The organism is Curtobacterium sp. GD1, from assembly GCF_020882855.1.
GTDB lineage: Bacteria > Actinomycetota > Actinomycetes > Actinomycetales > Microbacteriaceae > Curtobacterium.
This window is the reverse complement of sequence record NZ_JAFEVQ010000011.1, coordinates 57,488-113,839: the sequence shown is the minus strand read 5'-3', so window position 1 is coordinate 113,839 and position 56,352 is coordinate 57,488. Positions and strand designations below refer to the sequence as shown.

The window sequence follows — 56,352 nt, the reverse complement described above, 5'->3', positions numbered from 1 at the left end:
GATCCACGGCGAGCTCGCCCAGGCCGGGATCCTGACGGAGAGCGTCCCCGGCTGACGCGGGCCCGCCCCGGGAACGACGAAGGCCACCCGATCGGGTGGCCTTCTGTCTCGGAGTGGAGCTAAGGGGATTCGAACCCCTGACCTTCTCATTGCGAACGAGACGCGCTACCAACTGCGCCATAGCCCCGAGAACGCGTCCACACTAGCACCCGCGTCGGCCCGATCCGAAATCGGGCGATCAGACGGCGCGGCGGCGACGCATGATGGCGTCGAGGTCCGCCTGCTCGTACGCGTCCTCGCCGAGGACACCCATGCCGGCCCACTTGCTCGGCGGCGCCGGGGGCGCGGCGGGAGCAGCGGGTTCCGGAGCGGGAGCGGCCTGCGCGACGGGGGTTCCCGTCCCGGCCGGCGCACGCAGACCCAGCCGTTCGGCGAGCCGCCCCTGGTCGTGCGCGGAGAGCGACGCGACGGCCTCCTCGACGTCCGGGCGCATGGGCGACACCCGCGCGAGCGACGGGTCGGTCTCGGCGGCACGGATCGCGGCCGCCTCGGCCTCGGCTTCCGCCTTGGCCGCGGCGACCCGCTCCTTCAGGCGGGCGGCGAGCTCCGCCGAGGACTCCGGCGTGGCCGCCGGGACCTTCGGGCGTTCGACGTACAGCGGCTTCGGGACGCGGTTCGGCGTCCAGCTGCGGTCACGAGCGGGTTCGGCGGGCTGCTCGGTCGACAGCGGCGGCGCCGGGTCCGTCCACTCGCTCGCGGGCCTGGAGGCGCGGCTCGACTCCGGCACGACCGTCGCGGTCCGGGCCTTCCGCGCCTTCGCCACCTGGTGCAGCTGGGCGAGGACCGCTGCGGACCCACCGGCGGCGACGAGGCCGGCGACACCGACGAGCCAGGCGGCGGGGGCCGCGACGAACACGACGACCGCGACGACGAGGCCGAGCGTGCCGAGCAGGGTCGCCCCCAGTCGGGACCGACGCATGCGCATCGCGGTGAGTGCGGGGACCGCCGAGGCCCGCTCGAGCACGGGTGCCTGCTCGGCCAGTCGACGGGTGATCTCCCGCTGCCGGGCGGCCTCGTGGGCGCGGACGATCGCGGTGCGCTTCGCCTCCTCCGACTTCGCGACCCGCTGGGCCTCGGCGAGGGACTTCGCGTTCATCTCGATGCGGACCTCGTCCGGCAGCTCGGCGGTCTGCGCGAGGATGCGGAGGGTCTGCTGCAGCCGGATCGCGTTCCGCTCGGTGGCGAGGTACTGCCGACGGGCCGCCCAGGACGGCATGAGGTAGACGAGCCAGAGCACGGCCGCGATGAGCAGGACGATGCCGCCGCCCCAGGAGCCGATACCTGCCATGGGGACACGGTAGGGGTGGGCGTTCCCCCGGCCGGTGATTGCCGGACGCGTGTTGCGCGTGTCGCGACGAAATCGCCGGGGGCGAGCCGCGCCTCCCGGGCCGCCCGGACGGACCGGACCCGCGGGTCAGACGCGGGGCGTGGTGTGCAGCGGCATCGCGGCCTCGTCGCGTGCCGCGAGCGGGACCGAACCGACGCCGGGCGGGACCTGGCCGCGGACCCAGCGTTCGAGGACGCCCTCGCGGACCTCTTCCGCGACGAGGGCGAAGCAGAAGTGGTCGCGCCAGTCGCCGTTGATGTGGATGTACCGGCGGCGGAGCCCCTCGTACCGGAAGCCGAGCTTCTCGACCACCCGCAGCGACGGGGCGTTCTCGGGACGGATGCAGATCTCGATGCGGTGGATGCCGACCACGCGGAAGCAGTGGTCCACCGCCATCGCGACGGCGATCGGCGTGACGTTGTGGCCGGCGGCGTCCTCGACGACCCAGTAGCCGATCGAGGCACTGGCGAGGGAGCCGTACGTGATGCCGGAGACGTTGAGCTGCCCCACGAAGCGGCCGTCGAGCTCCATCGCGAACGGGAGTCCGAGCCCCGCGCGGGCGTTGGCCTGGAGCGCACGGATGCTGCCCCGGACGTCGGTGGAGACGTGACCGGAGGGGTTCGTGGCCTCCCACGTGCGGAGCCACGAACGGTTGCTCGCGAGGGCGACGTCGAGGTCGCGGGTGTCGCGGAGTCGGAGGGGCCGGATGGTGACCCGCCCGTGGGACAGGGTCGGGATCGTCGTCATCGCGCTGGTTCCTCCGGGAGCGTCGAACGGGCCCGGGGGTGTTCCCCGGACCCGTTCGGCGACGGGTCGTCTATTCGCCCGCGTTGAACTCCTTGAGCCACGACTTGAGGTCGGGGCCGAGGTCTTCGCGGTCCGAGGCGAGCTGGACGATCGCCTTGATGTAGTCGAGTTTGTCACCGGTGTCGTACCGGCGTCCACGGAACACGACGCCGTACACGCCGCCGGTCCACTCCTCGGCGTTCGCCATCTTCATGAGCGCGTCGGTCAGCTGGATCTCGCCGCCCTTGCCCGGCTCCTGCTTCTCGAGGACGTCGAAGACCTCGGGACGGATGACGTAGCGGCCGATGATGGCCAGGTTCGAGGGCGCCTCGCCCTGCGGGGGCTTCTCGACGAGGCCGGTGATCTTCACGACGTCGTCGGTGTCGGTCTCCTCGACCGTGGCGATGCCGTAGAGGTGGGTCTGCGACTCCGGGACCTCGAGCAGGGCGACGACGGTGGCGTTCTTCTCGCCCTGGACCTCGATCATGCGCTTGAGCAGCGGGTCGCGGGCGTCGATGATGTCGTCACCGAGGAGCACGGCGAACGGCTCGCGGCCGACGTGCATCTTGGCGCGGAGCACGGCGTGGCCGAGGCCCAGCGGGTCGCCCTGGCGGACGTAGTGCATGTCGGCGAGGTCCGTGGACTGGTTCACCTTCTGCAGCTTCTCGTGGTCGCCCTTCTTCTTGAGGGTCTCCTCGAGCTCGGACACGTGGTCGAAGTGGTTCTCGAGCGCGTTCTTGTTGCGGCCCGTGATCATCAGCACGTCGGTGAGCCCTGCGCCGACGGCCTCTTCCACCACGTACTGGATGGCCGGCTTGTCGACGACGGGGAGCATCTCCTTCGGCATCGCCTTGGTGGCGGGGAGGAAGCGCGTGCCCAGGCCTGCGGCGGGGATCACGGCCTTCGAAATCTGGAAGCCCATGCCTGGACGGTATCGGATGACCCCTGGAGGAGGCATGTCGTCGCTACGGAGGACACGGCTTCTCGCGCTCGGCGGCGGAAAGCCGCAAGACGTGCCCTCGGTAGACTCCTCGGCATGATCGCCGATCTCGGGAACGAGAAGCGCGCCCTGCGAGCCGAGCTCCGGCAGCGGCGGCGCACCCGGACCACGACCGAACGCGAGACCGACACCGCGGCGCTCACCGCGACCCTGCAGCGCTTCGCCGAGGAGCGCCAGGTCGAGTCGATCGCGCTGTACCTCTCCGCACCCGAGGAACCCGACGTTCGCCCGTTCCTGAACTGGGCGTTCGAGCGCGGCATCCGGGTGCTCCTGCCGATCACCCGCGAGGACGGCCTGCTCGACTGGGCGGTCGGCGACGGCGCCTCCGAGGCCGAGGGGCTGGCCGGCGTGCCCGAGGTCGTCGGCGAGGTGCTCTCCCCCCTCGCGATCAACGACGTCGACGCGATCCTCGCCCCTGCCGCCGCGGTGGGACACGACGGCGTCCGGATGGGCTGGGGACGCGGCTACTACGACAAGACGCTCGGGTCGATGGCGAACCGCCCGCCCGTCTATGCTGTGATCTTCGACGCGGAGTACCTCGACGAGGTCCCGCGCGAGAGCCACGACGAACCCGTCGACGGCATCATCACGCCGTCGCGCATCATCACCTTCCGGAGCTAGGGTGCCCACCTACTCGTACCGCTGCACGGAGTGCGGCAACGCCTTCGACATCAAGCAGTCGTTCTCCGACGCAACGCTCACCGAGTGCCCGGCGTGCGGCGGCGTGCTGCGCAAGGTCTTCTCGCCGGTCGGGGTGACGTTCAACGGGGGCGGCTTCTACCGGACCGATTCCCGGGCGGCGCCGAAGGGCTCGTCGGAGTCGTCGGGCTCGTCCGAGTCGTCGTCCTCGTCGTCGTCCTCGACGCCGGCGAAGACCGAGTCGAAGCCCGCAGCCGCGAAGCCCGCTGCCTCGACCACGCCGAAGCCCGCCGGGTCCTGACCGGGGTCCGGACTCCTCGGTAGGTTGATGGGGTCGCCGTCCGGCGGCCGTCCTCGACCCGGAAGGAGTCCCGTGAAGGGCTTCAAGGAGTTCCTGCTCCGCGGCAACGTCATCGACCTGGCCGTCGCAGTCGTCATCGGTGCAGCGTTCACCGCCATCGTGACCGTCATCGTGAACGCGATCATCAACCCGGCGATCGGCGCGGTGTTCAACGCGTCGAGCCTCGACGACGCGCTCAAGGTCGACATCCCGACCGTGGCGGGCGGCAAGCCGGCGACCCTCATGTTCGGCTCGGTGATCGGTGCGGTGATCAACTTCGTCATCGTCGCGGCCGTCGTGTACTTCGCCCTCGTGCTCCCCGTGAACCACCTCAAGAAGGTCGCGTTCGAGCGGGTCAAGAACGACGAGGAGCAGACGCCGCAGGACGTCCCGCCGACGGACGTCGAGGTGCTGCTCGAGATCCGCGACCTGCTCCGCTCGCAGAACGGCGTGCCCGCGAACACCGGTGGCGGTGCGCACGTGGCGCCGTCGACCGCTCCCGAGGGTCCCGGCATCGGCGGCACGACGAAGCTCTAGCTGCTCCTGCACAACCGAAACCCGCCCGAACCACGCGATCACGTGGCTCGGGCGGGTTTTGCTTGTGCGAACGGCCGGCGCGAGCGCGCGGCCGGCGCCAGCGCGCGGCCGGCGTCAGCGCGCGGCCGACACCTCGCGCCGCTTCGCGAACATCGCGATCGCGTACTGGACGCCCGCCAGCACGTGCCCGGCGGTCCCGAGGTAGACGAACACGAGGGCGACGACGCGGACCCACGGCGCGTTCTCGTCGACGGTGTGCACCGCGGAGAACAGCAGCACCGGCAGCCCGACGAAGAGCAGCGCCGACCGGATCTTGCCGGTCCACGTGACGTCGAGGTCGGGGTTGCCGTGGAACAGCACGCTCGAGAGCACGACGAGCACCAGGTCGACGAGCACCACGACGGCGACGACCCACCACGGCAGCAGCCCGGTCAGCACGAGCGACAGCACGATCGCGATGATCGCGAGTCGGTCGGCGACGGGGTCGATCGCCTTGCCGAGCTTCGAGCCCTGGTCGAACTTGCGCGCGATGAAGCCGTCCGCCCAGTCGCTCACCCCGATGACGACGAGCGCGACGAGCGCCCAGCCGGGGTGTCCGGCGACGACGAGCCACACGAACACCGGGATCAGCAGCAGCCGGACCAGCGAGATCAGGTTCGGCCAGGTCTGCCAGTCGGGGCGCTCCCGCACGGTGTCAGTCATCGCAGGACAGGCTACCTGCTCACCAGTGCGGCGGGACGTCGCGCCGGAGCTGGTCGTCGTTCTCCCCGTCGCGGTGGCGGGCCGGTTCCGGCGGCGCCACCGGGTCGTAGCCCGGCACCGGCTGGGTGGTGACGCGCCTGCGGGGGCGAGCCGCGCCTCCTGGGCGGTCGTCCGGCTCACGGTCGTGCGCTGCTCCTGGCACGGGAGGCGCGGCTGACGACGCGTCGTCGGCCCGCGTCCACGTGCCCACCAGCTGGTCCGTCTCGGGCGTCACCGGACCGGCTGGCCGGGAGGCCCGCCGGCTCGGCCGAGGAGTCACCGGCGTGCGGGGATCGGGGGGATCGAGATCTCCTGCGTGGCACCACGGTCGACACCGAGCACCGCGGCGACGGTGTTCGCGACACGGTCCGGGTCCGAGAAGAGCTGGAACGCGTGCACGCGCACGTAGTGCCACCCGAGTCGGCGGAGCACCTCGGGTCGGAGCCGGAGCGACTCGCGGAGCGACCCCTTCACGAGCGTCGCGTCGGTCTCGATCGTGACGCACACCCCACCGTGCGCGGCGACCAGGCCGAGCTTGCCGCGGTGGCCGAGCGCGACGGGGATGCCCCGCATCTCGAGTCGGCGGGCGAGGTCGACGAGCAGCGGGTCGGAGTCGTCCGGGACGTACTCGGCCGTGGTGCGTGCACGGACCTCGGCGAGGATCTCGGCGAGGGCGACGGTGCCGTGGCCCATCCGCTCGGCCTCGATGTCGGACGGCTGGAAGCAGGTGACGATGACCATCGAGCGACGTGCCCGGGTCATGGCGACGGCGAGCAGGCGCTCCCCACCGGGCTTGCCGAGCGGACCGAAGTCGCGCAGGACACGGCCGTGCGGGGTGCGGCCGTAGCCGATCGAGAACACGACGCGGTCGCGGCTCTGGGCGACGGACTGCTCGAGCGTCGCGACGATGAACGGCTCGGCCCGGTCGCCGATGACGAACTCGGTGAGGTCCTTGTGCCCCTGGGCCGCGGTGAGCACGGCCTGCTCGACGCGGACGGCGTGCTTCGCCGAGGCGGTGATGACCATGAGCGACTCGGTCGGACGGGTGCGGGCGTGGTCCATGACGAGCCGGACGACGCGGTCCACCTCGGCGTCGACGCTCTCGACCGCCCCCGACTCGGGGTCCGGCACGGCCTTGCCGTCGCTGACGTAGTCGAGCGCGATCGAGCCGTGCCCGAGGAACGAGCCGGCCCAGGGCAGCGACTCGATGCGTCCACCGTAGAAGCGACGGTTGACGAGCTCGGCGAGGTCCTCGCCGCCGGCGCGGTACGAGCGGGTGAGCGACAGGGTCGGCAGCAGCGTGGAGAGCTTCGCGAGCGCGGAGTCGGCGTGGAAGGCGTCGAGCGTGCCCTCGTCGACCTGCAGCGCGCGGTGCGCCGGGTCGACCGCGATCCGGAACGGCGACGGGGTCTGCGTGACCGGGTCGCCGAACACGACGGTCTGACGGGCACGGCGGACGGCCCCGACGGTCTCGGCGATGGTGACGGCGCCCGCGTCGACGAGGATCACGGTGTCGAAGGGCATCGTGTCGGCGATCTGCGACACCTCGTAGGGCGACGCGAGCCACACCGGCGCGATCGAACGGGACAGGTGCGGCGCGGAGTCCTGCAGCAGACGCGAGGTGATCGCGCCGTCCCGCAGCTGGGTCTTCAGCGCGGTGGCCTCGTCCGGCCAGTCGACGAGTCCGACCTTCCAGTTCTCGGCCAGCTGCCACGCCAGGCCCTGGGAGACCCCGGCCGCGTGCGCGTCGTCGACGAGCCGGAAGTCGGCCTCGACCCGGTCGAGCATGTCGGTGTTCGCGCCGAGCAGGGCCCGGTCGGACTCGAGCATCGTCTCGAGGGCGGACTGCCACCACGCGAGCTCGAGCTCGGCGGGGACGTGGGTGTCCGGCACGTGCCGGTTCGCCAGGTCCGTGATGAGCGGTTCGAGCTGCAGGTCGCGCAGGGTCTGCATGAGCTCGGTGCGCTCCTGCAGGTTGTGCAGGACGTCGGACTCCTCGGCGAGGCGGGCGATCGTCGGGACGAGCTCGTCGATCGGCACGTTCGCCAGCTGGGTCTCGCGGGCGGTGCGTCCCAGCGGCTCGTCGAGGCGCGCGAGGTCCTCGACGACGTTCGAGAACAGGACTTGGACATCCGCGATGCCGGTGGGCACCTCGGGGTTCACGCCGGCCGCGACGTAGCGCTGCCAGAGGACGCGCTGCTGCTGGACGCGGGTCAGCGCCTCGTGCAGGTCGGACACGTGCACACCGGGGCGGACGTACTCGCGGGCGAGCTTCTTCAGCCGGCGCCGGTTCGTGCTCGACATCGGCGCACCCTCGCCGCGCGGGGCGGTGGCGGCCACGAGCTCGGACACCGAGCGGTCGAAGACGACGGGCAGGAAGCGGTCGAGGGTGTCGCGGATCTCGGTGAGCAGGCGCAGGTAGATGCCGAGCTCGTTGATCGTCGTGAACTGCCGCATGTGCGTCGTGGCGACGAGGTCGTGGGCACGGCGGAGCAGGGTCGGCAGGCCGTCGGCGTCGAGGTCCTTCGCGATCCGGTGGGCGCGCTGGGCACCGTCGCTCGAGGAGAACTTCGCGCCGTACCAGGGCGAGTCGTCCGGGCCGTAGCGGAACTCGCCGAGGTTCGCCGCGCTGACCATCGTCTCGGCGACGCGGGAGCGCCCCTCGACCATGCTCGTCACCGAGGTCTTCGACAGGCGCGCGGTCGTCGACGGCGGGACGGGCAGCAGCGACAGGCGCGACAGCTCGACGAGGCAGTCGAGCACCGAGACGCGGAAGTCGGGGTCGACGCGCGTCAGCGAGCCGCGGTAGTCCTTGAGGACCTTGCGGAGCCGGACCAGGGCGTCGTCGACCTCGCGCAGGTTCGGACGCGAGGCCTTCTCGTTGCGGGCGATCGCACGGACGACGTCACGACGGAGGGTGCCCGGGGTGACGGCGACGCCGGGGAGCTGCACCTCGGAGAACCGCGCCGCGATGCCGCGCAGGGTCGCACGGCGCGGGCTCACCACGAGGACGCGCTTGTTCGCCGCGACGAGGCCGCCGAGCGCGTTCACGATCGTCTGCGTGCTACCCGTGCCGGGGAGGGTCTTCACCACGATCGAGTTGCCGGCCGTGATCTGTGCGATCACGTTCTCCTGCTCGTCGTCGGCGTCGAGCAGGAGCGTGTCGGTCTCCGGGCTCCGCTCGTCCGACGGGGTCTGCTCGACCGGGTGGTACGACTGCTCGACCTGCCACTTGGCGCTCGGGTTGCCGGCGAGGGCGTCGAGCACGGGGTGGGACAGGTCCTCGGTGTCCTCGACCATCCCAGTCGCGACCTCGGCGAAGGTGGACACCACCAGGCGTGCGTGCACCGAGAAGCCCGGGATGTGCGCGGTGAGCCCGCGGAGCCGGTCGATCACCGGGTTCGGGGTGAAGGAGCCGTCCTGCTGCGCGAGCGCCACGAAGGACTGGGCGTCGAGGATGACGCCGAACTGCTCGTGCAGCGCGTCGGCGAGGCCGGGGTTGAGGACGGGCTCGCCGAGCAGGCGGACCTCGAAGTCGCGGCCGTGCCGACGGATCGCGAGCGGGCGCAGCAGCACCGGGCCGCGGAACTGCTCGTCGCCGTGCTGCCAGTCGGCCATGCCGATGCCGAGCTTCACGGCGTCGATGCCGCGCACGGTGGACAGCTCGGTGCCCTTGGCCTCGACGTGACCGGCGGCGATGCGGGCGGCCCGGAGTGCAACCTCGTCACGGATCAGGCTCGACAGCAGGGTCGTCTTGCCGGTGATGAACTGCGCGAGGCCGCCCGGGTGCGTCGTCGAGAGCTCGATGCGGGCCCGGGGGTGGTCGGCGAAGTGCGTGAGGGGGCTGGTGCCGCCGACGCCGGTCAGCTGCTTGCGCCAGACGTCCCAGGCGGGTTCGGCGGCGTTGCCGGCCTGGAGGCGCGGATCACCCAGGCTGATCGCCTGCGGACTCGTGAGCTGCAGTTCCGGGCGCAGGGTGCGGTCGGGTTCGTCCGTCACGGCGGTCTCTTCCTGCTGCCCCCGTCGGTCCTGCTCCCCCTGCTGTCCGTCGCGCCCGTCCTGCTGTCCGTCACGCCCGTCCGCGGGCGCGTCGGCGCCCTCGACGGGGACGTCGTCGTTCACGTCGTCCTCGCCGTCGGTCACCCTGTCCGCTCGCCACACATCCGACACTGTAGGCGGAAGCGGGCTGGCACTCTGGCAATGAACCGAGGTTTCGGACTTTCCGGCCCCCGCCGATGCGCGACCGGGCGCGCCGGTGTGGTACCAACGGGGCATGGCCATCGACGACCGCACCGCTCCCCCCACCCCCGCGCCGGAGTCCGCTCCCGCACCGAACCGGCGTCGATCGGTCCCCGCCGAGATCTCCCGTTCGTGGCTCCTCGTCTCCGGCACCGCGACCGACCGGTTCGAGAAGTCGCAGCGGTCCCGTGCCGACCAGATCATCCTGGACATCGAGGACGCGGTGGACCCCGCCGCGAAGCCGTCGGCCCGCCAGGGCGTCGCCGCGTGGCTGGCCGGCGGCGGCGAGGCCTGGGTGCGGATCAACGACGTGACGACGGACTTCTGGGCAGACGACGTCGAGGAGCTCCGCGGGCTGCCCGGGCTGCAGGGCGTCATGCTCGCGAAGACCGAGTCCCCGGCGCAGGTCACCGACACGTGGCACCGGCTCGGCGGCCAGACGCCGGTGATCGCCCTGGTCGAGTCGGCCCTGGGCATCGAGGAGTCGGTGTCGATCGCGAAGGCCCAGGGGGCGTTCCGGCTGGCGTTCGGCTCGGGCGACTACCGGCGGGACACCGGGACGAGCGCGGACACGCTCGCGATGGCGTACCCGCGGTCGAAGCTCGTCGTGGCGTCCCGCGTGGGCGACCTGCCCGGCCCGATCGACGGCCCGACGGTGGGGTCGTCGCACCCGATCCTCCGCGAGCAGTCGCAGGTCGCGGTCTCGCTCGGGCTCACCGGCAAGCTGTGCCTCGACACCGAGCAGCTGCCCGTCATCAACGAGGTCATCTCCCCCACGCCGACCGACGTCGCCTGGGCGCAGGACTTCCTCGACGACTTCGAGGCCCGCGGCCGGGTCATCCGCGACGGCTCCGACCTGCCCCGACTCGGTCGCGCGCAGAAGATCCAGCGCCTCGCACAGGCGTTCGGCGTCGAGGCGCGGTAGGACTGCACCCATGACCTGGTCCAACGTGCCCGGCGGTCCGCCGCAGTCCTCACCCTCCGACCCCACCGGCGCCCAGCGGGCCACGTGGGAGCAGGGCGGCTCGACGCTGTTCCCACCGGGGAAGCTCGCCGACCGGATCTCGACCGTGCTGCTCCTGGCGTTCGGCGCCGTCATGACGGTCGTCACCGCGGTCGTCGGGATCATCGCCGTGATCTCGGCGACGGCCACGTGCGACGCCGCCACCGGCTGCACCCCGGGTGGCTACATCGGTGGGACCGCGATCGCCGTCGGCGGTGCGTTCGTGATCGGCGTCGCCACGATCGTCCTCTCGATCGGCGCGTGGATCCGCCGTCGGACGTCGTGGTGGATCGCCGCGATCGGCTTCGTGCTGGCGATCGTGATCATCACGTGGGGCGGCGTCGTCTTCGCGGGGGCGGCGGACGGCGGCTCGGCGTCCTCGTCGGTCTCCCCCACCGCCTGACGCCTGCGGCGGCGGCTGCGGCTGAGGGTTGCCGCGCGCCGACGCGGTGCGACAACCTCGACGTCGTACGACATCGGACTTGTCGTCCACTCGCGTCCGCAACAGTTGCGCGCGCGGCGTGACGACATCGTGGTCGTCGTGCGACATCGACGTTGTCGCACGGGCCCGGTGGACGTGACCACCTGTCGGACTGGAGGCGCGTGGCGGGACCTCACCGTCCCTCCCGTCCGGACCGGGGTAGCGTCCGGGGCATGGTGACGGTCTCGCGGACGACGGTCGCGGTGGTCGGTGGCGGCCCCGCCGGGGTCGTCCTCGGCCTGCTCCTCGCCCGTGCCGGCGTCGCGGTCCGGGTCGTCGAGAAGCACGACGACTTCAACCGGGACTTCCGCGGTGACACCGTGCACGCCTCGACGATCCGGCTGCTCGACGAGCTCGGGCTCGGGGAGCGGTTCGCCGCCCTGCCGCAGTCACGCCTCGACGACTTCTCCCTGCCGCTGCCGGACGGCTCGCGTGCGCTCCTCGGCGACTTCTCGCGCCTGCGCCCGCCGTACGACCACGTGGCGATGGTGCCGCAGTGGGACCTGCTCGACCTGCTCGTCACCGCCGCCCGCGAGGAGCCCTCGTTCGAGATCACGATGGGTCTCGCGGCCACCGGCACGATCGAGGAGAACGGCGTCGTGACGGGCGTGCACCTGGCGCCGTACCGCGATCCGGACGGCGGCACCGAGGAACTCCGCGCGGACGTCGTCATCGCCTGCGACGGCCGTGACTCGGTGCTGCGCAGCGCCGCCGGCCTGCACCCGCGGTCGTTCCCGGTGCCGTTCGACACGTGGTGGTTCCGGCTCCCCCGCGAGCCCGGCGACGCGACGACCGCGCTCGTCCCGGCGTTCTCCGGCACCGACGTCCTGCTCAGCTTCCCGCGGCCCGACTACCACCAGGTCGCGTACTTCGCGCCGAAGGGGTCGGACGCGGCCCTCCGCGCCGCCGGGGTCGAGGCCTTCCGGGGCCGGGTCGCGCGGCTCCGACCGGACTTCGCGGGCCGCGTGGACACGATCGCGTCGATGGACGACGTGCACGTGCTCGACGTCCGGATGGACCGGCTCACCCGGTGGTGGCGTCCGGGGCTGCTCTGCATCGGCGACGCGGCGCACGCCATGTCCCCGGCGGGCGGCGTCGGCATCAACCTGGCGGTGCAGGACGCGGTCGCGACGGCTGCGATCCTGGCGCCGGCGCTCGGACGGGGGCTCCGCGGCGCGGACCTCGATCGTGCCCTCGCCGCGGTGCAGCGTCGGCGCACCCCGCCGGCCGTGGTCGTCCAGACCGCCCAGGCGTTCCTGCACCGCGTGGTGTTCGAGCGGGCCTTCGCCGGGGCCCTGCAGGCCGGCCCGCCGCGGCTCCCCGTCCTGCTCGCCCGGTACGTGCCGGCCGTCCGCGGCCTCTACGCGCGCGGGATCGCCTTCGGACCGCTCCCCGAGCACGCCCCCGCCTGGGCACGGCGCTGACCCTGGACACGACCCGCCCCTCCCGGCGCATGCTGGGGGCATGAAGCAACGAGTCATCGGAGACGTGTCGGTCAGTGCCATCGGACTCGGCGGGATGCCCATGTCCATCGAGGGGCGCCCGGACGAGCGGCAGTCCATCGCGACGATCCACGCCGCGCTCGAGGCCGGCGTCACGCTCATCGACACCGCCGACGCGTACCACCTGGCCGCCCACGACGAGGTGGGGCACAACGAGTCGCTCATCGCGAAGGCCGTGCGGGAGTTCCACGGCGACACCTCGGACGTCCTCATCGCCACGAAGGGCGGGCACCTCCGGCCCGAGCCCGGCCCGTGGGCGCAGAACGGCCGTCCGGAGTACCTCAAGGAAGCGGCGAAGGCATCCGCGAAGCGCCTCGGCGTGGACGCCGTCGGGCTCTACCAGTTCCACCGTCCGGACCCGGCGGTGCCGTACGCGGACTCGATCGGTGCGCTCGCCGAGCTCCTCGACGAGGGCGTCATCCGGATGGCCGGCATCTCGAACGCCGACCCCGACCAGATCCGTACGGCGAACGAGGTCCTCGACGGCCGACTGGCCTCGGTGCAGAACCAGTTCTCGCCGAAGTTCCGCTCGAGCGAACCGGAACTCACGCTGTGCGACGAGCTCGGGATCGCGTTCCTGCCGTGGAGCCCCCTCGGCGGCATCGCGAACGCCGCGGAGCTCGGCACCGCGTACGAGGACTTCGCGTACATCGCCCGCGACCGCGGCGTCAGCCCGCAGGTCGTCGCGCTGGCGTGGGAGCTGCAGAAGAGCGACGTCGTCGTCCCCATCCCCGGGGCGTCGCGCCCGCAGTCGATCCTCGACTCGGTGACGGCCGCGACCGTCAAGCTCCGTCCCGAGGACGTGGCCCGACTGGACGCGTCGCAGCCGGCGGCTGCGTAGACGACGCGACCCGCGCCTCCTGGACTGCCCTGGAGGCGCGGGTCGCGATCACGCGTCGGCGCGCGTCAGGACTGGCAGACCTCCTGGAAGTCCTTGCCCGTCGTCTCCAGCTTCTGGAGCCCCTCGGTGAAGCCGGAGCTGGACAGCGCCGACGGGTCCTTCGAGGCCGCGAGGTCCTTCGTCATGCCGACGAAGTCCGAGAAGGCGCCCGCGAACGCGTCGGTCTTCGGCTTCACCTCGGTGTTGGTCACCTTGTCGGCGCTGTCCTCGAGCGTGGCGTCGAACTCGTCGAGCTTCGCCATCGCGGCCTCCGGGTCGCTCTGCAGCTCGGTGAGCTGCATCTGCATGCCCTTCGTGGCGTCGGTGACCTCGTTCGTGAACAGCTTGCAGGCCTCGGCCTTGGTCTGCGTCGGGGTCGGCGTCGACTTGGCGGCCGTCGTGGCGTCCGAGCCGGCGCCGCCGGCGGAGCAGCCGGCGAGGAGTGCGACGGCGATGGCGGCCGTGGTGAGCGAGACGAGCTTGGTGCGCATGGTGGTGGGTCCCCCCGGAGTCGTGCCCGCGACCCCGGGACGGGGTGCGGATCCGCGTCGAGGCTACATGGGAGATCCACAGGTGGACCGCGTTCCCGGTGCCCGACGGTCCGCCCCGTGGGTAGCGTCGGGGGCATGCGAGCGATCACCTCCGAGAACGGCACCCTCGACCTGCACGACCTCCCCGACCCGGTCCCCGGAGCCGGCGAGGTCCTCATCGAGGTCGCGGCCGCCGGGGTGAACAACGCGGACCTGCAGCAGGCGGCCGGCAACTACCCGCCGCCTCCCGGGGCGTCGGACGTCCTCGGCCTCGAGGTCTCCGGCACCGTCCGCGCACTCGGCGACGGCGTCGAGGGGTTCGCCGTCGGTGACCGGGTCTGCGCACTGCTGTCCGGCGGCGGCTACGCGGCACTCGTCGTCGCCCCGGAGACCCAGGTGCTGCCGGTGCCGGAGGGGATCGACCTCGTCGAGGCCGCGGGGCTGCCGGAAGCCGCGTGCACGGTGTACTCGAACGTCGGCATGCTCGCCGGGCTCCGACCCGGACAGACCCTGCTCGTGCACGGCGGCACCGGCGGCATGGGGTCGCACGCGGTGCTCTGGGCGAAGGCGCTCGGAGCGACGGTGATCGCGACGTCCGGGGGCGAGCGGAAGGTGCAGGCCTCCCGGGAGCTCGGCGCGGACCTCGTGGTCGACCACCGCTCGGAGGACTTCGTCGCACGGGCGCTCGAGTTCACCGGGGGCCGTGGCGTGGACGTGGTGCTCGACGTCGTCGGGCCGGACTACCTGGCGCGGAACATCGAGGTGCTCGCGCCGAACGGGTACGTCGCCGTGATCGCCTCGGGCAGCGGCCGCACCGGCGAGCTCGACCTCGGCGCGATGATGCGGAAGCGGGCGACGATCAGTGCGACGACCCTGCGTGCCCGGCCGCTCGACGAGAAGGCCGCGATCGTCGAGGCCGTCCGGTACAACGTCTGGCCGTTCGTGGCGGACGGGCGGGTGCGCCCGGTCATCGACTCGGTCCTGCCGCTCGCCGAGGCCGCCGAGGCGCACCGGCGGGTCCGGGACGGCGAGGTCGTCGGGAAGGTGCTGCTGACGCCCTAGGCGCCCGCCGCGCCCGCAGCGCCCGCAGCGCGCACGGCACCCGTGCCCCCGGCCCGCTGGCCCCGGACGAGGTCGAGCACCTGCCCGCACTTCGCCCCGAACGTCGCGCGGAGCAGATCGGCCGCGTCCGGGTCCTCGTCGAACCGCGAGGGCATGTCGATCGCCAGCATGATCGCGAAGATCATGCCGCTGCCGAGGAACCCCTGGACCTGGTCGTCGGCGATCCCGGCCTCGTCGCGCAGGAACCGGTAGATCTCGAGGAACCCGGCCCGGGCCGCGGCACCGATCGCCGGTTCGGCCCCGGAGACGAAGGCCTGCAGCAGGAGCGTGTGCAGTCCGCGCTCGGCGGCGAGGTCGACGAACTGTTCGCCGATGACGTGCGCCGGGGTGTCGTCGGGCCCGAGGTGGGCGAGGGTCTCGCGCCAGGCGTCGAGCAGGATGTCGAGGGTGTCGCGGAACACCTCGAGGAAGAGCGCTTCCTTCGAGCCGAACATCCGCACGACGTACGGCTGGCTGATGCCGGCTGCCGCCGCGATCTGGTCGGTCGTCGTGCCGTTGTAGCCCTGGCTGCCGAAGAGCCCGCGTGCCGCTTCGAGGATCATCGCGCGACGCTGCGCAGCGGGCATGCGGACGGCCGTCGCCCGTGCCGGTGCAGATGCCGGGGAAGTCATGGTTGACAGGTTATCAGTCGATTACTACAGTCGCCCTTCGTAAGTAATCATCCGATTACCAAACGGAACGGATCCCCACCATGGAACGACGCATCCCGGTCTGGCTCGCCATCGCAGCCGCATCCCTCCCGATGTTCATGGCGACGCTCGACAACCTCGTCGTCACCAGCGCGCTGCCCGCCGTGCACGCCGACCTCGGCGCCTCCGTCGAGGAGCTGCAGTGGATCACCAACGCCTACACGCTCGCGTTCGCCGCGCTGATGCTCCTGGCCGTCGGCCTCGGCGACCGGCTCGGCCGCCGGCACCTGTTCGTCGCCGGCATCGCCGTCTTCACCGTCTCCTCCGCGTTCGCCGCCGTGAGCACCGACCCGACATCGCTCATCGTCTGGCGTGCGATCGAGGGTGCCGGCGCCGCCGCGATCATGCCGCTCTCCCTCACCCTGCTCGTCGGGAGCGTGCCCGACCGGCTCCGCACCGTCGGCATCGGCGTCTGGGGCGGCATCTCCGGCCTCGGCGTCGCCCTCGGCCCGCTCATCGGGGGCGCCGTCGTCGAGGGCTGGAGCTGGGAGGCCATCTTCTGGCTCAACGTCCCGGTCGGCATCGTCGCGATCCCGCTGGCCCTCTTCGCCCTGCCGAACACCCGCGGAGCCCGTGTCCGCGCCGACGTCGTGGGCGTGCTGCTCGCCGGCCTCGGCGTGCTCGGCGTCGTCTTCGGGGTCGTCCGCGGCAACGACGCCGGCTGGACGAGCGGCGAGGTGCTCACCGGCCTGGTCGGCGGCGGTGTCCTGCTCGTCGCGTTCGTGCTCTGGCAGGCCCGCACCAGCGCACCGCTCCTGCCCCTCCGGTTCTTCCGCGACCGGAGCTTCGCCCTCGCCAACGTCGTCGCGATGACGTTCTCGTTCGGCGCGTTCGGTTCGGTGTTCATCCTCATCCAGTTCCTGCAGGTCGTGCAGGGTCGGACCCCGCTCGAGGCCGGCGTCTGGACGATGCCCTGGACCCTCGCGCCGATGGTCGTCGCCCCGCTCGCGGGCATCGTGGCACCCCGGGTCGGCACGCGGCTGCTCATCACCGGCGGCATGGTGTTCCTCTCCGCCGGACTGTTCTGGATCGCCGGGACGATGGCCGCCGACGTCACCTTCACGACGCTGCTGCCCGGCTTCCTGCTCGCGGGCATCGGGATGGGCGCCGTGTTCGGTCCGATCTCGACGGCGGTGCTCGCGCGGATGCCGCAGCACGACCACGCGAAGGCCTCCGGCGCGAACTCGACGCTGCGTGAGATCGGCGTCGCGCTCGGGATCGCCGTCCTGACCGCCGTCTTCACCGGGGCCGGCGGCGAGCTCACCCCCACCGGCTACGTCGACGCGGCCCAGCCCGCCGTGTTGGTCGGTGCCGCCGTGGTCGCGGTCAGCGCGGTCGTCGCGGCGTTCCTGCCCGCTGGACGCTCGGCACACGTCCCCGAGACGGTCGCCGACGACGGCCTGGAGGCGCGGCTCGCCCCCGCCGCACCGGCCCCCGTCGCGTAGGTGGTCGCGCCCGCGGCGCTCGAGCCCCGGGCGGGCGCGTCAGGCGTGGACGCGGGCGAGGAACTCGACGAGCGCGGGGTGCTGCGGGGCGTCGAGGACCTCGGCCGGGGCACCCTGCTCGACGACCTCGCCCTGGTGCAGGAACACGATCCGGTCGGCCACGTTCCGCGCGAAGTGCATCTCGTGCGTGGTCATCAGGATCGTCGAGCCCTGCCGCTTCAGCTCCGTCACCAGGTCGAGCACCTCGCCGACGAGCTGCGGGTCGAGGGCACTCGTGACCTCGTCGAGCAGCAGGAGCTCGGGGTCGGACGCGATCGCCCGCACGATCGCCACGCGCTGCTGCTGCCCGCCGGAGAGCCGGTCCGGGTAGGCACCGGCGAAGTCCGCGAGGCCGATCCGCCCGAGGAGCCGCCGCGCGGTCTCCTCTGCCTGCGCCCTGCCGACGCCGTGCACCTGCCGGGAGGCGAGGGTCACGTTGTCGAGCACGCTCATGTGCGGGAACAGGTTGAACTGCTGGAACACGACGCCGATCCGGGCCCGGGTGGCGTCGACGTCGATGCGGGGATCGGCGATGTCCGTGCCCTGCAGCAGGATCTCGCCGTCGTCGATGCCCTCGAGCAGGTTCACCGTCTTGAGGAGCGTCGACTTGCCGGAGCCCGAGGCCCCGATGACGCAGATGACCTCGTGGCGGTGCACCGTCAGGTCGATCCCGCGCAGGACCTCGTGCTCGCCGAACGCCTTGCGCAACCCGCGCAGCTCGAGGACGGCGGCCGACGTGTCGGGGGTGAGCCGCGCCTCCTGGCCCGTCATACGGTCCCTCCGATCTGCTCGCGCCGCTGCTGGCGACGCGCGATCGCGTCCGTGACGCGGATAAGCGGCAGGCTGATCACGACGAAGAGCAGTCCGGCGACGAAGTAGGGCGTGAAGTTGTAGGTCTCGGCCTGGGCGATCTGCGCGGAGCGGACCGCGTCCACCGCGCCGAGGATCGACACGAGACCGACGTCCTTCTGCATCGACACGAAGTCGTTCATGAGCGCGGGCGTGACCTTGCGGATCGCCTGCGGCAGCACGACGAGGCGCAGGGTCTTCGCGTGCGACAGCCCGAGCGACCGGGCGGCGAGGCGCTGCGAGGGGTGCACGGCCTCCATGCCGGCGCGGAGCACCTCGGCGATGTACGACGAGTACGTGAGCACGATCGCGATGGTGCCCCAGACCTCGGCGGGGAGGCGCGGGAAGACCCCGAGCCCGGGGATCCCGTAGCCCACCAGGTACAGCACGATGATGAGCGGCAGGCCGCGGAACAGGTCGGTGTAGCCGGTGGCGAGCATCCGCAGCGGGAAGAACACCGGGCTCCGCAGGCCCCGGACGACCGCCAGCAGGGTGCCGAACACCGCGACGCCGATGGCGCTGAAGAACAGGATCCGGATGTTCAGCCAGAGGCCCTCGAGGATCGACGGGAACGAGTCGATCGCGGTCTGCGGATCGAAGAACGACTGCTGGACCGCGGCCCAGCCGGGGGTGTTCACGACGCCGAAGTAGACGACGGCGATCACGACGAGCGTCGACGCGACGGACACCACGATCGACCGGCGTCCGCGCTGTCGACGGTAGAGCCGACGCTCCAGCTCGACCTGGCTCGGCGCGGCTGCGGCCACCGGGGTGCCGGCGCCTGCTGGAACGGTCATGCGGCTACTTCAGGACGGGGGTGTCGGTCTCCGAGGAGAGCCACTTGGTCTGCAGGTCCTCGAGCGTGCCGTCGGCCTTGAGCGACTTGAGCGCCTTGTCGACCTTGCTCGTCAGCTCGGAGTCCTTCGGCAGCACGAAGCCGAACTGGTCGCCCGTGCCGTCGGACGGGAACTGCGCCGAGACCGTGCCCTTGCCGTCGAGCTGCGCGCCGGACATGTAGAAGGCGGTCGGCAGGTCGGTCACGATCGCGTCGATCTGGCCCGACTTGAGCGCGAGGACGGCGTCGTCGTTCGAGTTGAAGACCTGCGGGGTGACCCCGAGGACGTCCTTCACGCTCTGGATGCTCGTCGACCCGGTCGCGACACCGATCGCGTCCTGCTTCAGCGCCGCGATGGTGGTGTCGTCGGCGGCCTTCGAGGACTGCGTCGTCACGACCGCCTGGGTCGTCGTGTAGTACGCGCTCGACATGTCGACGGCCTTCTTGCGCTTGGCGTCGATGGAGAACTGCTGGACGTTGAGGTCCCAGTCCTTCGGGCCGGGTGCGATGGCGCTGTCGAAGGTGCTCCGCTTCCAGACGACGTCGGACTCGTCGTAGCCCATCTCCTTCGCGACGGCGTAGGCCACGGCGGCCTCGAAGCCCTTGCCGGACTGCGGCTTGTTGTCCTCGACCCAGGGCGAGTACGCGGGCTGCCCGGTCGCGATGGTGAGCTTGCCGTCGGTGACGGTGCCGTCGGCGTTGCCGCTGCCGCCCGCCGAGCAGGACGAGAGCGCGAGTGCGGCGACCGCAGCGGTCGCGACGGCGATGGTGAGACGGAGGGATCGGGTCACGGTCGGGCCTTCGTGCGAGGGGGTGGGGGCAGGACGAAGTGTACTTCGCGCTGGGATACCAACGCGAAACGGATGTCTCGCGACTACTCGGCGAGCGTGAAGTCGTCGAACGAGAACCCGGGCGACACCAGGCAGCTCAGCAGCACCTCGCCGTCGCCCGGCAGGGTCCGCTGCCACACGCCGCCGCGCACGAACGCCTGCGCGTCGTTCACCCGGTCGCGCCCGGCGTCCGGGCCGAGCGTGATCGTCGCACCGGGCTCGGGCTGGTCGCCGTCGCCGCCGAGCTGCAGGTCGACGCTGTCCGGCCCGTGCCACATCCAGATCTCGTCGCTCGTGACCCGGTGCCAGGCCGAGGCCTCACCCGGGGGCAGCAGGAAGTGGATCAGGGTCGCGGCGGGCCGGTCGCCCGCCGGCGTCGACACGGTCGCGGGCGATGTCCAGGTGCGGACGTACCAGCCGCCCTCCGGGTGCGGCTCCATGCCGAGGGCGACGGCGCGCTTCGGCACGTCGAGCCACTCGATCAGGGTTCCGTCAACGGTGCGCCTGGCGGCCATGCCCGGGCGGGGTGCGGTCTCGGTCATGATTCCTCCAAGGAACGATCAGGTGGGGCGGGCGGGCCGGTCAGCGCACCGTCGACGGCTCGGACGACACCGCGGACCACGGTCGCGACGGCACGGCCGGCACCGTCCTCGACGAGTTCGGCGAGGGCGTCCGGCACGGTCCGGGCGTCGACGTCGAAGACGGCCAGGTCGGCGCGTGCCCCGACGGCGAGGTGCCCGATCCGGTCCGGCCCGACGGCGAGCCCCATGGCGTGCGCGCCGCCGAGGGTCGCCGCGGCGAGCAGTCGTTCGTGCAGGTCGCGGTGCCCGTAGCCCTGCGACCGGGCGATACGGTGCAGCGCGGTGACGTCGGCCATCAGGTCGAGGGACGGCGACGACGACAGCGAGTCCGTGCCGATCGCGATCGGGCTGCCCTCGCGCAGGTAGTCGGCGACGGGTGGCGGATCGAGCCCGATGACGGCGTTCGAGCGCGGGCAGAGCGCGACGGCGGTCCCCCGCGCGCGCAGCAGTGCCCGGTCGGCGGCGGTCATGTACACACCGTGCGCGATGTGGCAGTCGGGGCCGAGCACGCCCAGCCGGTCGACGAACGCGGTCGCGCTCGCACCGAAGCCGAGCGCGCGCATGGCCCGGAACGACGGCACGTTCGCCAGGTGCCAGTCGTTGCCGTGGCCGACGCCGTCGACGCCCTCGAGCCCGGGCACCGGCCCGAGGGCGACGCGCTCGCCCTCGAACGCGGCCTCGCCGAGGTGCAGGTGCAGCCGGAGGCCGCGCTGGCGCACGATGTCGGGGAGTTCGAGCAGCGGGGCGACGTCGAGCGAGTACGGCGCGTGCGGGGAGAGCCCGGCGCCCGGGTCCGTCGGGATCCGCTCGAGTTCGGCGAGCACTTGGTCGCGGCCGTGGGACTGCCAGGCCGCGTTCTCCCAGTCCATGACCTCCCAGTAGGCGATGCCACCGAGGCCTGCTTCGGCGAGCACGGTCGACGCCTCGATGTCCGTGACGACGTCGGCGATGCTCGTCACACCGGCGAGGATCGACGACGTCGCGCCGGCTGCCGCCTCGGCGTGCCAGTCGTGCGGCTCGGCGTAGTCCTCGTTGAACGCGCGGGCCCAGTCCTCGAAACCGCTGTACTGCCGCTGCCCGACACTGGCCATGCCGGTGTACTGCAGGTGCGAGTGCGCGTTCACGAGACCGGGGAGGAGGGCACCTCGCCACGGCCGTTCGGTGAAGGGCACGCCGGAGCCCGCGAGCTGGTCGACGACCCACGACCGGTCGCCGACGTGCAGGATGCGGCCGTCCTGCACCGCGACGGCGCCGTCGGCGATGGGCGGCGCGGTCATCGGCACGACGATGCGCGCCGAGTGGACGGTGACGGGGTGCCCGGCGGTCACGACGGGTCTCCGAAACGGCGGGTCCGGACGTCGGGCTCACGGTCGGCGGGGTGCTCGGCGAGGGGCACGGGAGGCGCGGCTGGCGCTCCGAACGCGGCGAGCGCCGCGCGGGCGGTCGCCTCGTCCACCGCGGGGTCGATCGGCACGACGGCACGGTCGAGTTCGTCGCCCCGTTCGAGGAGCATCCGGACGGCGCCGAGCTGTGCGGCGAAGGACAGGTCCATGATCTCGATCGGGTTGCCCTCGGCAGCGGTGATGTTGATGCAGCCGCCGCCGTCGAGCACGATCGGGCCGCCGTCCGCACCGGGGAACACGAGTCGCTCGGCCTTCGGACCCACCGGGACCCGCTCGGCGCCGGCTGCTCGGGCGTCGTCGAGCGCCACCTCGTGGTCGACGCCGCCCGCGACCGCGACGACCGTGCCGTCCGCGCACGACCGCAGCGCGCGGAGGTCGATCGTGTCGGCGGCCCCCGTGGCGCTCATCACGAGGTCGGCGTCCTGCACCGCCTCGGCGAGGGGTGCGACGGCGTAGCCGGCGAAGAGCGCCTGCAGGGCGCGGACCGGGTCCGTCTCGGCGACCGTCACCCGCAGACCGAGTGCCGTGAGCACCAGGGCGACCCCCTCGCCGACGTGGCCGAACCCGGCGACGACCGCCGTGCCTCCCGGGACCACGCGGTGCGTACCGGACGGGAGCCGGTCGAGCAGGTCGAGCACCGCGAACACCGTCGACTGCCCGGTGCCGTACCGGTTGTCGAAGAAGGTCTTGGTGCGGGCGTCGTTCACCGCGACGACGGGGATGCCGAGCTCGCCGCGCGCCGCCATGGTGCGGAGCGGGCGGAGGCCGCTCGTCGTCTCCTCCGCTGCGCCGAGCATCGTTGGCAAGAGGTCCGGCCGCTCCTGGTGCGCGAGACGGATCACGTGCGAGCCGTCGTCGAGCAGGATGTGCGGTCGGGTGTCGAGCATCGCGAGGGCGAGGGCCCGCTGCTCGGGGAGCGAGGCGGCACTGCTCGCGTACACGGTCAGCCCGGCTGCACGGAGGGCGTCGGCCACGGCGTCGTCGGTCTCGTCGGCGTGGGCGTAGACGACGACCTCGGCGCCGGCGTCGCGGAGGAGCAGGCTCAGCACGGCGGTCTTCGGCTCGAGGAACATCGCGACGCCGATCCGGGTGCCACGGAGGAGTCCCCCGTCGCGGAGCTCGGCGGCGACCGCTCGCGACACGGGCATCGACCGGCGGGCCCAGCGCAGGCGGGCCTCGGCGGCGGGGTCGTCCTCGGGGTCGCGGCCGGTGGAGACGAGGAAGACGTCGTCGGAGGTCATCGGCACCCCGAGGACCCCGGGACGGGCGATCGAGACCGGGCCGAAGGCGTCCTCGTCGACGGCGGGGAGGTGTCGTCCGGCGTCGACCACGACGAGGGTCGCACCCCGGGGGCGGTCGGCTTCGCGCTCGATGACCGGCGTGGAGTCCTCCGGCGAACCGGCGCACCAGAGCTGGTCGACGGGTTCGTGGGGCAGCGCCTCGCGGGCGCCGAGCCCCGTCAGCAGGGAGCGCAGCGCCGCGGTGTCGCGGGGGTCGCCGCCGACGATGCGGAAGCGGCGCGCGGCGACGAGGAGGTTCGTCGCGCCCGCGAAGCGCCGGACGGCCGCCGAGGCCCAGGCGCGGGTCTCGGGGTCGGCTCCTGGCGGCATGCCCCAATCGTAGGGCGAGCGGGTGGCGTGCCCGTGTCCGGCGGGTGGCCGGGGGCCTCGTCAGCGCAGGACGTGTGGCGGGGGCGTGCCGTCCCATCCGTCGCCGACCGACGACGAGGACCAGGGTGCCGGCCGGCCGGCGAGCGCGTTCGCGCTCCGGTCGAGCCGTCGGTGCCGGCGCAGCACCGTGACGAGGACCACGACCCCGACGGCCGACACGATCGCGAGCCCGATCACGTACAGGGTCGTCGCGACGCCGGCGATCGACGCCGGGACGACCCCGTTCCGCGCTGCCGAGAACGGCGTCCCCGTCACGACGAACGCCAGCAGGGTCGAGATCGTCGAGTTCGAGTCCCACAGCCCGTGCAGCAGGGAGACCCCCACGTAGGCGACGACCGGGGCCCACGACCACCGGAACCGGTCGCGACCACGGGCGGCCCCGAACAGGACGGCTCCGAGGATCGACGTCCACAGCACGTGCCCGACCGGGGACAGCACCGCACGGACGACCTCGGTCTGCAGCAGGGACACAAGGTCGATGCCCCGCGCGGTGATCGCCGCGTTGAACGCGTACCCCGCCGACTCGAACGCGGCGAAGCCGGCACCGACCGTCGCCCCGAGGAGTGCTCCCTGCCGAGCCGTCTTCGGGCGGACCCGCCACCCGACGAACAGCAGCAGGACGCCCTTGACGAACTCCTCGACGAACCCGACGACGATGTACACGAGGGCGTCCTGCTGGAGGTTCGCCTCGAGCAGGGACGCCCCGAGGACGCCGAGGATCCCGCCGACGAAGAACGCGACGATGAGCTGCATCGTGCTCACCGTTCCGGTCACCCGCTCGATGACGAACAGCACCACCGTGAAGGGCACGAGGAAGCTGCCGAGCAGGATGATCGTCGGGACGAGGTTCGTGTTCAGCGTCGTGATCGTGACGACGATCGTGACCACCCAGAGCAGGAACCCGACGAGGAGGGTCTTCCACCACCAGCCGTGACGGTGGTGCGGGTGAGCGGCGCGGACGTCCGTGGACAGGCTCATGGAGCCATGGTGCTCCGCGGCCGCGCCGGGGGTCACGGGAATGCGCGGGGCTCGTCGGACGTACTCTCTGGGCATGAGCGATGCATCCTTCGACAAGGTCACGATGTTCGGTGCGGACTGGTGCCGCGACTGCCGCCGTTCCAAGGCGCTGCTCGACACCCTCGGGGTGGACTACGAGTACGTCGACGTGGAGGCGGACCTGACCGCGGCGGACCGCGCCGAGGAGATCAGCGGGCGGAAGAACATCCCCGTCGTCGTGCTGCCGAACGGGAAGCACTTCGTCGAGCCGTCGGACGCCGAACTGCGCTCGGAGCTCGAGGCCGCCGGCGTCGTCTGACGCTCGGGCGCGCTCGCGCTGCCTCCCCGCCCGGACATCGGATGAATCGGGCATGATGGCGGCGTGATCATCGACGCTCACCACCACCTCTGGGACCCAGCAGACCGTCCCTACCCCTGGATGGACGACTCGGTCGCCCCGATCCGGCGACGGTTCGACGTGGACGACCTGCGCGCGGCGACCACCGGGACCTCCGTCACGCGGACGATCGCGGTGCAGGCGGTGCACGACGCGGGCGAGACCGCCTGGCTCCTCGCGCAGGCCGCGCCGGTTGCGGGCGTCGTCGGCTGGGTGGACCTGACCGCGCCCGACGTGGCAGAGCGCGTGGCGTCGGCGTCGACCGGTCCGGGCGGCGAGCGGCTCGTCGGCATCCGCCACCAGGCACAGGACGAGTCCGACCCCGGGTGGCTCGCCCGGCCGGAGGTCGTCCGCGGCGTCCGTGCCGTCGCACGTGCCGGCCTCGTGTTCGACCTGCTCGTGCGGGCCCGGGAGCACGACGCTGCCCTCGCCCTCGTCGACGCCGTGCCCGAGGCGTCGTTCGTCCTCGACCACGCCGGCAAGCCGTCGATCGACACCGGGGACCCCTCGTGGCCGGACCGGATGCGGGAGGTCGCCGCCAGGCCGAACGTGGCGTGCAAGGTCTCCGGGCTGCTCACCGAGGCGGGTACCGACTGGCGGGAGCGGCCCGTCGCCCGGTACGCCCGCGCGGTCGTCGAGCACTTCGGCCCGGAGCGCTCGCTGTTCGGCTCCGACTGGCCGGTGTCGACGCTCGCGGCCGACTACGCCGAGGTCCTGCACACGACGAGCGACGCCCTCGCCGACCTGTCGCCGACCGAGCGCGACGCTGTGCTCCGCGGGACGGCCGAGCGGATCTACCTTGCCGGAGCCTCGACTCAGACATAGGATGTTTCCGCTGCACCGGCGCAGCAGGAGAGCGAGGAACGATGCGGTTCGCACGACTTGGCCCGGCGGGCGACGAGATCCCGGTCGCGATCGACGACGACGGCGAGGTGCTCGACCTCCGGAGCCTCACCGGAGACATCAGCGGTGGCTTCCTGGCGTCCGACCCCGGCCCCGACGCCCTCGTGCGGCACGCCCGCGCCGCCGGCGACCTGCCCGTGATCGACCGGGCCGACGGTCTCCGGCGTGGGTCGCCCGTCGCCCGCCCCGGCAAGGTCGTCTGCATCGGCCTGAACTACCGCGACCACGCCGCCGAGACCGGCGCCGACATCCCCACCGAGCCGATCGTGTTCATGAAGGACCCGATGACGGTGATCGGCCCCGACGACGAGGTCCTCGTCCCCCGCGGCAGCACGAAGACCGACTGGGAGATCGAGCTCGCGATCGTGATCGGCACCACCGCGCGCTACTGCGCGTCCGAGGACGAGGCCGCGACGCACATCGCCGGCTACGCCATCGCCAACGACGTCTCGGAGCGCGCGTTCCAGCTCGAACGCGGCGGGCAGTGGGACAAGGGGAAGTCCTGCGAGACGTTCAACCCGCTCGGCCCGTGGCTCGTCACGCCGTCCGCGCTCGAGGCGGACGGCCTCGACCCGAACGCGCTGTCGCTGCAGCTCCGGGTGAACGGCGAACTCCGGCAGGACGGCAGCACCCGGGACATGATCTTCCGGCCCGCCGAGATCGTCCGGTACCTGTCGCAGTTCATGGTCCTGTACCCAGGTGACGTGATCAGCACCGGCACACCCGCGGGGGTCGCCCTCGGCAGCGGTGCACCGTACCTGCAGGCCGGGGACGTCGTCGAGCTCACCGCCGAGGGACTCGGCTCACAGCGCCAGACGATGGGCGCAGCATGACCGCCGGGACCCACGAGGGCCTGCGCGCCGTCGTCACCGGCGGCGCCTCCGGCATCGGCGCAGCGATCGTCGCCGCGCTCCGTGACCGAGGTGCGACCGTCGCGGTGCTCGACCTGCAGCCCGCGGACGACGCCCTGTCGTTCCGCTGCGACGTCGGTGACGACACGTCCGTCCGGGCAGCGGTCGCCGACGCCGTCGAGCAGCTCGGCGGCCTCGACGTCCTGGTCAACAACGCCGGCATCGGCGCACAGGGCACCGTCGAGGACAACCCCGACGACGAGTGGCGCCGCGTGTACGAGGTGAACGTGCTCGGCGCGGTCCGGCTCTCGCGAGCGTGCCTGCCGCACCTCCGCGACTCCGACGCCGCGAGCATCGTGAACACCTGCTCGATCGCCGCCACCGCGGGGCTGCCCCAGCGCGCGCTGTACTCGGCGACGAAGGGCGCGATCGCCGCCCTCACCCGCGCCATGGCGGCCGACCACCTCCGGGAGGGCATCCGCGTCAACGCCGTCAACCCCGGTACCGCGGACACCCCGTGGGTCGCGCGGCTGCTCGAGCGCGCCGACGACCCGGCAGCGGAACGGGCGGCCCTGGAGGCACGCCAACCGCACGGACGCCTCGTCGCGCCCGAGGAGGTGGCCGAGGCCGTCGCCTACCTCACCAGCCCGCTCGCCAGGTCGACGACGGGTGTCGACCTCGCGGTCGACGGCGGGATGCAGGCGCTCCGGCTCCGGCCCGCCTGATGGGCCCTGGAGGCGCGACTATCGTCGTCGTGTCGGCTCGCGTGGGCGAGTGGCCGAGCAGGAGGTGGTGACGTGGCGTCGCTGACGGATGATGCGATCGCACGCATCCAGCAGATGATCGTGAGCGGCGAGCTCCAACCCGGGCAGCGCCTCCCGCCCGAGAAGGAGCTCAGCGAGTCCCTCGGGCTGTCGCGGAACAGCCTCCGCGAAGCGGTCAAGGCCCTCGAGCTCATCCGCGTGCTCGACGTCCGGCGCGGCGACGGCACGTACGTGACGTCGCTCGAGCCGACCGTCCTGCTCGAGGCGGTCTCCTTCGTCGTCGACATGCACCACGACCGCTCGCTCGTGGACCTGCTCGAGGTCCGGCGGATCCTCGAGCCCGCGTCCGCCGTCCTCGCGACCGCCCGCGCCTCGGAGCAGCAGATCGACGACCTGCACGCGCTCATGCAGTCCGTCGGCGAGGACACCGGCGTCGAGGACCTCGTCGCCCACGACCTGCAGTTCCACTCGACGATCGCGGGCATCGGCGGCAACCAGTACCTGTCCGGCCTGCTCGACGCCCTGTCGAGCAAGACCGTCCGGGTGCGGGTCTGGCGCGGCCTGACGCAGAACGGCTCCGTGCAGCGCACGCTCGACGAGCACGCGGCGATCGTGGACGCCATCCGTCGTCGCGACCCGCAGCTCGTGCAGGCGCTCGTCGTGGCGCACGTCGAGGGTGTGGAGCGCTGGCTGCGGCGCTCGCTCGACTGAACCCGGCAGTCCTCCCAGGCAGGTGCGAGTTGGGTCGGTTGTCGGCCCTGACTCCGGCAACCATGCCGCGGCAACCGCACCCACGAGGAGGAAACCGTGATCGGTCTCATCATCAGCTTGATCATCATCGGACTCATCGCCGGCGCCCTCGCGCGGCTCATCGTCCCCGGCAAGCAGCACATCTCGATCCCCATGACCATCCTGCTCGGCATCATCGGGTCGTTCGTGGGCGGGTTCCTCGGGTTCCTGATCTTCCAGCACGACCCGATGGACGGCTTCTTCCAGCCCGCCGGCATCATCGGCTCGATCATCGGCGCCGTCATCGTGCTGTTCATCTACACGCGGTTCGCCGGCCGGAGCGCCCGCACCCGCTAGTCGGACGTGGCCGGGCACGACCCGGCGCACAATCGAAGTCACCCCGAACCGCGCATCCGCGTGGTTCGGGGTGACTTTCGTTGTGCGCCGGCGATCGGCGCCGGGGCGCCCGGCCGCCGCGCGGGGCGCCGCCCGCGTCAGGCGGCGAGCAGGCCCGCCGTGCGCAGGCCGTCCCAGAGCGCCTCGGGCACCGTCGCACCGGCCCGAGCGACGTTCGAGCGCACCTGCTCCGCCGACTGCGCACCGAGGGCGATCGCCCGGACGGCAGCCGCCCGGCGCGGGAACGCGAGCGCGGCCTCCGGCAGCGTGACGCCGTGCCGTTCGCACACGTCGGCGATCGCGTTCGCCCGTTCGACGAGCGACGCCGGCGCCGCCGCGTAGTCGTACGTTGCCGAGGCGTCCGGCCGGTCCCGTCCGAGCAGCCCCGAGTTGTAGACGCCGACCGCGACCACGGCGACCCCGAGGTCCCCGCACCGTGCGACCAGCGCCGCCGCGGGCTGCTCGAGCAGCGTGTACCGGCCGGCGAGCATGACCACGTCGCACATGCCGGTGGAGACCGCTGCCTCGAGGGCCTCGACGGAGTTCGACCCGACGCCCACCGCACGCACCACTCCCTCGTCCCGGAGCTCGACGAGCGTCGGCAGCGCCTGGGTCAACCCGTCCCGCAGTGAGTACACGTCCGGGTCGTGCAGGTAGGCGATGTCCACGTGGTCGAGCCCGAGCCGCCCGAGCGACTCGTCGAGGGACCGCCGCACGCCCGACGGCGAGGGATCCCACTGCCGGACCAGGTCGTCCGGCACCGCGAACCCGCCGGAGTCCAGGTCGTCACCGTCGCCCCGCCCGGGCACGAGCAGGCGTCCGACCTTCGTCGACACCAGGTAGTCGGACCGCGGCCGTTCGGCGAGTGCCGCTCCGAGCCGCCGCTCGGACAGCCCGAGCCCGTAGTGCGGCGCGGTGTCGAAGCCGCGGACCCCGGCCTCCCACGCGGTGTCGACCGTGGCCCGCGCCTCGTCGTCGGACACCTCGCGCAGCAGGTTGCCGATCCCCGCACCACCGAACCAGAACGGTCCGCGGTCGAGGTCCGGGGCCGTCACGCGTCCACCTGGTCCGCGAGCGACCACACCCGGGGGATGCCGTCGTCGCTGCCGGAGTAGTCGTCGTCCGCCTCGAGCAACGGGTTCACCACCGCCTGCCACTCGGCGTTCACGGGGTCGTCGGCGAGCGCCCTCCGCATCGCCCGGTAGTCGTCGACCTCGACGAGGTGCACGAGGTCCTGCCCGTCCCGCCAGATCGTCCAGTCCTGCACCCCGGCCGCGCGGAGCCGTGCCGCCAGCGCGGGCGGGACCGAGGCGTGCACGCGTTCGTACGCCGCCTCGCTCCCCGCCCGCAGCCGGGTCCTCGTCAGGATGCGCTGCATCAGTCGCGCAGGAAGAGCTCGACCACGGGCACCGCCACGTCCGGCCGGACGATCGGCAGGGTGAGCGTCAGCGTCCCCGCGGGCTGCCCGCCGAGGCCGGTGTTCTGCGCCCGGGTGCCGGGCGCGATCTCGCGGTAGTGGATCTCCGACGCGTCGTTCAGGAGCTGGGCGTACTCGACCCGGCCGGCGAGGTCGGCGAGGTGCACGTGCTCGAACGGCCACGTGAAGAGGTGCAGGTACAGCCGGTTCCCGTTCTGCGTGTAGACGGTGCCCGCCGGCGCCCGGAACGACGACGGTCCGGCGCCGTACACCGACCGCGCGTGCTGGTGCATCCACGTGCCGATCCCGGCGAGCGCCGTCCGTGCGACCCCGTCGAACTCGCCACGACCGGTCGGACCGACGTTGAGGAGCATGTTCCCGTTGTTCGAGACCCCGTCGACGAGCATGCGCACGAGCAGGTCGGTGCTCTTGACGTTCAGGTTGTCGCGGTCGTACCCCCACGAGCCGTTGAGGGTCTGGCAGGCCTCCCACGGCACCTGGACGCCGTCGACCTCCATCGGCTTGTCCGGCTGGTACTGCTCCGGCGTGACGATGTCCCCGGGCAGGTCGAGCCGGTCGTTGACGATGATGCCGGGCTGGAGCCGCTTGGTCAGCGCCAACAGCTCCTCGGAGCCCCAGTCGTCGCGGCCCTTGCCGCCCCAGATGTCCTCGTGGTCGTTGTCGCGGTACGAGAAGTCGTAGAACAGGTAGTCGATCCGCCCGTAGTCGGACAACAGCTCCGTCACCTGCCCGTGTAGGTAGTCCCGGTAGCGCGCCATGTCCCGGCCCTCGTTCAACGCGGCGATCGCCTCGTCGCCGTCGTCCCGCCTCGGGTGCACGCCGTCGATCGTGAAGTCCGGGTGGTGCCAGTCGATGAGCGAGTGGTAGAACCCGACCCGCAGTCCCTCGGCGCGAACGGCGTCGACGAACTCGCGCACGATGTCGCGGCCGAACGGGGTGTTGGTGGACTTGTAGTCGGTCAGTGCGCTGTCCCAGAGCGCGAAGCCCTCGTGGTGCTTCGTGGTGAGGACGACGTACTTCATGCCCGCCTCACGTGCTCGTCGCGCCCAGTCGGCGGCGTCGAACAGGTCCGGGTCGAAGTGGTCGAAGTACTTCTGGTAGTCGGCGTCGGTGATCCGCTCGCGGTTCTTCACCCACTCGTGCCGTGCCGGCAGGGCGTAGAGCCCCCAGTGGATGAACATGCCGAACCGGTCGTGGGTGAACCACGCGGGCAGGCCGGAGGGATCGGTCGCGGTCTGCGGCTCTGCAGGTGCGGTGATGGTCATGTGGCCAGTGTTCCTTTCACGAGTACAGCACGTCACCGGCCGCCGAGGCCGCTGGTGACGATGCCCTTGACGAGGTGCTTCTGCAGCAGGACGAGGAGGATCACGGTGGGGAGCATCGAGATCACCGAGGCCGCCATCACGAGGTTCCACTCGGACCCCTGCTGCCCGAAGAACTGCTGCAGGCCGAGCGGGATCGTGCCGTGGGCCTCGACGTCGTTGACCACGACGAGCGGCCAGAGGAACGAGTTCCAGTAGGAGATGAACGAGAAGACCGCGAGCACGGCCATCGTCGGCCGGGCGAGCGGCAGCATCACCGAGACGAAGGTCCGGATGGCGCCGGCGCCGTCGACGCGTGCTGCGTCGTCGAGCTCCTGCGGCACGGTGAGGAAGAACTGCCGGATCAGGAACGCGCCGAGCGCCGTGAACGCCCACGGGGCGATGAGCGCCTGGAAGGTGTCCACCCACCCGAAGCCCTGCATCATCACGTACATCGGGATGACGAGGACGTCCTGCGGGATCATCAGCGTCACGAGGAAGAGCAGGAACACGGTGTTCCGCCCCCGCCAGCGCAGCCGCGAGAACGCGTACCCGGAGAGCACGGCCACGACGACGTTGATCACGGTGCCGGCAGCCGCCACGAAGATCCCGTTCAGGATGAAGCGGGCGAACGGCAGGTAGGTGAACGCCTGGACGTAGTTGTCCCACTCGAGCGAGCGTCCCCAGAGCGTCGGCGGCGTGGTGAACACCTGGTCCGCCGGCTTGAGGCTCGTCGCCACCATGTAGATGAGCGGCGAGACGAAGAGCAGCGCGACGAGGCAGAGCAGCGCGTAGCCGATCGCGTGCCGGAGCCGTCCGGGCCGGGGCGCCGAGGCGGTCCGGGGCACGGACCGCGGGTTGACCGTGCGGTTCGACGTGGTGAACCCGCTCGTGCGGGGCTTGGTCAGCTCACTCATAGTGCACCCACCGCTTCTGCCCGAGGAACTGGACGGCCGTGATCCCGAGGATGATGACGAACAGCACCCAGGCACCGGCGGAGGCCAGCCCGAGCTGCTGGTTCTGGAAGCCCGTGTTGTAGATGTACTGCACGAGGGTCTCCGTCGCCGTGCCCGGTCCGCCCTTGGTGAGGACGAACGGCTGCACGAACACCTGGAACGAGGTGATCAGCGTCATCATCGTGGCGAAGAACACCGACGGCGAGATGAGCGGGAACTTGATCGCCCAGAACGTCTGCCACGCGTTCGCGCCGTCGAGCTGCGACGCCTCGATCTGGTTCTCGGGCACGGCGTCGAGGGCCGCCGAGAAGATGAGCATGTTGTACCCGAAGCCCTGCCAGACGCTCATGGCGACGATGGCGAGCATCGCCCAGTGCTCGTCGGCGAGGAAGTTCGGCGCGTGCACGCCGACCGTCGACTGCAGGGAGGCGTCGATCGCGCCACCCGGCTGGTAGAGCATCCGCCACACCACGACGTTCGCGACGATCGGCGTGATGGTCGGGATGAAGAACAGCACGCGGAAGACGTGTCGACCGGCGATCCGCGGCGTCAGCCAGGCAGCGAGCCCGAGCGACACGACGAGGTTGAGCGGCACGTACAGCACCACGAACAGGGCCGTGTTGAGCGTCACCGTCCGGAACACCGGATCGGCGAAGAGCCTGGCGTAGTTCTCGATGCCGGCGAAGCTGCGCTCGCCGAGCATCGGCCAGTTCATGAAGCTGACGACGAGGGAGGCGATGATCGGGAACGCCGTGAAGACGACCAGCCCGATGGAGTGCGGCGCGGCGAAGGCGGCGCCCCACCACGAGCGCCGACCGACGACGCCGTCGGCGTCACCGCCCTTGGGGCGGGGCGTGGCCGTGCCCGTCGCGACCGCGGTCGCGACGGCGGGGACCGCCGGTGGATCCTGGATGGTGGTCATGCGACGACCTCCTCGTCGTTCGCGGGTGCTTGCTGTCGGGGTGGCGGACTGGAGGCGCGGGGCGGGGTCGACCCGCGCCTCCAGTCCGTCAGTCGGTCGCGTCGGTCACTGCGTGCCGAGCTGGCCGGCGATCGAGGACATCGTGTCCTTGCCGGACGTCTGTCCGTTGACCGCCTGGAGCGCGTACTGCGTGAAGAGCTGGCCCAGCTGGTCGCTCTGCTTGTTGCCCGGGAGCGGCGAGGACTTGGCGAGGGCCGCCTTGAGCGCGGTCTCGGCCCCGTCGATGCCGGCGCTGGAGTACCACGCGTCCTGCGCCGCGGTCCGGGCCGGGAAGGCACGCCCCTGCTCGGCGAGGGACGTCAGGACCTTCTCGCTGGTCATCGTCTGGACGGCCTTGAACGCCTGCTCCGGGTACTTGCACTGCTTCGAGACGCCGAAGCCGGAACCGGCGGCGAAGGTCGACGGGCCCGAGGTCCCGGCCGGCAGCGTCGTGACGCCGAGGTCGAACTTCACCTTGGCCTTCTGGCTGATCAGCGACCACGGACCGTCCGTGTACATCGCGACCTTGCCGGCGGCGAAGTCGTTGCCGGGCGTCGAGGTGTCCGACGACGCCTGGGTCGCGTAGCCCTTCTTCACCAGGCTCGCGAGCCAGTCCAGGCCGTCCGCGAACTTCGTGTCGGTGGCGTCGATCTTGCCGGCCTTCGTGATCACCCGGCCGCCGTTGTAGCCGTAGATCATCGACTCGAGGTTGAGGTCGCCCACGGTCGAGCCGAACTCGGTGATGCCCTTCGCCTTGAGCGCCTCGCCGGCCTGCTCGAAGTCGTCGGTGGTCCACCCGGGCTCGGGGTCGGCCACGCCGGCCTGCTTGAAGAGGTCCTTGTTGTAGAACATCAGGATGGGCCCGGTGTCGTACGGCAGACCGTAGAGCTTGCCGTCGACCTTCATGCCGTCGAGCGCCGTGCTGTCGTACGCCGACAGGTCGAGGCCGTCTTTCTTCGCGAGGTCGTCGAGCGACAGGAGCGACGAGGTGTAGTTCGCCGCGCGGAGCGACTGCATGCTCACGATGCACTGGGCGCTGCCGGCGCTGAGCTGCGTGCTGAGCTTCGTGAAGTAGTTCTCGAACGGGGCGCCCTGGATCGTCAGGGTGATGCCGTCCTCGCTCTTCACGGTGTCGGCGACCTTCTGCCAGGCGGCCTTGTCCTCCTTCCCGGCGATCCACATGGACCAGGTCATGGCGTCCTTGGACTGGCTGCCGCCGGCACTGCTGCCGGAGGAACAACCAGCGAGGACGAGCGCGGTGGCGGCGGCTGCCGCCAGCCCCGCGACGATTCGGCGTCGGTGCATCGGAGTCTCCACTTCGTCGTGGTGATCAGGGTGGGGGGTCGGTACGGGAGGAACGTGGTGCGGGTCAGGGGCGTCGGGCGTCGCGATCGGGGTGCGTCAGGCGACGCGGACGGGGTCGGTGTGCGTCAGGCGACGCGGACGGGGTCGGGGTGCGTCAGGCGACGCGGACGGGGTCGGGGTGCGTCAGGCGACGCGGACGGGGTCGGTGTGCGTCAGGCGACGCGGACGGCGTCCGGGACGCTCGCGTCGACGGCGGCCCAGACCGGGCCGTCGGGGAACGCGTGGTCCTCGAGCGTGGCGGCGTGCATCTCGGTGCCCGCGCCGGGAGCGGTGGGGGGCCAATAGCGGCCGTCGTGCACGTCGACCGGTGTCACGAAGTGCTCGTGCAGGTGGTCGACGAACTCGATGCAGCGGGTGTCGAGGTCTCCGGTGAGCGCGACGGCGTCGAACATCGAGAGGTGCTGCACCGCCTCGCACAGACCGACCCCGCCGGCGTGCGGGCAGACGCGGACGCCGTACTTGGCGGCGAGGAGCAGGATCGCGAGGTTCTCGTTCACCCCGGCGACCCGCGTGGCGTCGATCTGGAGCACCGACATCGCGTCCGCCTGGATGAGCTGCTTCGCGATCACCCGGTTCGCCATGTGCTCCCCCGTCGCCACCGGGATCGGTGCGATGCGGCGGGCGATCTCGGCGTGTCCGAGGACGTCGTCGGGGCTCGTGGGCTCCTCGACCCACGCGATGTCGAACGGGCGGAGCCGCTCGATCCACGTGACCGCCTCGTCGACGTCCCAGCGCTGGTTGGCGTCGATCGCGATCCGGATGTCCGGACCGACCGTGGCGCGGGCGATCCCGAGCCGTCGGACGTCCTCGTCGATGTCCCCGCCGACCTTGAGCTTGATCTGGGTGAAGCCCTCGTCGACGGCCTCGCGGCAGAGGCGGGCGAGCTTCTCGTCGTCGTAGCCGAGCCAGCCGGGGGTGGTGGTGTACGCCGGGTAGCCCTCGCGCTCGAGGCGGCGTCGGCGCTCGGCACGGAGCGGCACGGCGGCCTCGAACAGTTCCCGTGCGTCGGCCGGGGTGATGGCGTCGGAGAGGTACCGGAAGTCCACCAGGTCGACGAGCTCGTCCGGGCTGAGATCGGCGAGCAGCGCCCAGAGCGGCTGCCCGGCGCGCTTCGCCCGGAGGTCCCAGAGGGCGTTCACCACGGCGCCGATCGCCATGTGCATCACGCCCTTCTCGGGCCCGAGCCACCGGAGCTGCGAGTCGTGGACGAGCGTGCGCCACGTCCCGCCCATGTCCGAGAGGACCGATTCGGCGTCCGCGCCGACGACGTGCTCGCGGAGGGCGGCGATCGCTGCTTCCTGCACCTCGTTGCCGCGGCCGATCGTGAAGACGAAGGCGGTGCCGACGTGGCCGTCCAGGGCGTCGGTCGCGATCTCGACGTAGGCGGCGGAGTAGTCGGGCGCCGGGTTCATGGCGTCGGATCCGTCGTGGTCCCGGGAGGTCGGGAACCGGACGTCGCGGACGCGCAGACCGGTGATGCGGCTCATCGTGTCTCCTACCCGTTCGGTCTCCGTCGACCGAACGGACTCATCGAAACATCCGATGTCTCTGCTGTCAAGGGTCTTCTCGTTCAGGTTTGCGCCGGAATGCGCGGTGAGTCGTCCGATGAATGCGGATGCGCCCCCGCTCCGGAGTGGAGCGGGGGCGCATCCGGGTGATCCGGTTACCGCGCGTGCAGGGTGAAGGTGATGTCCTTCGTGCCCGCGGACTTGAGGGTCCGGGTGAAGGTGTCGTCGGTGATGACGGCACCGGTCGTGTACGACCACTTCCCGTCAGCGCCGGCGATCACGTGCATCAGGTACTTCGACCCGGAGTAGACGTCGACGCGGGCCTTCGGCTCGGCCGTGCCCTCGATCAGCTGCTTCTGCCCCTTGGCGAAGGTCGTCGTCGACACCGTGATCGGCGCCGTCTGCTCCTGCTCGGCAGCGATCAGCGTGAAGGTGACATCCTCCGCACCCTCGGACTTGAGCGTCCGGGTGAACGTGTCGGTGTTGATGACGGCACCGGTCGTGTACGACCACTTCCCGTCAGCGCCCGCGGTCACGTTCATGAGGTACTTCGAACCCGAGGAGATGTTCACCTTGGCCTTGGGCGCGGCCGTGCCCTCGATCAGCTGCCGCTTCCCCGTGACGAACGTCTCGGTGGCGACCGTGATCGGCGGCGTCTGCGGTCGTTCCGACGGCACGATCGTGGCCTGCAGGGAGCGGTACTCGCCTCCCCCGAAGCCCGACACGATGATCGGGGTCCGGCCGGTGATCGGCTCGCCGCTCGTGGCGACCCAGTTGCCGTCGGCGTCGGCGATCACGATCTTGCCGTTCGAAGGATCCCCGGGCAGCCCTCGGAAGTGCACCACCGCGAACGCGTCGGACGTGCCTCGGATCGTGGCGCGTTCTCCGACCACGAACGACTGCCCGCTCGCGAACGCCAGGTCGTGCTCGACGACGTCGAGGTCCGGGTCGGCGGTGGCGGTGCGCGTGACCGCGGAGCCCGCGACCGTGAACGTCAGGTCGTACCGGTCGGCCGTCGCGGCACGGTCGGAGGACGCGATCGCCCAGGCGCCGTCGACGTCCGCCACCACCCAGTTGGTCTTCGACGGACCGGAGGCGGACGGCAGCCCGTCGACCGTGATCCGGGAGAACGGCAGAGCAGTGCCGGACAGGCCGACGGTCCCGCCCGGGACGTAGGTGAGCCCGCGTTCGATCGTGAACGCCTCGAACTCGCCCTCGCGCGGCGCCTGGTCGATCACGGCGGTCACCACCGGACTGACCGTGCCGTGCTGCTGCCCCTGCACCCGGACCTCGAACACGTTCGTCACCGGGTCCGCGCTGGTCGCCGTCCAGTTGCCGTTGCGGTCGGCCACGACCCCGTACCCGAGGGTCCGCCCCGGAAGGCCGTCGACCCGCACGCTCGTGTAGGCGTCAGCCGTCCCGGTCACCGTGGCGACCTCGCCACGGACGTACGTCTGCCCCTCGGTGACCGTGACGTCGCGCTGCACCGGGACGAAGGACTCGTCCGCAGTCGCCCGCTCCGACCGCGATGATCCGCCGACCGTGAAGGTCAGGTCGTAGCGGTCGGCGGTGGCCGATCCGTGCAGCGTGACGAGCTGCCACGTGCCGTCGTCGTCGGCGGTGACGCGGCGGGTCGTCCCGGAGCCGGAACCGCCGTGCTGCTCGGGCAGTCCGTCGACGGTGATGATGGAGCCGGGGAGCGCCTCCCCCACCAACACGAGCCGACTGCCCGGTGCGTACACCAGACCCTCCTCGATCGTGAACGCCTCGAACTCGCCGGGCCGCACCTCCTGCTCGACCCGCTCCTGCACCCAGCGACTCTGCCCGAGTCCCTGACCCCGTGCCTCGAGCAGGAGCGCACCGAACGCCGGCTCCTCGCTCGTGATCGACCAGTCGCCGTTCTCGTCGGCAGTGGTGCCGGTACCCGGCTGGCCGGGCTTCCAGCCAGGGAGCCCGAGCACCGCGACGGAGGTGTACGCGTCGGCCGTTCCGGTGACCGTGAGCGCCTCGCCCCGGACGAAGCGCTGCTCCGCCGGGATCGTGAGTTCTCGCTCGGCGAGTCGGTAGCCGTCCGTCGCACGCGTGGTGACGTCGATCGACGCCCCGCCCGAGGCGACGGCGAGGTCGTAGGACTCGGCGAGCGCCGACCCGGGAACGGTGAACACGATCCACTTGCCGCTCTGGTCGGACCGCACCGTGACCGGTCGGTCGATCGTGCCGCCCTTGCGGGGGAGCCCGGTGATGGTGACGTCGGCGTTCGGCGCTGCCGTGCCGGTCAGACCGAGCCGGTCCCCCGGTGCGTACTCGAGGCCGTGTGTGACGGCGAGTGCGGCGGTCGTGTCCTGCTGCGCTGTTCGCTCGGCGGCCTGCGACGCGGACGTCGACGGCTCGGCGGCCGTTGCCGGGGTGGCGGGGAGGGTCACGAGGCCTGCGAGGACCGCGACGGCGATCGCACCACCGGCGCAGCGTCGGCCCGTCGTCGTGTGGTGTTTCTGCTGTTCCATGTTCTTGCTCACTTCGCGGTCAGGGTGAAGGTGACGTCGTCCGTCCCGACGGACTTGAGGGTCCGGGTGAACGTGTCGGTGGTGATGACGGCGCCGGTCGTGTACGACCACTTCCCGTCAGCGCCCGCGATCACGTGCATCAGGTACTTCGACCCCGAGTACACATCGACGCGGGCCTTCGGCGCGGCCGTGCCCTCGATCAGCTGCTTCTGCCCCTTGACGAACGACGTCGTGGCGACCGTGATCGGCGCCGTCTGCTCCTGCTCGGCAGCCGTCAACGTGAACGTCACGTCCTTCGCCCCCTCCGACTTGAGGGTCCGGGTGAAGGTGTCGTCGGTGATGACGGCACCGGTCGTGTACGACCACTTCCCGTCCTCACCCGCCACGACGTGCATCAGGTACTTCGACCCCGAGTACACATCGACGCGAGCCTTCGGCGCAGCCGTGCCCTCGATCCGCTGCTTCTCACCCTTCACGAACGACGTCGTCGCCACCGTGATCGGCGCCGTCTGCTCCTGCTCAGCAGCCGTCAACGTGAACGTGACGTCCTTCGCACCCTCGGACTTGAGCGTCCGGGTGAAGGTGTCGCCGGTGATCGCAGCCCCGGTCGTGTACGACCACTTCCCGTCCTCACCCGCGATCACGTGCATCAGGTACTTCGACCCCGAGTACACATCGACGCGAGCCTTCGGCGCCGCGGTGCCCTCGATGCGCTGCTTCTGTCCCTTGACGAACGACATCGTGGCGACCGTGACCTCGTTCGCCGGTGCATCGGCCGCTGCCGTGAAGGTCGTCTCGACCTCGTGGTCGTTCACCCCGAGCAGCCGGAGCGTGAAGGAGTCCTGGGCGGCGAAGGTGGGGCTGATCCGGAGGGACCACGTGCCGTCCTTCCCGACGGTGAGCTTCGGGTCCGAGATGTACTTGCCGTCGAGCCAGTAGCGGATGTCCGTGCCGGGGAGGCCGGTTCCCTGGAGCGTCAGCTGGTCACCCTTCGTGTAGGTCGTCCCCGAGGTGATCGTCACCGGCGTCGGCTCGGAGTCCGGGTCGGCCGTGAAGGTCGTGGTCGTGTCGTGGCCGTTCACGCCGACGAGTCGGAGCGTGAACGAGTCCTGTCGGGCGAACGTCGGGCTGATGGGGAGCTCCCACTTCCCGTGCTCGTCGACCGTGACCGGTGCGGTGGAGAGCGCGTCGTCCACCCAGTACTGGATCCGCGTCTCGGGCAGCCCGGTGCCGACGACGGTGAACGGGTCGCCCTTCGTGTACTCGGTCCCCGAGGTGATCGTCACCGGCGTCGGCTGCGCGTCCGGATCGGCGGTGAAGGTCGTGGTGCTGTCGTGCCCGTTCTCGCCGCGGAGTCGGAGCGTGAAGGAGTCCTGCCTCGAGAACTCGCTGAGGATCGGGAGCTCCCACTTCCCGTGCTCGTCGACGACGAGCCAGGGTTCCGAGACGTAGGCGTCGTTCACCCAGTAGTCGATGACCGAGTTCGGCAGCCCGGTGCCGGTGATCGTGAACGGGTCGCCCTTGGCGTACTCCGTGCTCGAGGTGATGGTGACCGGCAGCGTGCCAGCGTCCGAATCGGCCGTGAACGTCGTGGTGGTGTCGTGCCCGTTGACGCCGACGAGCCGCAGGTCGAGCGTCTCACCGCCGGTCAGGGACGGCGGAAGCTGGAGGGACCAGCGCCCGTCGACGTCCGTGTGCAGCTGGGGACTGATGCCCGGAACACCGTTGACCCAGTAGTGGATCCGGGTCTCCGGCACTCCGGTCCCCGTGACCGTGAGCGACGCTCCCCGCGTGTACGAGGTCCCCGACGTGATGGCGACGGGCGTGATCTCGGCGTCGGGATCCGCCGCGAAGGTGGCCCCGGCTTCCTGCCCGTTCAGACCGAAGAGCCGGAGCTCGAACGAGTCACGCCCCGCGAAGGCCACGCCGATCGGCAGCGTCCAGCGCCCGTCGTCGTCCACCGTGAGTTCTGGCGACGAGATGAGCTTGCCGTCGATCCCGTAGTTGATCGTCGTGTTCGGCAGTCCGGTACCGGTGACCTTGAACGGCTCGCCCTTGACGTAGGACGTGCCGGACTCGATGGTGATCGGCACGGGCTTCGCGTCCGGGTCGACGGTGAAGGTCGTGGTGCTGTCGTGGCCGTTCTCCCCCACGAGCCGGAGCGCGAACGAGTCGCGAGCGGTGATGCCCGCGCTGATCGGCAGCGACCAGCGCCCGTCGGCGTCGACGTCGATCTCCTTCGGCCCCGGGGCGCCGTCGATGAAGTACTGGATCGTCGTGCTGGCCAGCCCGGTGCCCGAGACGGTGAGCGGTTCGCTCGTCGTGTACTCCGTCGCGGATGTGATGGCGATCGGCGTCGGCTGCGCATCGGGGTCTGCGGTGAACGTCGTCTCGATCTGGTGGTCGTTCGTCCCGCGCAGTCGCAGGGAGAAGGAGTCCTGTCCGGCGAACGCTGCACCGATCCGGAGCGACCAGGTTCCGTCCTTGCCGACCGTGATCTCCGGGTACGAGATGTAGCTGTCGTTCACCCATGCCATGACGGTCGTGTTCGGGAGCCCCGTGCCCGTGATGGTGAAGGGCTGACCCTTGACGTAGTCCGTGCCCGACGTGATGGTGACCGGGGTGCGCTCGGCGTCCGGGTCCGCCGTGAAGGTCGTCGTGGAGTCGTGCCCGTTCTCGCCGTACAGCCGCAGTCTGAACGAGTCCCTCGCGGACACGAACGCGGCACTGAAGTCGAGCGCCCACTTGCCGTCGGAGTCGGTCCGCAGGATCGGGTTCGTGAGCGGCTCGTCGTCGATCACGACCTGGATGCTCGATTTCGGCAGACCGGTGCCGGTGATGGTGAGTGGATCACCCTTGATGTAGGTCGTGCTCGACGTGATCGTCACGGGTGTCTGCTGACCGTTCGGGTCGGCGGTGAAGGTCGTCGTGGAGTCGTGCCCGTTCTCGCCGTACAGTCGCAGCGTGAACGAGTCCATCGACTCGACGAACGCCGCGCCCAGGTGCAGCGTCCACTCGCCCTCGGAGTCGGTCGAGAGATCCTGGTCGGGGAGCCGGTCGTCGTTGATCCAGACACGGATCGTCGAGTCCGGGATGCCCGTGCCGGAGATGGCGAGCGGGTCACCCTTGACGTAGGTCGTGCTCGACGTGATCGTGACCGGGGTGGTGGCGTTGTCGGCGCTGCGGGCGACCGACGCCGCCGCCTGCGCGGGGGCGGCCGTCGAGAGCGCCGGACCGCTCAGGAGGACGAGGCCAGCGACGCCGAGCGCACAGGCGCGGGCGATCGTGGATCGTGGGTGCATGGGAGAGTCCTTCCTCGGGGGAGGACTCAAATGTAGTATTTCCGTCTGAAGTACGGCACCGTGCGATTGCTACCGCGCCGAGCGCCGACGGCTCAGGCGGGCAGCGCCGCCTCGATCGCGGCGATCACCTGCGGTGCATCCGGCTTCGTCGTCGGGCGGAACCGCGTGACCGTGCCGTCCGGGGCGACCAGGAACTTCTCGAAGTTCCACGTGACCCGCCCGGCCTTGCCGTCGGCGTCCGGGGTCTCCTTGAGCGCCTGGTAGAGCGGGTGGGCGCTCTTGCCGTTCACCTTGACCTTCTCGGACATCGGGAAGGTGACGCCCCACGTGGTGGAGCAGTACTCGTCGATCGCCTCGGACGAGCCGAGCTCCTGCAGGAACTGGTTGCTCGGGAAGCCCAGGACCGTGAAGCCGCGGGGGCCGTACTCCTTCTGGAGCGCTTCGAGCTGCTCGTACTGCGGAGCGAGGCCACAGCGCGACGCGACGTTCACGACGAGCACCGCCTTGTCCGCGAACGCCACGAACGTGGTGTCCTCACCGTGCAGCGTCGTGATCGCGATGTCGTCGAAGCGTCCCATGTCCCGGACGCTAGTCCACGAGGTCGAGATCCGCCTGACGCCGGACGAACGCTCGCATGTGCGGCACGGTGTAGGCGATCCGTCCTCGCTGCGGCGCGAACACGATCCCCTTGCCGATGAGCGCCTGCCGCGCTTGGCTGGTCGCCTTCGCGGGGACCCCCAGGCGGCTCGCGACCTCGCCCGTCGAGGATTCACCCTCGGGGTCGTCGGCCATCGCGACGAGGTACTGGCGTTCGGCGGGTGTCGCACTCGCCCATCGCCCGGGGAAGAACCCGCCGTCCAGCTCGGCGTTCCCGCGTTCGATCGCGCCGTCTGCGTCCGCTCGGGTGATCCGCTTGTCCGCCGCCAGGTCCCACGCGGCAGAGCCGTACGTCTGCAGGAAGTAGGGGTAACCGCCCGCCGCGTCGATGATGACGTCGAGCGCGTCGGTCTCGAACGTGACTCCGGAACGCTGCGCAGGGAGGACGAGGGCGTCGGCAGCAGCGCCCGACGGGAGGGAGCCGATCTCGCGGTAGTCGAACAAGCGCTCCGCGTACGACTTGGCGGCGGTGAGCGCGCCCGGCACACTCGGCAGGCCGGCCCCGACCACGGCGAACGGCCACTCTCGCTGGCCTGCCCGGTGCTGCACTGAGATCAACGCGGAGAGCAGTCCGGGTTCGAGGTCCTGCAGCTCGTCGACGAACAGCGCGAGTACCCGCTGCTGCTCGCGGAGCGCCGGGGCCAGGTCTTCGACGAGCTCCTCCAGGTCGATCTCGATCACACCGGTGTCCGCGCGCCCGACCGAGGCCTCGACGTCGACAGAGAACCCCAGGCCGCCGAACTGCACGCTGAAGGCCTTCACCGTCGCCAACGCGTCCCGCACCGCGGCCGTCACCGCCCTTCCGCGGTGGAGCCGGCGCGCAGCGAGGGCTACCTCACGCGCGAGTCGCCGGCGGGTGGTCTGCTGACCGGAGTCCGACGTCTGTCCTTCGACGTCGACCACGAGCCACCCTGCGGCGTCCGCCTGTGCCCGGAACTGGTTCAGCAGCACGGTCTTGCCGACTCCACGGAGTCCGTGCAGGACGAGGCTCCTCGACGTCTGTCCACGACGGGACCGAGCCACCAGGAGGTCGAACGCGTCGATCTCGGGTTGGCGTCCGACGAGCTCGGGTGGCCGGAGGCCAGCGCCCGGCGCGTAGGGGTTCAGCTCCGCGTGCATCTCTCCCAATCTGTGGCAGTCTGTCGATCGCTACAGAATTGCACAGAAAGCACCAGATGACGAGACCGCATCGATCCGGCTGGTTCGCAGGGTCGTCGTCCAGCCAGACCGTAGGATCGTCCCCATGTGTGGAATCGTCGGCTACGTCGGCAGCAACAGCAGCCAGGACGTCCTCCTCGGTGGTCTCCGTCGGCTCGAGTACCGCGGCTACGACTCGGCGGGCATCGCCGTCGTGGACGGGTCGCACGAGCTCGCGTCCGCGAAGAAGGCGGGCAAGCTCCAGGCCCTCGTGGACGAGCTGGAATCGCACCCCATCGCCGACGGCGGGACGGGCATCGGCCACACCCGCTGGGCGACCCACGGTGGCCCGACCGACGGCAACGCGCACCCGCACCTGGCCGACGGCGGCAAGCTCGCCCTCATCCACAACGGCATCATCGAGAACTTCTCCGAGCTCCGCGCCGAGCTCGAGGCCGAGGGCGTCGCGTTCCTCAGCGAGACCGACTCCGAGGTCGCTGCACACCTCGTCGCCCGGTCGTTCCGCACGACGGGTGACCTGACCGCCGCCATGCAGCAGGCCGTGCAGCGGCTCGAAGGGGCGTTCACGCTCCTCGTCGTGCACGCCGACCAGCCCGGTGTGGTCGTCGGCGCCCGTCGCAACTCCCCCCTCGTGGTCGGCCTGGGCGACGGCGAGAACTTCATGGGCTCCGACGTGGCCGCGTTCGTGGCCTACACGCAGCGCGCCCTCGCCATCGGGCAGGACGAGATCGCCACGATCCGCCCCGACGGCGTCGACGTCATCCACTTCGACGGCACCCCGGCATCGCCGAGCGAGTTCGAGGTGAACTGGGACGCCTCCGCGGCCGACAAGGGCGGCTGGACCTCGTTCATGGCGAAGGAGATCAGCGAGGAGCCCGAGGCCGTCGCGAAGACCATCCTCGGCCGCGTGCACGACGGCGCCGTGACGCTGACGGACCTCGACCCGATCGCCGACCGCCTCGCGCAGGTCGACCGGGTCATCGTCATCGCCTGCGGCACCGCGGCCTACGCCGGCATCCTCGGCAAGTACGCGATCGAGCAGTGGGCCCGCGTCCCGGTCGAGGTCGAGCTCGCGCACGAGTTCCGGTACCGCGACCCGGTGCTGAACGACCGCACGCTGGTCGTCTCGATCAGCCAGTCCGGCGAGACCATGGACACGCTCATGGCCGTGAAGTACGCCCGCGAGCAGGGCGCCCAGGTCCTGTCGATCTGCAACACCCAGGGCGCCACGATCCCGCGCGAGTCCGACGCCGTGATCTACACGCACGCCGGGCCCGAGGTCGCCGTCGCGTCGACCAAGGCGTTCATCGCGCAGGGCGTCGCGCTCTACCTGCTCGGGCTGCACCTCGCCACGCTGCGGGGCACGCTCACGGCCGAGCAGATCGCCGAGCAGGTCGCCGAGCTCGAGGGCCTCGCACCGAAGCTGCAGCAGACCATCGACGACGCGTCCGGCATCAAGGACCTCGCCCGCTGGATGGCCGACACCCGGAGCGTCCTCTTCCTCGGCCGCCACGTCGGCTACCCGATCGCACTCGAGGGTGCACTCAAGCTCAAGGAACTCGCGTACATCCACGCCGAGGGCTTCGCCGCCGGTGAGCTCAAGCACGGCCCGATCGCCCTGATCGAGCCGGGGCAGATCGTCTTCGTGATCGTCCCGTCGCCGCGCGACCCGCGGTCGCTGCACCCCAAGGTCGTCTCGAACATCCAGGAGATCCGCGCCCGCGGCGCCCGGGTGATCGCGATCGCGGAAGAGGGCGACGCCGCCGTGCTGCCCTTCGCCGACGAGGTGCTGCGCATCCCGCTCGCGACGCCGCTGTTCGAGCCGCTGCTCGCGGTCGCACCGCTGCACATGTTCGGCATGGAGCTCGCCGCGGCCAAGGGCCTCGACGTCGACCAGCCGCGCAACCTCGCGAAGTCGGTCACCGTCGAGTAGTCGCACGATGATCATCGGCATCGGTGTCGACGTGGTCGACCTGGAACGGTTCGAGCGGGTGCTCGACCGGACGCCCGCGATGCGCACGCGCCTCTTCACCCCGTCGGAGCTCGTCCGCGACGGGGAACCGCGGCCGATCGCGTCGCTCGCCGCGCGGTTCGCGGCGAAGGAAGCGCTGATCAAGGCGTTCGGGTCGAGCGCCGGGCTGAGCTGGCAAGACCTCGAGGTCGTCTCCGACGACCAGCGGAACCCGTCGCTGACGCTGCGCCAGGGGGCGCGCCAAGTGGCGGACGGGCGCGGGGTGACGAGCGTGCACCTCTCGCTCTCGCACGACGGAGGGATCGCGACGGCGTTCGTGGTCCTCGAAGGAACAGGGGAATCTGCGTGAGCGCGTTCACCGGCATCACGGTCGATCGGGAGGCGCTGATCGCCAACTACGCGACCGTCGCCGAACAGGTGGCTCCGTCCGGCGTCATCGCGGTCGTCAAGGCCAACGGCTACGGCCACGGCGCAGCGGAGTCCGCGCAGGCCTTCGTGGACGCTGGCGCGGAGTGGCTCGGCGTCGCGGACATCGACGAGGGGATCGCCCTCCGCCACGCCGGCATCGACGAGGGCGTCCGGATCCTGGCGTGGCTGCACGCCCCCGACGAGGACTTCCGTCGCGCCGCGCAGTACGGCATCACGCCGGCGGTCTCGAGCGTCGACCAGCTCTCCGCCGCCGCCGACTCCGAGGTCCCCGCGGTGCACATCTGCGTCGACACCGGCCTGAGCCGCAACGGCGCGGTGGAGTCCGAGTGGTCCGAGCTCTTCGCCACCGCCGGTCGCCTTGCCCGCAGCGGCAACCGCACCCGCATCGAGGGCCTGATGTCGCACCTGGCGAACGCCTCCCGCGCCGACGACCTCGACCAGGACGCCGCCCTCCAGCGCGCGCTCGACGGTCTCGCTGCGAACGGCATCGTTCCCGACATGGTGCACCTCGCCGCCAGCGCCGCGAGCCTCGCCGTCGGGGAGACCCGGCACGACGTCGCCCGGGTCGGCCTCGCGCTGTACGGCCTCAGCCCGTTCCCCGACCGCACCTCGGCCGACCTCGGGCTCCGCCCCGCGATGCGCGTGACCGCCGCGGTCCTCCGGACGGTCCCGGTCCGTGCGGGCGAGGGCGTCAGCTACGGCTACACCTGGCGTGCGACGACGGACACCCGGCTCGCGGTGATCGGGCTCGGGTACGCGGACGGCTTCGACCGCGACTTCGGCAACCGCGTCTCGGTGCGGATCGGCGACCGCACCTTCCCGGTCGTCGGTCGCGTGGCGATGAACGCCATGCACGTCGACATCGGCGACGCCGACGTCCGGATCGGCGACGAGGCCGTGCTCTGGGGCGACCCGGCGAACGGCGACCCCGCGGTCGAGGACTGGGCCGCCGCAGTCGGCACGATCAACTACGAGGTGGTCGCCCGGGTCGGCCGCAGCGTCGAACGGAGGACCTCGTGAACGCGCCGCTGCGCCGGGCCCGGATCGACCTCGACGCCTACCGCGCCAACCTCGACCTGGTCCGCGAGTGGATGGACCCGGTCGAGCTCATGGCGATCATGAAGGCCGACGCCTACGGGCACGGCCTCGAGCCGATCGCCCTCGCCGCGGTGGACGCGGGCATCCGGTGGATCGGCGTGCTCACGGTTCCCGCGGCCCTGCGTCTGCGCTCGATCGGCGTCGGCGAGGACGTCCACCTCTTCACGTGGCAGCACGACCCCGCGCTGGACTTCCGCGACGCGATCGACTCCGCCGTCGACCTCGGCGTCTCGAACGTGCCGGAGCTGCAGCGGGTGATCGACGCCGTCGACCAGCGTCCCGCCCGGGTGCACCTCGGCTTCGACTCCGGCCTGCACCGCGACGGTTCGACGCCGGACCACTGGCCCGCCCTCGTGACCCTCGCCCGTGACGCCCAGCGTGACGGACGCATCGAGGTCGTGGCCGCCTACACGCACCTCGCCGAGTCCTCCGACGACGAGGACGCCTCCGCCGTGGCGCTCTTCGACGACGCGGTCGAGCAGGCCGACGACCTCGGGCTCGACATCCCGACGGAGCACGTCGCCGCCTCGCTCGCCGGGCTCGAGCGCAAGGAGTTCCGCAAGGACATGGTCCGGATGGGCGCGAACCTGTTCGGCATCCCCGGTGCCGACGGCGTCTCGGCGGCCGACCTCGGCCTCGAGCCCGTGATGACCCTGACCGCCTCGGTCGCGAAGACGAAGCGCGTGCCCGTCGACACGGGTGTCTCGTACGACTACACGTACCGCACCACCGCCGAGACCACCCTCGCGCTCGTCCCGGTCGGTTACGCGGACGGCGTCCCGCGGCTCGCACAGGGCCGCATCGAGGTCGCGATCGGCGGCACGCGCTACCCGATCGCCGGTCGCGTCGCGATGGACCAGTTCCTCGTGGACGTCGGCGACGACGACGTCCGGGTCGGTGACACCGTCGTGCTGTTCGGCACGGGTGAGCACGACGAGATGACGGTCCTCGAGTGGGGCGACGCGCTCGGCACCATCGGTGAGGAGATCGTCTGCCGGATCGGCACCCGGGTGCCCCGCGTCTACGAAGGGCACCGGGTCGAGGGCCACGTCGCCGAGTACCTCCGGGGCGAACGGTGACCGACTCCCACGTGCTGCTCGACACCACGGCCCGGACCACCGAGGAGATGGGTGCACTCGGTTCCCGACTCGCGGCCGTCCTCCGTGCCGGTGACCTCGTCGTCCTGACCGGTCCGCTCGGCGCCGGCAAGACCACCCTGACGCGGGGGCTCGGCGCAGCGCTCGGCGCCCGCGGGCAGGTCTCGAGCCCGACGTTCGTCCTCGCCCGGACACACCCGACCTCGGCCGGGCCGGACCTCGTGCACGTCGACGCCTACCGGCTGTCCGACCCGGTGGAGCTCGACGACCTCGACCTCGACTGGGACGCCTCGATCGTCGTCGTCGAGTGGGGTCGCGGGTTCGTCGACGGCATCTCGGACAGCGTCCTCGACGTCGAGATCATCCGCGCGACCGGTGCCGACGACACGATTGCCGGTGACGATCTCGACCCGGACGACGTCCCCGACGAGCCGCGCCGTGTGGTCGTCACCGCCTCCGGCCCACGCTGGGCGGACGCCACGATCTGACGGACGGGAGGCGCGGATCACGTGAGCCGGTCGGCTCGCGTGATCCGCGCCTCCTGGTCGACCTGTCGGTCCGATTACTGCGCGTTCAGGGTGAAGGTGAGGTCCTTCGCGCCTTCGGACTTGAGCGTCCGGGTGAACCTGTCGTCGGTGATGACGGCACCGGTCGTGTACGACCACTTGCCCTCGGCGTTCGCGGTGACGTTCATCAGGTACTTCGACCCGGAGTAGATGTTGACCTTGGCCTTCGGCTCCGCCGTGCCCTCGATCAGCTGCTTCTGGCCCTTGACGAACGTCGTCGTGTCGACCGTGATCGGCGCCTTCTGCTCCTGCTCGGCAGCGGTCAGCGTGAAGGTGAGGTCCTTCGCCCCGTCGGACTTGAGGGTCCGCGTGAACGTGTCGTCGTTGATCACGGCACCGGTCGTGTACGACCACTTGCCCGCAGCATCGGCAGTCACGTTCATCAGGTACTTCGAGCCCGAGTAGATGTCAACGCGGGCCTTCGGCGCGGCGGTCCCCTCGATCAGCTGCTTCTGCCCCTTGACGAACGACGTCGTGACGACCGTGATCGGCGCCTTCTGCTCCTGCTCGGCAGCGGTCAGCGTGAACTCCAGATCTTCAGCACCATCGGACTTCAGGATCCGCGTGAACGTGTCGTCGTTGATGACGGCACCGGTCGTGTACGACCACTTGCCCGCACCATCGGCAGTCACGTTCATCAGGTACTTCGAGCCCGAGTAGATGTCAACGCGGGCCTTCGGCGCGGCGGTCCCCTCGATCAGCTGCTTCTGCCCCTTGACGAACGACGTCGTCGCGACCGTGATCGGCGCCGTCTGCGTCTGCTCCGGCTGGATCGTTCGCTTCACGACCTCGCTGAACCCACCGTGCTCGAAACCGCTCGCCTGCACGGTGAAGGCTGCGGTCGCCGGCACGGCGCTCGTCGCCGTCCAGTTGCCGTGACGGTCCGCCTCGACACCGTAGATGCCGGTCCGCCCGGGGAGCCCGTCGACTCGCACGGTCGAGAACGCGTCGGCCGTACCCGTCACGGTCGCGATCTCGCCGACCACGAACGTCTGGCCCTCGGCGACGGTGAAGTCCCGCTGTACCGGGGCGTAGGCCTCGTCCGCCGTCACGCGCTCGACCCGGGTCGATCCGGCGACCGTGAAGGTGATGTCGTACCCGTCTGCAGTCGCGCTCTTCCCGGGCGTGAAGAGCTTCCACTTGCCGAATGCATCGGCGACGATGCGCTGCGTCGGTCCGAGGTTCGGGACGCCGGGGTTCGTCGGCAGCCCCTCGACCTTGATGGCCGAACCCGGGAGCGCCTCACCGGAGAGCGCGAGCCGAGTGCCGGGCGCGTAGGTCAGCCCGTCCTCGATCGTGAACGCCTCGAACTCGCCCGCTCGGGCCTCGAGCTCGACGTGTTCCTGCACGGTCTTCGACTGCCCGAGGCTCTGCCCGGTCACGTCGACGACGATCGCGCCGGACGCGGGCTGCGCGGCACGGATCGACCAGTCGCCGTTCTCGTCGGCGATCGCACCCACCGCATCGCTCGACGGCGTACCGGGCAGACCCCGGACGATGACGATCGAGTACGCGTCCGCGGTCCCGGAGACCACCGGCCGTTCGCCGGCGACGAAGCGCTGGCCTGCCGGGACGGTGAGCTCCCGCTCGACGAGGTGGTAGTCCGGGTCCGCCTTCGTGGTGACGTCGATCGACGTGCCTCCGGACGTGACGGTGAGGTCGTACGAGTCGGCGCGTGCCGAACCGGCGGAGGTCGCGACGACCCACTTGCCGGTGTGGTCCGCGAGCACCGTGGCGGGCTTGTCGATCGCGCCGTTCTTCCCGGGCAGCCCGGCGATCGTCACCTCGGCGTCGGGGGCTGCGGTACCGGTCAGGCCGACTCGGTCGCCCGGTGCGAACTGGAGCCCGTGCGTGACGGCCAGGGCGGCGGAGGTCGACCGTTCCGTTGACTGCGCCACCGCGGTGGTCTGCGCAGCGGCGGCCGCAGCGGTCGCCGAGGTCGCGGGGAGGGCTACGAGGCCGGCGAGGACAGCCACGGCGATCGCGCCGCCGGCGCACCGCTGACCGGGGGTGTACTTGTGCTGCTTCTGGTGTTCCATGTTCAGTCTGTTTCCTTGGTGAGGGTGAAGGTGTGGTCCTCAGTCCCGGCGGACTTGAGGGTGCGGATGAAGGTGTCGGAGTCGATGACCGCTCCGGTCGTGTACGACCACTTGCCGTCGGCGCCGGCCGTGACGTTCATGAGGTACTTCGAGCCGGAGTAGACGTTGACCTTCGCCCTGGGCGCGGCGGTGCCCTCGATCAGCTGCTTCTGGCCCTTGACGAACGACGTCGTCGCGACCGTGATCGGCGGAGTCTGGGACGGCGCAGCGTGCAGCGTGAACGTCACGTCGTCCGCGCCGAGCGACTTGAGCGTCCGCGTGAACGTGTCGTCGGTGATCGCGGCGCCGGTCGTGTACGACCACTTCCCGTCGGACCCAGCGATGACGTGCATGAGGTACTTCGACCCCGAGTAGACGTCCACTCGTGCGTTGGGCTTGGCCGTGCCCTCGATCAGCTGCTTCTGGCCCGTGACGAACGTCTTGGTCGCCACGGTGATCGGTGCGACCTTGTCGGTGCGGGTGAAGGGGAACTCCACGGTCCCGCCATCCTCGAAGTGCTGGGTGACGCTCACCGTCTCGTTGTCCAGGTAGAGCTTCGACGTGGTGATCTCCCACCGCCCCTCGGCATCCGCCCGGACGAGATCGGCGGCGCCGAACCTGCCGAACCACACCGAGAGGAGCGCGTACGGTGACGCCACACCGGTGATCCGGGTCGGCATCCCGCGGACGAAGGTCTGCTCCGACGTGATCGCGACCGGCCGGAAGGCGACGCCCTCCTGGAGGGAACGGAGCTCGTGGTGCGTCTCCTCGTCTCCCTGGCGGATCGTGACGTCGAGCCTCGAGCTCAGGGACTCCGTGCCGATCTTCCGCCCCGAGACGTACTCGAACTCGCCGGTGGTGGGCGAAGCGACCACCGATCCGCTGAGTCCGTCGCCATCGAACGCATCCGTTGCTGACACCTCGATCCGCGCACCGGGCGACGCCGTGCCCGAGATCCGGAGCGGCGTCCCGTTGAGGAACGTCAGGTCCGACGTGACGACGACCGGTGCCGTGATCGGTACCGGGTCCTCACCACCGCCGTCGACGGTGACCTCGACGGTGAGCGGGGTGCCGCCGGTGCCGTCCGCATTCGAGTTCCCGGTGATCGTGACCTGTTCGGCGCGCGTGAGCACGTGATTGCTCCGCGCCGACCACATGCCCCGGTGGTCCGCGGTCGCCCCGACCACACCACGCTCGAAGCGCAGGAGCACCGGCGAGAAGGCATTCGCGGTGCCGGAGAGGACGGCGCGTTCTCCGGGCCGTCCGTTCAGCCCGTCGGTGACCGTGAAGTCCCGTTCGATGGTCGTGAACTCGGGGTCGGCGGTGAGCGTGGCCGACACCGTCGGTCCGGACGGCTCGAGGTCCTTCTCGCCGAGGCGCATCGGCGTCACGGTGACGTCGTACCTGGGAGCGGTCGCGACAACCGACCCTCCCGTCGTCGACCAGACGCCGTCCGGGCGGACGAGCGTGCCGAAGGTCCTGGTCGTGCCGTCCTTCGCCGGGAACCCGGTGATCTTGATCCACTCGTTGGCGGGTCCGGTGCCGGCGATGCCGATGGGCCGGCCCGGCAGGTACCGGAGGTCGCTCTCGATGGTGGCGCGGTCGGTCTGCGTTGCGCGCTCGGCGGTCTGCGACGCGGACGTCGACGGCTCGGCGGCCGTTGCCGGGGTAGCGGGGAGGGTCACGAGGCCGGCGAGGACCGCGACGGCGATCGCACCACCGGCGCAGCGTCGGCCCGTCGTCGTGGGGTGTTTCTGCGCTTGCATGTTCTTGCTCACTTCGCGGTCAGGGTGAAGGTGACGTCGTCCGTCCCGACGGACTTGAGGGTCCGGGTGAAGGTGTCGTCGTTGATGACGGCACCGGTCGTGTACGACCACTTCCCGTCAGCGCCCGCGATCACGTGCATCAGGTACTTCGACCCGGAGAAGACATCGACGCGGGCCTTCGGCGCAGCCGTGCCCTCGATCAGCTGCTTCTTGCCCTGCACGAACGACGTCGTCGCCACCGTGATCGGCGCCGCCTGCTCCTGCTCAGCAGCCGTCAACGTGAACGTGACGTCCTTCGCCCCGTCCGACTTGAGGGTCCGGGTGAAGGTGTCGTCGTTGATGACAGCCCCGGTCGTGTAGGACCACTTGCCCGCACCATCGGCGGTCACGTTCATCAGGTACTTCGACCCCGAGTAGATGTTGACCTTCGCCTTCGGCGCGGCCGTGCCCTCGATGCGCTGCTTCTGCCCCTTGACGAACGTCTCCGTCGCGACCGTGATCGCCGGGGCGTCGTCGCGACGGGTGAACACGTGCTCGGTCGTCTCGCCGGCCTCGAAGAGCTGCTCGATGCGCACGGTCTGCTCGGGCCCGGCGAGCTTCGTGGTGGTGAACGTGAAGGCACCGTCCGCGTCCGCCCGCACGAGGTCCGCGCGGCCGAGGTCGGCGACCTGCACCGACAGCAGCGAGTGGGGCGACGTCGTGCCGGAGACGACCGTCTCGGCGCCCTCGTCGTAGGTCGTGTCCGAGGTGACCTGGGTCGATCGGAAGGCGACGCCCTCCTGGAGGGAGTGGAACGCGAGATCGGTCTCGTCATCGCCCTGGCGGACGGTCACGTCCAGCACGGGCAGCCCGTTGGGCATCGCGACGTTACGGTCGGAGACGAACTCGAACGCCCCGGTCTCGGGCGACGCCGTCACCGTCCCGCCGAGGGACGAGCTGGTGACGGAGTCGGAGGCGATGACCTCGATCTCGGCTCCGGGCGTCGCGGTCCCCGTGATCCGGAGACGCTCCCCCCGCAGGTACGTCAGGTCCGAGGTGACCTCGACCGGTACGGACTCGGGCGGGTCGACTTCCTCACCGGGGTCGCCGTCCTCGATCGGGTCACCGTTCTCGTCGACGACGACCACGTCGGCCTCGACGATCTCCCTCAGTGTTCCGCCGGCGTCCTCGTTCGCGAGGACCCGGACCGTCTGGCTGTGGGTGAGCGGGTTGTCACCGACGAGGGACCACTCGCCCGCCTGGTCGGCGAACCCGATGGCCAACTGCCCGTTCTCGAACTCGAGGTGGACCCTGGAGAACGCGTTCGACGTTCCGGAGAGGACTGCCCTGGTTCCCTCACGCACCTCGAGTCCACCGGTCACCGTGAGGTCCCGCTCGACGATCGCGTACCCGGCATCCGCGGTCAGGGTCTGCGACACCGGCGGACCGATCGGCACGTACTCGTTCGACCGGACCGTCATCGGCGTCACCGTCGCGTCGTACCGCGATTCGTGGGCGCTCGGGAACGTCGTCAGGGTCCAGACGCCGCGCTCGTCGATGAACGCGCCGTTCGAACCGATCGTGCCGTCAGGATCGGTCGGGAGTCCGTCGACCACGACCCATTCGTTCGCCGGGCCGGTCCCGGACATCCGCACCGCGCCGCCCGGAGCGTAGTGCGGCTCGCTCTCGATCGTGACGACCGCGTCGCGGACCGGTGCGACCGCGCTGCTCGTGGCAGCCGTCGCGGTCGTCGGCACGCTGACGATGCCGGCGAGCAGCATGACGCCGAGCGCGCCCGTCATGCAGGTGGAGAGGGTTCGAGGGATGTGCATCCGGAGCCTTTCGTAGTCGGACACCCAAATATGCGGTATCTGACATGTTGAAAAACTGGATGCGATGACAGTGGCCGGACACGTCCAGGAGGCGCGGTGCGGGTCGGACCCGCACCGCGCCTCCTGGACGTGGTCGCGCTGCTCAGCCGGCGGCGAGCCGCCCCATCTCCGCGACCACGCCGCGGAGCCGGTCCGCCAGCTCGTCGCGGGACGCGACCGAGAACCGGTGCGCGACCTCGATGACGGCGGCCATGACGAGCGTGACGGCGGTCCGTGCCGCCTCGGCGTCGGTGCGTTCGGCGGCGACCTCGACGATCGCCGACCGGGCCTCGGCCATCCACTGCAGCATCGTCGGGACCATCTCGGGCCGCGCCTGCACGAGCGACTTCATCCGGCGGCGGTCCTCGGGCAGGGTCACGGTCTGCGCGACGAGGTCGCAGAGGTCGGACACGAGCGTGCCCGCACCGGCGAGGAAGGTCGCGCGGGCAGGGTCCGGGACGGTGGTCGCGGGGAGGCCGAGGGCGGCGTTGCCCTTGGACGGGAAGTAGTTGAAGAACGTGCGGGGCGAGACGCCGGCGGCGGCGCAGATCTCCTCGACCGTGACGCCGGCGAGCCCGCGATCGGTGACGAGCTCGAGCGCGGACCGGTGGATGGCGGCCCGGGTCTGCTGCTTCTTGCGCTCCCGCAGGCCGCTGTCGCCGGGGGCGGGGGCTTCGGTGGTGGTCACGTGGTGGCTCCTCGGACGGACGACGGGGCCTCCCGCGGTGGCGGGAGGCCCCGTGCGGCCTAGCGGTCCGACGCGCCCCGCTGGACGGGGATCGAACCGGTGACGGGAGCGGTCGGCGAGCCCATGGTGTCGGCGGCCTTGACCGCCTGGACCTCGAGGTCGTCAGCCGTGCCCTCGTTGTCCGCTTGCTCCTGCAGGGCCGAGCTCTTGCGGAGCGGCGGCGCCTTGAAGAACCAGCTCAGGACGAAGGCGAGCAGGATGACCGCGAAGCCGACCCAGTAGACCGTGACGGCCGACGAGTTGAACCCGGTCATGAAGGGCCTGGTGAGCGCGGCGTCCGCACCGTTCAGGTAGGACGTGTCGCTCGTCTCGCTGCTCGACGCGCCCTTGTCGCTCGCGCCCTCGTCGATCTGCTTCGACAGTGCCGGGGCGAGGTCGTCCACCCAGTACGTGCGCTGGGCCGAGTCGGACCAGTCGACGACGAGCTTGCCGTCCTGCACGGACGCGTGGGCCTTGTCGGCGGCGGCGGTGAGTGCCTGCTGCTGCACGGCCTCAGGAGCGCCGGCCGTGGCCTGGGTCACCTGCGCGGTGGCCTGGTCGAGCCCGGACTGGACCTGCTGCTTGATCGGGGTGACGATCGGGTTCCAGATCTGGTCCATGACGCCCTGGTTCGCCTTGGCACTGGCGACCGTCGGGTTGAGCGCCGCGTCGAGTGCACCGGTCAGGTTCTTCTGGTCGGCCGTCGCGTGCAGGATGTTCGCCGGCATGATCGAGAACAGGACGCTCAGGAGCACCGCGGTGCCGAGCGTTCCGCCGATCTGGCGGAAGAACGTCGCCGAACTGGTCGCCACACCCATGTCACGCGGCTGCACGGAGTTCTGCGAGGCGAGGGTGATGCTCTGCATGAGCTGGCCGAGGCCGAGCCCGATGAGGAACATGCCGATCATCAGGAACCAGAGCGGCTTGTCGATGGTCATGAACGTCAGGACGACGTAGCCGAGCGAGACGAGCGCGGTGCCGATCACCGGGAAGATCCGGTACTTGCCGGTGCGGGCGACGATCTGGCCGGAGGCGATCGAGGCGATCATCAGCCC

At 71.1% G+C, this 56,352-nt stretch carries 52 protein-coding genes and 1 tRNA gene (2 of these 53 only partly in view); 21 read left to right on the top strand and 32 right to left on the bottom strand.

Features of this window, described 5'->3' with window-relative positions:
• Positions 1-55 carry the 3' portion of a hypothetical protein gene (locus tag JSX79_RS08200; RefSeq protein WP_229085780.1) on the top strand. It extends 329 nt beyond the left edge of the window, so 55 of the gene's 384 nt are visible here — the last part of the coding sequence; its start codon lies beyond the left edge, outside the window; it ends in the stop codon at positions 53-55.
• Positions 56-114: 59 nt separating this feature from the next.
• Here the strand turns inward: JSX79_RS08200 and JSX79_RS08195 are convergent.
• The 4 genes from JSX79_RS08195 to galU form a co-directional block, all read right to left on the bottom strand.
• Positions 115-187: transfer RNA gene (locus tag JSX79_RS08195), tRNA-Ala, on the bottom strand.
• 51 nt (positions 188-238) lie between these two features.
• The gene (locus JSX79_RS08190; RefSeq protein WP_229085779.1) at positions 239-1,348 is read right to left on the bottom strand and encodes a hypothetical protein; all 1,110 of its coding nucleotides are present in this window, start codon (positions 1,346-1,348) and stop codon (positions 239-241) included.
• 126 nt (positions 1,349-1,474) lie between these two features.
• The gene (locus JSX79_RS08185; RefSeq protein WP_070417871.1) at positions 1,475-2,134 is read right to left on the bottom strand and encodes a GNAT family N-acetyltransferase; all 660 of its coding nucleotides are present in this window, start codon (positions 2,132-2,134) and stop codon (positions 1,475-1,477) included.
• A gap of 70 nt (positions 2,135-2,204) precedes the next feature.
• Positions 2,205-3,095, bottom strand: coding sequence for a UTP--glucose-1-phosphate uridylyltransferase GalU (gene galU / locus JSX79_RS08180; protein WP_022907539.1), 891 nt, complete (start codon positions 3,093-3,095; stop codon positions 2,205-2,207).
• 114 nt (positions 3,096-3,209) lie between these two features.
• On the opposite strand from galU, the gene JSX79_RS08175 reads away from it, so the two are divergent.
• The 3 genes from JSX79_RS08175 to mscL all read left to right on the top strand — a co-directional run bounded on the left by JSX79_RS08175 (position 3,210) and on the right by mscL (position 4,689).
• On the top strand, positions 3,210-3,794 hold the full coding sequence (locus tag JSX79_RS08175) for a 5-formyltetrahydrofolate cyclo-ligase (RefSeq protein ID WP_229085778.1): 585 nt from the start codon (positions 3,210-3,212) through the stop codon (positions 3,792-3,794).
• A 1-nt stretch (position 3,795) separates the two neighbouring features.
• Entirely contained in the window at positions 3,796-4,113 is a 318-nt protein-coding gene (locus JSX79_RS08170) for an FmdB family zinc ribbon protein (protein WP_229085777.1), read from the top strand.
• Positions 4,114-4,185: 72 nt separating this feature from the next.
• Entirely contained in the window at positions 4,186-4,689 is a 504-nt protein-coding gene (gene mscL / locus JSX79_RS08165) for a large conductance mechanosensitive channel protein MscL (protein ID WP_070417867.1), read from the top strand.
• Positions 4,690-4,803: 114 nt separating this feature from the next.
• Here mscL and JSX79_RS08160 read toward each other — a convergent pair whose 3' ends face one another.
• Genes JSX79_RS08160 through JSX79_RS08150 form a run of 3 tightly spaced genes read right to left on the bottom strand, consistent with a single transcriptional unit; the run spans position 4,804 to position 9,573 of the window.
• Entirely contained in the window at positions 4,804-5,391 is a 588-nt protein-coding gene (locus JSX79_RS08160) for a CDP-alcohol phosphatidyltransferase family protein (RefSeq protein ID WP_229085776.1), read from the bottom strand.
• Between the two features lie 19 nt (positions 5,392-5,410).
• Complete coding sequence (locus JSX79_RS08155; protein WP_229085775.1) at positions 5,411-5,665, bottom strand: hypothetical protein; 255 nt, start codon at positions 5,663-5,665, stop codon at positions 5,411-5,413.
• Between the two features lie 41 nt (positions 5,666-5,706).
• A complete protein-coding gene (locus tag JSX79_RS08150; RefSeq protein WP_229085774.1) occupies positions 5,707-9,573 on the bottom strand; it encodes an AAA family ATPase in 3,867 nt (1,288 codons plus the stop codon).
• A gap of 130 nt (positions 9,574-9,703) precedes the next feature.
• Here JSX79_RS08150 and JSX79_RS08145 point away from each other — a divergent pair, with 130 nt between their 5' ends.
• The 4 genes from JSX79_RS08145 (at position 9,704) to JSX79_RS08130 (ending at position 13,496) form a co-directional block, all read left to right on the top strand.
• Positions 9,704-10,594 carry a CoA ester lyase gene (locus JSX79_RS08145; RefSeq protein WP_229085773.1) on the top strand — a complete coding sequence of 297 codons (891 nt, stop codon included), beginning with the start codon at positions 9,704-9,706 and terminating at the stop codon, positions 10,592-10,594.
• 10 nt (positions 10,595-10,604) lie between these two features.
• A complete protein-coding gene (locus JSX79_RS08140; protein WP_229085772.1) occupies positions 10,605-11,075 on the top strand; it encodes a DUF6264 family protein in 471 nt (156 codons plus the stop codon).
• A gap of 251 nt (positions 11,076-11,326) precedes the next feature.
• Positions 11,327-12,577 (top strand): FAD-dependent oxidoreductase, encoded by a 1,251-nt coding sequence (locus JSX79_RS08135; protein ID WP_229085771.1) that lies wholly within the window; start codon positions 11,327-11,329, stop codon positions 12,575-12,577.
• Positions 12,578-12,617: 40 nt separating this feature from the next.
• Positions 12,618-13,496 carry an aldo/keto reductase gene (locus JSX79_RS08130; protein WP_229085770.1) on the top strand — a complete coding sequence of 293 codons (879 nt, stop codon included), beginning with the start codon at positions 12,618-12,620 and terminating at the stop codon, positions 13,494-13,496.
• A 65-nt stretch (positions 13,497-13,561) separates the two neighbouring features.
• On the opposite strand, the gene JSX79_RS08125 is transcribed toward JSX79_RS08130, so the two are convergent.
• A complete protein-coding gene (locus tag JSX79_RS08125; protein WP_229085769.1) occupies positions 13,562-14,026 on the bottom strand; it encodes a hypothetical protein in 465 nt (154 codons plus the stop codon).
• Positions 14,027-14,161: 135 nt separating this feature from the next.
• On the opposite strand from JSX79_RS08125, the gene JSX79_RS08120 reads away from it, so the two are divergent.
• Complete coding sequence (locus JSX79_RS08120) at positions 14,162-15,127, top strand: NAD(P)H-quinone oxidoreductase (protein ID WP_229085768.1); 966 nt, start codon at positions 14,162-14,164, stop codon at positions 15,125-15,127.
• Here the strand turns inward: JSX79_RS08120 and JSX79_RS08115 are convergent.
• Positions 15,124-15,798, bottom strand: a complete 675-nt coding sequence (locus JSX79_RS08115; RefSeq protein ID WP_229085767.1) for a TetR/AcrR family transcriptional regulator — start codon at positions 15,796-15,798, stop codon at positions 15,124-15,126. The genes JSX79_RS08120 and JSX79_RS08115 overlap by 4 nt on opposite strands.
• Positions 15,799-15,878: 80 nt before the next feature.
• Here JSX79_RS08115 and JSX79_RS08110 point away from each other — a divergent pair, with 80 nt between their 5' ends.
• A complete protein-coding gene (locus JSX79_RS08110) occupies positions 15,879-17,321 on the top strand; it encodes a DHA2 family efflux MFS transporter permease subunit (RefSeq protein ID WP_229085766.1) in 1,443 nt (480 codons plus the stop codon).
• A 39-nt stretch (positions 17,322-17,360) separates the two neighbouring features.
• Here JSX79_RS08110 and JSX79_RS08105 read toward each other — a convergent pair whose 3' ends face one another.
• From JSX79_RS08105 to JSX79_RS08075, 7 genes are all read right to left on the bottom strand, one after another.
• A complete protein-coding gene (locus tag JSX79_RS08105) occupies positions 17,361-18,131 on the bottom strand; it encodes an amino acid ABC transporter ATP-binding protein (RefSeq protein WP_071295827.1) in 771 nt (256 codons plus the stop codon).
• On the bottom strand, positions 18,128-19,006 hold the full coding sequence (locus JSX79_RS08100) for an amino acid ABC transporter permease (protein ID WP_070417856.1): 879 nt from the start codon (positions 19,004-19,006) through the stop codon (positions 18,128-18,130). Before JSX79_RS08100 ends, JSX79_RS08105 begins: the two co-directional genes overlap by 4 nt.
• Before the next feature lie 4 nt (positions 19,007-19,010).
• Positions 19,011-19,835, bottom strand: coding sequence for an ABC transporter substrate-binding protein (locus JSX79_RS08095; protein WP_092385055.1), 825 nt, complete (start codon positions 19,833-19,835; stop codon positions 19,011-19,013).
• Positions 19,836-19,918: 83 nt separating this feature from the next.
• Positions 19,919-20,416, bottom strand: a complete 498-nt coding sequence (locus tag JSX79_RS08090; RefSeq protein ID WP_229085765.1) for a cupin domain-containing protein — start codon at positions 20,414-20,416, stop codon at positions 19,919-19,921.
• The gene (locus JSX79_RS08085; RefSeq protein ID WP_229085764.1) at positions 20,413-21,783 is read right to left on the bottom strand and encodes an amidohydrolase family protein; all 1,371 of its coding nucleotides are present in this window, start codon (positions 21,781-21,783) and stop codon (positions 20,413-20,415) included. Before JSX79_RS08085 ends, JSX79_RS08090 begins: the two co-directional genes overlap by 4 nt.
• Complete coding sequence (locus JSX79_RS08080; RefSeq protein WP_229085763.1) at positions 21,780-23,468, bottom strand: adenosylhomocysteinase; 1,689 nt, start codon at positions 23,466-23,468, stop codon at positions 21,780-21,782. Before JSX79_RS08080 ends, JSX79_RS08085 begins: the two co-directional genes overlap by 4 nt.
• A gap of 60 nt (positions 23,469-23,528) precedes the next feature.
• Complete coding sequence (locus tag JSX79_RS08075) at positions 23,529-24,506, bottom strand: PrsW family intramembrane metalloprotease (protein ID WP_229085762.1); 978 nt, start codon at positions 24,504-24,506, stop codon at positions 23,529-23,531.
• Positions 24,507-24,579: 73 nt separating this feature from the next.
• On the opposite strand from JSX79_RS08075, the gene JSX79_RS08070 reads away from it, so the two are divergent.
• From JSX79_RS08070 to JSX79_RS08045, 6 genes are all read left to right on the top strand, one after another.
• On the top strand, positions 24,580-24,843 hold the full coding sequence (locus JSX79_RS08070; protein WP_071295832.1) for a glutaredoxin family protein: 264 nt from the start codon (positions 24,580-24,582) through the stop codon (positions 24,841-24,843).
• Positions 24,844-24,906: 63 nt separating this feature from the next.
• On the top strand, positions 24,907-25,746 hold the full coding sequence (locus tag JSX79_RS08065) for an amidohydrolase (protein WP_229085761.1): 840 nt from the start codon (positions 24,907-24,909) through the stop codon (positions 25,744-25,746).
• Between the two features lie 41 nt (positions 25,747-25,787).
• Entirely contained in the window at positions 25,788-26,657 is an 870-nt protein-coding gene (locus JSX79_RS08060) for a fumarylacetoacetate hydrolase family protein (RefSeq protein ID WP_092385063.1), read from the top strand.
• Complete coding sequence (locus JSX79_RS08055; protein WP_070417850.1) at positions 26,654-27,400, top strand: SDR family NAD(P)-dependent oxidoreductase; 747 nt, start codon at positions 26,654-26,656, stop codon at positions 27,398-27,400. The genes JSX79_RS08060 and JSX79_RS08055 overlap by 4 nt, the downstream gene beginning before the upstream one ends.
• Before the next feature lie 114 nt (positions 27,401-27,514).
• The gene (locus tag JSX79_RS08050; protein WP_070419373.1) at positions 27,515-28,150 is read left to right on the top strand and encodes a FadR/GntR family transcriptional regulator; all 636 of its coding nucleotides are present in this window, start codon (positions 27,515-27,517) and stop codon (positions 28,148-28,150) included.
• Positions 28,151-28,246: 96 nt separating this feature from the next.
• Positions 28,247-28,525: a GlsB/YeaQ/YmgE family stress response membrane protein gene (locus JSX79_RS08045; protein ID WP_071295836.1), complete on the top strand. Its 279-nt coding sequence runs from the start codon at positions 28,247-28,249 to the stop codon at positions 28,523-28,525.
• 137 nt (positions 28,526-28,662) lie between these two features.
• On the opposite strand, the gene JSX79_RS08040 is transcribed toward JSX79_RS08045, so the two are convergent.
• The 11 genes from JSX79_RS08040 to JSX79_RS07990 all read right to left on the bottom strand — a co-directional run bounded on the left by JSX79_RS08040 (position 28,663) and on the right by JSX79_RS07990 (position 43,675).
• Positions 28,663-29,619, bottom strand: coding sequence for an aldo/keto reductase (locus JSX79_RS08040; RefSeq protein ID WP_229085760.1), 957 nt, complete (start codon positions 29,617-29,619; stop codon positions 28,663-28,665).
• Positions 29,616-29,942, bottom strand: coding sequence for an L-rhamnose mutarotase (locus JSX79_RS08035; protein ID WP_229085759.1), 327 nt, complete (start codon positions 29,940-29,942; stop codon positions 29,616-29,618). The genes JSX79_RS08040 and JSX79_RS08035 overlap by 4 nt, the downstream gene beginning before the upstream one ends.
• Positions 29,942-31,267: an alpha-L-fucosidase gene (locus JSX79_RS08030; RefSeq protein ID WP_229085758.1), complete on the bottom strand. Its 1,326-nt coding sequence runs from the start codon at positions 31,265-31,267 to the stop codon at positions 29,942-29,944. The genes JSX79_RS08035 and JSX79_RS08030 overlap by 1 nt, the downstream gene beginning before the upstream one ends.
• Positions 31,268-31,299: 32 nt before the next feature.
• A complete protein-coding gene (locus JSX79_RS08025; protein WP_229085757.1) occupies positions 31,300-32,220 on the bottom strand; it encodes a carbohydrate ABC transporter permease in 921 nt (306 codons plus the stop codon).
• Positions 32,213-33,181 (bottom strand): carbohydrate ABC transporter permease, encoded by a 969-nt coding sequence (locus JSX79_RS08020; RefSeq protein ID WP_070417844.1) that lies wholly within the window; start codon positions 33,179-33,181, stop codon positions 32,213-32,215. Before JSX79_RS08020 ends, JSX79_RS08025 begins: the two co-directional genes overlap by 8 nt.
• 105 nt (positions 33,182-33,286) lie before the next feature.
• Positions 33,287-34,525: a sugar ABC transporter substrate-binding protein gene (locus tag JSX79_RS08015; protein ID WP_229085756.1), complete on the bottom strand. Its 1,239-nt coding sequence runs from the start codon at positions 34,523-34,525 to the stop codon at positions 33,287-33,289.
• Positions 34,526-34,737: 212 nt separating this feature from the next.
• Positions 34,738-36,072 carry an enolase C-terminal domain-like protein gene (locus tag JSX79_RS08010; RefSeq protein ID WP_229085755.1) on the bottom strand — a complete coding sequence of 445 codons (1,335 nt, stop codon included), beginning with the start codon at positions 36,070-36,072 and terminating at the stop codon, positions 34,738-34,740.
• A gap of 176 nt (positions 36,073-36,248) precedes the next feature.
• Positions 36,249-38,609, bottom strand: a complete 2,361-nt coding sequence (locus JSX79_RS08005; protein WP_229085754.1) for a hypothetical protein — start codon at positions 38,607-38,609, stop codon at positions 36,249-36,251.
• The gene (locus tag JSX79_RS08000) at positions 38,606-41,899 is read right to left on the bottom strand and encodes a hypothetical protein (RefSeq protein ID WP_229085753.1); all 3,294 of its coding nucleotides are present in this window, start codon (positions 41,897-41,899) and stop codon (positions 38,606-38,608) included. Before JSX79_RS08000 ends, JSX79_RS08005 begins: the two co-directional genes overlap by 4 nt.
• Before the next feature lie 92 nt (positions 41,900-41,991).
• A complete protein-coding gene (locus JSX79_RS07995; RefSeq protein WP_229085752.1) occupies positions 41,992-42,477 on the bottom strand; it encodes a glutathione peroxidase in 486 nt (161 codons plus the stop codon).
• 10 nt (positions 42,478-42,487) lie between these two features.
• Positions 42,488-43,675 carry an ATP-binding protein gene (locus tag JSX79_RS07990; protein WP_229085751.1) on the bottom strand — a complete coding sequence of 396 codons (1,188 nt, stop codon included), beginning with the start codon at positions 43,673-43,675 and terminating at the stop codon, positions 42,488-42,490.
• A 124-nt stretch (positions 43,676-43,799) separates the two neighbouring features.
• Between JSX79_RS07990 and glmS the strand changes: the two genes are divergently transcribed.
• The 5 genes from glmS to tsaE are packed head-to-tail and all read left to right on the top strand — an operon-like array spanning position 43,800 to position 48,798.
• Complete coding sequence (gene glmS / locus JSX79_RS07985; RefSeq protein ID WP_229085750.1) at positions 43,800-45,647, top strand: glutamine--fructose-6-phosphate transaminase (isomerizing); 1,848 nt, start codon at positions 43,800-43,802, stop codon at positions 45,645-45,647.
• Between the two features lie 7 nt (positions 45,648-45,654).
• Entirely contained in the window at positions 45,655-46,035 is a 381-nt protein-coding gene (locus tag JSX79_RS07980) for a holo-ACP synthase (RefSeq protein WP_229085749.1), read from the top strand.
• Complete coding sequence (gene alr / locus JSX79_RS07975) at positions 46,032-47,135, top strand: alanine racemase (protein ID WP_229085748.1); 1,104 nt, start codon at positions 46,032-46,034, stop codon at positions 47,133-47,135. The genes JSX79_RS07980 and alr (JSX79_RS07975) overlap by 4 nt, the downstream gene beginning before the upstream one ends.
• Positions 47,132-48,292 (top strand): alanine racemase, encoded by a 1,161-nt coding sequence (gene alr, locus JSX79_RS07970; protein ID WP_229085747.1) that lies wholly within the window; start codon positions 47,132-47,134, stop codon positions 48,290-48,292. Before alr (JSX79_RS07975) ends, alr (JSX79_RS07970) begins: the two co-directional genes overlap by 4 nt.
• Positions 48,289-48,798, top strand: a complete 510-nt coding sequence (tsaE, locus tag JSX79_RS07965; protein WP_374475091.1) for a tRNA (adenosine(37)-N6)-threonylcarbamoyltransferase complex ATPase subunit type 1 TsaE — start codon at positions 48,289-48,291, stop codon at positions 48,796-48,798. Before alr (JSX79_RS07970) ends, tsaE begins: the two co-directional genes overlap by 4 nt.
• Positions 48,799-48,872: 74 nt before the next feature.
• Here the strand turns inward: tsaE and JSX79_RS07960 are convergent, their stop codons facing one another.
• From JSX79_RS07960 to JSX79_RS07940, 5 genes are all read right to left on the bottom strand, one after another.
• Entirely contained in the window at positions 48,873-50,915 is a 2,043-nt protein-coding gene (locus tag JSX79_RS07960; RefSeq protein WP_229085746.1) for a hypothetical protein, read from the bottom strand.
• 2 nt (positions 50,916-50,917) lie between these two features.
• Complete coding sequence (locus JSX79_RS07955) at positions 50,918-52,732, bottom strand: hypothetical protein (RefSeq protein WP_229085744.1); 1,815 nt, start codon at positions 52,730-52,732, stop codon at positions 50,918-50,920.
• Positions 52,729-54,531 carry a hypothetical protein gene (locus tag JSX79_RS07950; RefSeq protein ID WP_229085742.1) on the bottom strand — a complete coding sequence of 601 codons (1,803 nt, stop codon included), beginning with the start codon at positions 54,529-54,531 and terminating at the stop codon, positions 52,729-52,731. Before JSX79_RS07950 ends, JSX79_RS07955 begins: the two co-directional genes overlap by 4 nt.
• Positions 54,532-54,673: 142 nt before the next feature.
• Positions 54,674-55,258, bottom strand: coding sequence for a TetR/AcrR family transcriptional regulator (locus JSX79_RS07945; RefSeq protein WP_229085741.1), 585 nt, complete (start codon positions 55,256-55,258; stop codon positions 54,674-54,676).
• Positions 55,259-55,317: 59 nt separating this feature from the next.
• Positions 55,318-56,352 carry the 3' portion of an MDR family MFS transporter gene (locus JSX79_RS07940; protein WP_229085739.1) on the bottom strand. It continues 1,026 nt past the right edge of the window, so only the last 1,035 of its 2,061 coding nucleotides appear in the window; its start codon lies off the right edge, out of view; the stop codon is at positions 55,318-55,320.

What these genes read in the sequence shown, in the direction of transcription:
- JSX79_RS08160 (WP_229085776.1), bottom strand. Translation starts at nt 5,391, where the DNA reads ATGACTGACACCGTGCGGGAGCGCCCCGACTGGCAGACCTGGCCGAAC.
- JSX79_RS08035 (WP_229085759.1), bottom strand. Translation starts at nt 29,942, where the DNA reads ATGCAGCGCATCCTGACGAGGACCCGGCTGCGGGCGGGGAGCGAGGCG.
- JSX79_RS07950 (WP_229085742.1), bottom strand. Translation starts at nt 54,531, where the DNA reads ATGCACATCCCTCGAACCCTCTCCACCTGCATGACGGGCGCGCTCGGC.
- JSX79_RS08110 (WP_229085766.1), top strand. Translation starts at nt 15,879, where the DNA reads ATGGAACGACGCATCCCGGTCTGGCTCGCCATCGCAGCCGCATCCCTC.
- galU (WP_022907539.1), bottom strand. Translation starts at nt 3,095, where the DNA reads ATGGGCTTCCAGATTTCGAAGGCCGTGATCCCCGCCGCAGGCCTGGGC.
- JSX79_RS08125 (WP_229085769.1), bottom strand. Translation starts at nt 14,026, where the DNA reads ATGCGCACCAAGCTCGTCTCGCTCACCACGGCCGCCATCGCCGTCGCA.
- JSX79_RS08090 (WP_229085765.1), bottom strand. Translation starts at nt 20,416, where the DNA reads ATGACCGAGACCGCACCCCGCCCGGGCATGGCCGCCAGGCGCACCGTT.
- JSX79_RS07990 (WP_229085751.1), bottom strand. Translation starts at nt 43,675, where the DNA reads ATGCACGCGGAGCTGAACCCCTACGCGCCGGGCGCTGGCCTCCGGCCA.
- JSX79_RS08185 (WP_070417871.1), bottom strand. Translation starts at nt 2,134, where the DNA reads ATGACGACGATCCCGACCCTGTCCCACGGGCGGGTCACCATCCGGCCC.
- JSX79_RS08015 (WP_229085756.1), bottom strand. Translation starts at nt 34,525, where the DNA reads ATGCACCGACGCCGAATCGTCGCGGGGCTGGCGGCAGCCGCCGCCACC.
- JSX79_RS08000 (WP_229085753.1), bottom strand. Translation starts at nt 41,899, where the DNA reads ATGCACCCACGATCCACGATCGCCCGCGCCTGTGCGCTCGGCGTCGCT.
- JSX79_RS08105 (WP_071295827.1), bottom strand. Translation starts at nt 18,131, where the DNA reads ATGACGGGCCAGGAGGCGCGGCTCACCCCCGACACGTCGGCCGCCGTC.
- JSX79_RS08145 (WP_229085773.1), top strand. Translation starts at nt 9,704, where the DNA reads ATGGCCATCGACGACCGCACCGCTCCCCCCACCCCCGCGCCGGAGTCC.
- JSX79_RS08130 (WP_229085770.1), top strand. Translation starts at nt 12,618, where the DNA reads ATGAAGCAACGAGTCATCGGAGACGTGTCGGTCAGTGCCATCGGACTC.
- JSX79_RS08100 (WP_070417856.1), bottom strand. Translation starts at nt 19,006, where the DNA reads ATGACCGTTCCAGCAGGCGCCGGCACCCCGGTGGCCGCAGCCGCGCCG.
- JSX79_RS08135 (WP_229085771.1), top strand. Translation starts at nt 11,327, where the DNA reads ATGGTGACGGTCTCGCGGACGACGGTCGCGGTGGTCGGTGGCGGCCCC.
- JSX79_RS08055 (WP_070417850.1), top strand. Translation starts at nt 26,654, where the DNA reads ATGACCGCCGGGACCCACGAGGGCCTGCGCGCCGTCGTCACCGGCGGC.
- JSX79_RS08190 (WP_229085779.1), bottom strand. Translation starts at nt 1,348, where the DNA reads ATGGCAGGTATCGGCTCCTGGGGCGGCGGCATCGTCCTGCTCATCGCG.
- JSX79_RS08115 (WP_229085767.1), bottom strand. Translation starts at nt 15,798, where the DNA reads ATGACTTCCCCGGCATCTGCACCGGCACGGGCGACGGCCGTCCGCATG.
- glmS (WP_229085750.1), top strand. Translation starts at nt 43,800, where the DNA reads ATGTGTGGAATCGTCGGCTACGTCGGCAGCAACAGCAGCCAGGACGTC.
- JSX79_RS08010 (WP_229085755.1), bottom strand. Translation starts at nt 36,072, where the DNA reads ATGAGCCGCATCACCGGTCTGCGCGTCCGCGACGTCCGGTTCCCGACC.
- JSX79_RS08070 (WP_071295832.1), top strand. Translation starts at nt 24,580, where the DNA reads ATGAGCGATGCATCCTTCGACAAGGTCACGATGTTCGGTGCGGACTGG.
- JSX79_RS08030 (WP_229085758.1), bottom strand. Translation starts at nt 31,267, where the DNA reads ATGACCATCACCGCACCTGCAGAGCCGCAGACCGCGACCGATCCCTCC.
- JSX79_RS08080 (WP_229085763.1), bottom strand. Translation starts at nt 23,468, where the DNA reads ATGCCGCCAGGAGCCGACCCCGAGACCCGCGCCTGGGCCTCGGCGGCC.
- JSX79_RS08120 (WP_229085768.1), top strand. Translation starts at nt 14,162, where the DNA reads ATGCGAGCGATCACCTCCGAGAACGGCACCCTCGACCTGCACGACCTC.
- JSX79_RS08025 (WP_229085757.1), bottom strand. Translation starts at nt 32,220, where the DNA reads ATGAGTGAGCTGACCAAGCCCCGCACGAGCGGGTTCACCACGTCGAAC.
- JSX79_RS07980 (WP_229085749.1), top strand. Translation starts at nt 45,655, where the DNA reads ATGATCATCGGCATCGGTGTCGACGTGGTCGACCTGGAACGGTTCGAG.
- JSX79_RS08050 (WP_070419373.1), top strand. Translation starts at nt 27,515, where the DNA reads ATGATCGTGAGCGGCGAGCTCCAACCCGGGCAGCGCCTCCCGCCCGAG.
- JSX79_RS08075 (WP_229085762.1), bottom strand. Translation starts at nt 24,506, where the DNA reads ATGAGCCTGTCCACGGACGTCCGCGCCGCTCACCCGCACCACCGTCAC.
- JSX79_RS08020 (WP_070417844.1), bottom strand. Translation starts at nt 33,181, where the DNA reads ATGACCACCATCCAGGATCCACCGGCGGTCCCCGCCGTCGCGACCGCG.
- JSX79_RS07995 (WP_229085752.1), bottom strand. Translation starts at nt 42,477, where the DNA reads ATGGGACGCTTCGACGACATCGCGATCACGACGCTGCACGGTGAGGAC.
- JSX79_RS08060 (WP_092385063.1), top strand. Translation starts at nt 25,788, where the DNA reads ATGCGGTTCGCACGACTTGGCCCGGCGGGCGACGAGATCCCGGTCGCG.
- JSX79_RS08175 (WP_229085778.1), top strand. Translation starts at nt 3,210, where the DNA reads ATGATCGCCGATCTCGGGAACGAGAAGCGCGCCCTGCGAGCCGAGCTC.
- JSX79_RS07960 (WP_229085746.1), bottom strand. Translation starts at nt 50,915, where the DNA reads ATGGAACACCAGAAGCAGCACAAGTACACCCCCGGTCAGCGGTGCGCC.
- JSX79_RS08140 (WP_229085772.1), top strand. Translation starts at nt 10,605, where the DNA reads ATGACCTGGTCCAACGTGCCCGGCGGTCCGCCGCAGTCCTCACCCTCC.